Raw genomic sequence first — 55,851 nt, forward strand, 5'->3', positions numbered from 1 at the left:
GATCTTCTCTGGCACGCTCCGAATTATCAGGATAAGCCTATCAGCATGACACAGCCGCTCGACATTATCTTTGCAGCCCTCGCCGATCCGACGCGGCGTGCGATTCTGTCGATGTTGCTCGAAGATGATATGGCCGTGACCGACGTTGCAGAGCCGTTTGAGATGTCGCTCGCCGCAATTTCCAAACACTTGGGCGTGCTGACTGCAGCAGGTCTGATTAGCCAAGAAAAACGCGGTCGCGTGAAATGGTGCAAGCTGGAACCGGACAACCTGCGCGAAGCGTCCACATGGATGCAGGGCTTCGGGCAGATGGGCGGGCTTGATCTGGACGCGTTTGAGCGGTTCTTGGAAACCGAACTTCGCCCCGATTAGATCGCCCTATTCCCGCAACAACAACAGCAGCGCCACAATCGTCAGACCGATCCCTAAAAGAACCATCGCAGGTGGCAGCGGGTTGCCCAACGCCACATCCCAGACCATCACCCAACTTGGGGTCAGGTAGGTGTACGCCATAACCTTTGCGCTTGGCAGGCGGAGCGATGCGAATTGCAGCAACGTGAACGTCGTCGCAGATGCAAAGACTGAGACGTATAATATAGTCACCCAAACCAAGGGCCGCAGATCCGCCCAGTCGGTCCTGATGATCTCTGGCAATCCAAGCACCGTCAGGATCAAAGCCCCCGCGACCAAGGTCCCAAAGGTGAATGAAAGCGCTGTTTCTCCGCGATTCAGCTTACGAACCAGCGGCGTGTAAGCCGCGTGCGACACACAGCCCCAGAAATAAATCATCTCGCCGCGACCAACATCAAAACCAAGGATTGCGGATACATCGGCCCGGAAAATCACCCAGATCGCACCTAATGCGCCGATCCCAAGCGCAAGCGCCATACGGGACGTCGTGACTTGACGCAACATGACGTAGCCAAAGATCGCGGACAGGATCGGGGTTAAGGTGAAGACCGCAGCGGCGCTGACCGACGGCGCCGTTTTCAGGCCCTCAAACATCAAGACAAAGTAGAAGGTAAAGACCACGGCAAGGATCAGGTATCGCCATGGCGCACGAAAGTCGCCGCTTTTGATAGCACCAGTGCCGAATGCAATGCCGCCAACGATACCGGCCGCTATCCAAAAGCGAACAGCGTTTAGCGCCATCGGCGAAATTTCATTGGCGACCAAAACACCTAGTGCAAACGATCCCGCGACCAGCACCGAAAACAGCAACATCGCAAGGTGACCGGCCAACGCCGGCCCGCTTAAAGCTAGAGGTCGCAATTTTTCATGTACCCTTTGACGAAGGACAAAAAGGTTTGGACCTTTGTCGTGCGGTGCAAATCAACGTGGGTAACCAGCCACATTTTGATGTTCCATTCCGGAATTGGCGGAATGACTGGAATCAATGCCGGGTATCGGCTGACCGCAGAGTTTACGACAAATCCGATGCCCGCCCCCGCAAGAATACTGTCTTGCAGCGCGCGTTCATCGGTTGCGCGGTAGACAAAGTTTTCCTTCGGTACAATTTCAGCGAGCCAACGGGCGAATGGCGCACGATGATCCACATTATCATACCCCACAAACCTGTGGTTATGGAAATCGTCGACCCCATCCGGCATCCCGAAACGCGCGATATACGCTTCAGACGCGACAAGCTGGACGGTCGTTTCCATCAGTGGCTGCACAACGTTGTCGGGTTGATCAGGCGCCATGGCACCTGCCCTGATCGCGACATGGGCTTCGCCATATTCGAGCCGGAACAAACGTTCACCAGTCAAAAAGCGGATACGGATATCAGGATGTTCCGTCTGAAATTGGGCAAGCATAGGCGCCAGCATTTGCGAAAAGCTAAGCAGTGACGTCACCACAAGTTCGCCACTGACGCTTTCCCCCAGCCCCTTGATCCGACTAACAAGTTGGGAAAACTGATCATCCGTCGCTTTGGCGACTTGCAACAAATCCGTGCCTGCCTCTGTCGGCGCATAGCCACGCGCGTGGCGCTGAAACAACTTCACACCCAGCCGTTGTTCCAAGGCGTCGATATGCCGGATCACGGTCGCATGATGCACACCCAAAACGTCTGCCGCACCGCTGACAGTACCGTTACGGGCTACTTGATACGCAGTCCTGATTTCGTCCCAATTGTCCATGATACGACCTGTGCAAATACAAACAGTTCTGGCTATTATTGGCGCTTTACGTTCACATGCGCAAGAGACAGCCAATGGCCGATCAGCAGTTTCACGCCATGACTTGACTCAGACGCCTCTGCCGTCTAATTCGCGACCCAACTCCGGAAGCAACAGACTTCCGGTCCCTTTTGTAAAAGGGATCGCCCCCCACCAGCGTGTTACGCCCGTGGGGGCGCTACTGCATTCAGCGTCTCGTTCCTATATGGAAAGGTGACGCAACCAACGACGAAAGGCTTAGTGCCGATGTTTGAGAACCTATCAGAACGCCTTGGCGGCGTCTTCGACAAGCTCACCAAACAAGGGGCTTTGTCCGAAGACGACGTGAAAACAGCGCTGCGCGAAGTCCGCGTGGCCCTACTTGAGGCCGACGTTTCCCTGCCCGTCGCCCGTGATTTCGTCAAAGCGGTCGAAGCAAAAGCAACCGGTCAAGCCGTCACCAAATCCATCACGCCCGGCCAGCAAGTCGTCAAGATCGTCCATGACGAACTTGAACATGTGTTGACCGGCGACAGTGATCCGGGTGCGCTGAAAATCGACAACCCGCCTGCCCCGATCTTGATGGTTGGTCTGCAAGGGTCCGGTAAAACCACAACCACTGCGAAGCTGGCGAAGCGTTTGAAAGAACGCGAAGGCAAGCGCGTGTTGATGGCGTCGCTTGATACGAACCGCCCCGCGGCGATGGAACAGCTGGCAATCTTGGGCAACCAGATCGGTGTGGACACACTGCCAATCGTCAAAGGCGAAGATCCGGTTGCGATTGCGAAACGCGCGAAAACCCAAGCGTCCCTTGGTGGCTACGACGTCTATATGCTTGATACCGCTGGTCGTTTGCACATCGACGAAGAACTGATCGCGCAGGCCGCTGCCGTCCGTGACGTCGCCCAGCCGCGCGAAACCCTGCTCGTGGTTGATGGCCTGACGGGTCAAGACGCGGTCAACGTGGCCCAAGAATTCGACGACAAAATCGGCGTCAGCGGCGTTGTCCTGACACGGATGGACGGCGACGGACGCGGTGGTGCAGCACTTTCGATGCGTGCGATCACTGGTAAGCCGATCCGCTTCGTGGGTCTTGGTGAAAAGCTCGACGCGATTGAAACGTTTGAACCAAACCGTGTCGCTGGCCGCATTCTAGGCATGGGCGACATCGTCGCCCTTGTTGAAAAAGCCCAAGAAACCATCGAGGCCGAACAAGCTGAACGCATGATGAAGCGCTTCCAAAAAGGCGCGTTCAACATGAACGACCTGAAGATGCAGCTCGAACAGATGATGAAGATGGGCGGCATGGAAGGCATGATGGGGATGATGCCCGGCATGGGCAAAATGAAATCACAGATGGATAAGGCGGGCATGGATGACAGCATCCTGAAACGCCAAATCGCCCTGATCAATTCCATGACGAAGAAAGAACGCGCAAACCCTGCGTTGCTTGCCGCTTCTCGCAAGAAACGGATCGCTAAGGGTGCGGGTCTTGAAGTGTCCGAGCTCAACAAACTCATCAAGCAGCATCGTCAGATGGCTGATATGATGAAGAAAATGGGCAAGATGGGTAAAGGCGGCATGCTGAAACAAGCCATGAAAGGCATGTTCGGCAAAGGCGGCGGAATGCCGGGCGGTATGCCCGACATGAACGATCCTGCTGCAATGGAAGCGGCGGCGAAAGCCCTGCAAGGCCAGATGCCAAAAGGCATGCCTGGTCTTGGCGGCGGCATGGGCCTCCCCCCCGGTTTGTCTGGCTTCGGGAAAAAGAAATAAGCCATGAGCAATATGACCTTGCAAACAGAACGGCTGATCCTACGCCGCCCCGAACCGGGCGACTATGGTGCGTTTCGTGCGTTCATGACGTCTGATCGGTCCAAAGGTCTTGATGGCCCGAAAAGCATCGGTGACACGTGGCGTGCATTCGCCGCCGAGCTGGGACATTGGGAAATCTTTGGGTACGGCATGTGGGCCGTGACAATCCGTGGCGACAACGACGCCGTCGCCCTTGTCGGCCCTTGGACACCCGAAGACTGGCCTGAAACCGAAATCGGCTGGATCGTACTGGACCCTGCTGTCGAAGGTACCGGCGTCGCATACGAAGCGGCCAAAGCGGCCATCACGCATGCCTTTGACGCGCTGAACTGGCGCACAGCGGTCTCCTATATCGCCCCTGAAAATGTCCGCTCTATCGCCTTGGCGCAAAAGCTTGGTGCGACGCTCGATATTTCAGCCAAGACGCCTGCGTCCTATGGCGATTGCATCGTTTACCGTCACCCCGATCCCGAGGGGGCGCATCGATGACATATCCGACATCGCAGTGCACGGGTTGTGCACGCATTGTGCACGCAAGTCACATGTTACTTTTGGGGGCCGCATGACCGATACGACAACCAAAGCCGCCGACATCCTCAAGGGCCACCGCGAGAGCATCGACCGCCTCGACGCGATCCTCGTCTACACGCTTGGCGAACGCTTTAAACACACGCAGGCCGTAGGCGTTCTCAAAGCAGAACACGCCCTGCCCCCGTCCGATCCAGACCGCGAACAAAAACAGATCGCGCGGCTTACCGACCTTGCAGACCGGGCCGATCTCGACCCGGAATTCGCCAAGAAATTCCTGAATTTCATTATTCAGGAAGTCATCCAACACCACAAACAACACCAATCCTAATAGACTGAAATTAAAGGACTAACACCATGGCTATGAAAATTCGTCTCGCCCGCGGCGGTTCCAAAAAGCGCCCTCACTATTCTATCGTTGCAGCGGACAGCCGCATGCCACGCGACGGTCGTTTCATCGAAAAACTCGGCACATATAACCCAATGCTGCCAAAAGACTCCGAAGAGCGCGTGAAAATGAACATGGAGCGCGTGAAGTACTGGTTGGGTGAAGGCGCACAGGTCACAGACCGTGTATCCCGTATGCTGGAAGCTGCAGGCGAACTGCCGAAGAAAGACCGGTCTAACCCTAAAAAGGGTACACCAGGTAAAGCAGCACAAGCACGCGCAGAAGAAAAAGCGCAAAAAGCAGCAGACGCTGCTGAAGCCGCAGCTGCACCAGCTGAAGAAGCTGCAGCAGAAGAGTAAATCTCTGACGCTGGTCGGGCGGCGCATGTATTGCCGCCCGACCGCTCTTTTTCCAAAGATCGCGTTGCCGGTCTTTCGCAAAGGAGTTTGATCTGATGACCACAGACACACGTGTAATCGTAGGCTCGCTTGGTGGCTCCTTTGGCGTCAAAGGTGAAGTCCGGCTGAAATCTTTTTGCGCAGACCCAGCCGCCATCGCCGACTACACACCGCTTTATGCCGAAGACGGCCGTGCCTTTACGCAGGTGGTTCTGACGGGCCAACTGAAAAACGGATTTTCCGCTCAAGTCTCTGGTATCACGACAAAAGAAGAAGCAGACGCGCTGCGCAACACGCCGCTTTATGCGGAACGCGATGCAATGCCGCCAGTGGATGACGACGAATATTACTACGCAGACCTGATCGGCTTGACGGTGGTCGATACGGGCGGCGCGACGCTCGGCAAGGTCAAAAATGTGGTTGATCATGGCGCGGGCGATCTGCTGGAAATCACACCACCGACAACTCCCGAAACCGTATTTCTGCCCTTCACACAGGCCGCCGTGCCCACGGTCGACCTGAAATCAGGCAAAATCGTCGCGGATCCGCCAGCTGGTCTGTTCGCTGACGATTAGGCCGCCTTTCTTTTGGTCATAAATATCTCGGGGGTATGGGGGCTGGCCCCCATGTCGTGACGCAACAGGCAGCGCAAAACATCTGCAATGGCTTTACCCAGCCCCCTGATGACCGCCATACTTACGCCAAACCTCATGTCAGGCAAACCCGATGGCAGATCAGCAGCAAATCCTTCTTCACCCCGGTTTTCATCGCACTGGCACCAGTTCGATGCAGCATTTCCTGTGGCTTAATCGGGATGCGTTGGCTCCCTATCTGACAATCCGGCTCACGCGTCATTTCAAGTCTGTCGCGCGCCTGTGCACCCGATATGCCACCACACAAAACCCGCTCGATCTGACAGATATGATCAGCGAACTTGACGCGGGCTTCGCCGCCACCCCGGTTCCAACGGGCCGTAACCTATTGATCAGTAGCGAAATGTTCTGTGGTGAAATTCCCGGACATGGGACCGTTATGGATTACAGCGCAGCCCCCACATTAATCACTTATCTTGTCGGTTACCTCGAAGATCGTTTCCCTGAGGCAAAAATAACGGTCCTTTTGTCGACACGCGACGCGGAAGAATGGTTGTTCAGTGTTTATCGCCATGTCTTGCGCCGCAGTCGGCTAACCATGACGCGAGAAGAATTTGCGACCACCTTCCGTGACGCCGCTGATTTTGAAGCCGTCGCACAGGACATCGCAGAGGCAATCGCCCCACTCGACGTTCTATACCTGCCGCTGGATCACGCTTTACAGAACCCGCTGGGTCCAGGGGCTGCGCTTGTTGATCAAATGCCGCTGCCGGATACGGTACGCGATGCGTTGCTGCCAGTCGGTATTGGTGCCAAGGGCGCGGAACCGCATCTGTGGGGGCAGTTCTTGGCAATGAACCGCGCGGATTACCCAGACGATCAGGTCACGGCGCAAAAAGAACAAATGGCAGAGGCTGCAAAACTTGGCCATTGGCGGAAAGCCTAGCGTTCTGTCGCGCTTGCGCCTAAAAGCCCGCCCATGACAGATGCACCCAAACCGCCCGTCTCGAAATCTTTGGCTACGAAATCGCACGGCGGCAATCAGGCCCGTGCGATTGGGCGGAAATCCATTCGCCCAACGCTGAAGCCGCGCGAGTTGATGACCGACACGCCTGAATTGGCAGGTGCGTGGCGCGCGCAAATTCTGACGCTGTTTCCACAGGCTTTTCCGGGGGTACTCGGCGAAAGCCTGACGGGGCGTGCTTTGCAAGACGGAAAATGGCAGCTCGAAACTTACGATCTCCGCGAATACGGTATCGGCAAGCATCGGAACGTCGATGATACGCCCGCCGGTGGTGGCGCAGGTATGGTGTTACGTGCCGATGTGCTGGAGGCCGCGATTAACGATGCGCGTGCTTCTGCTAAGGGTGTGATGCCGTTGATTTACCTCAGCCCACGTGGCCGCCGTATGGATCAAGCGCTGATGCGCGAGTTGTCACAAGCCGACGGTGTCACCCTGCTGTGTGGCCGTTTTGAAGGTGTCGATGAACGGGTGCTTGAGCATTTTAATATCATTGAGGTCAGCCTTGGCGACTTTGTCATGACCGGCGGCGAATTGGCCGCGCAGGCCATGATCGACGCGACCGTGCGACTTTTGCCCGGTGTGTTGGGCAATATGGCCTCGACCGAAGAAGAAAGCCATTCGAACGGGCTACTGGAACATCCGCAATACACGAAGCCAGCGGAATGGCAGGGCCACACGATCCCTGATGTGCTGCTATCTGGCAATCACGCGAAAATCGCGGCATGGCGCAAAGCACAGTCGGAAAAGATCACACAGGACCGGCGTCCGGATCTTTGGGATGCGCATATAAAGAAGGGCTAAAGCAGCCCTTCCGCTTCTAGCACTTTGCGTGCAGCGCGGAAGCATTCTAGCCCCTGTGGTACGCCGCAATAGATTGCGATCACGTGTATGATGGCGCGAATTTCTTCTTTCGTCACACCGTTGTTGATCGCGCCGCGGCAGTGGAGTTCCCATTCCTGCATCTTTCCCAAAGCGCCGATCATCGACAGGTTCATCATTGAACGGGTCTTCGCATCAATGGCATCGTCGCCCCATCCAAAGCCCCAGCACCAAGCTGTCATCGCTTCTTGAAACGGCATGGTAAAATCATCAGCAGCCGCAAGGTTCTTTTCGACATAGGCGCCGCCTAGGGTCGCTTTGCGCTGCTCTAAGCCCTTCAAAAACAAGTCTTCATCAAACGTGCTCATGATCTGATCGCCCCTTCTTGCTAATCGGTTCCGCCATTGAACGATTGTTGCGACCTCATGGCAACAACATTGAGTGAACCCAGCGCAACGCGTTGAAAATTATCGATAAATGTGATATGTAAGGTTCATAAACCTCAAACTATAGGAATGCCCTTGAAGTTCATTGAAACGCGCACAAATTCTCCATCCGAATTCACCTTCGCCCTTTGGGCCGCGCGCCGACGATCTGGCATTTCATCCTTCTTATTTCACATTTTCGCCTGCTTCGCTTTGGCCGCTTCCACGTTCTTTTTCGGGAACAACGGAGGGCTCGTTTTCGTCGGCGGGGCGTGCATCACGTTAGGTGTGATCGGGTTGCTTGTGCGGCGGATGATCGGAGCCATGACAGAGCTGTTTCAGGTGGTCGCGTTGCGATTGAACCTTTGACTGGAATTTGTTGCTTTTGCAGGCCATTTGGCACGATCTTTTCTTGATCCCTTACCGCGTGACGCCTATACGACCCCATCACCGGGCGCCCTAGGCGATTCTGGTGTGTGGTTTATGGAACCATTCGGGTATTGAGCGTTACTGCGTTGTAACGGACCTCACCGGATAGGCCGGACGACCGACCAAGAATGACGACGTGATCTTTTGCGGGCGCAGTAGCGGACCCGATAACGACAAAAAGCTCTCGCGACTGACGAAAACGCAACCGGACAACCGGTGCCAATCATAGGAGCGTATCATGGACGTGATCGCACAAATCGAAGCGGAGCAAATCGCTGCGCTGGGGAAAGAAATCCCTGACTTTAAAGCGGGTGACACCATCCGCGTTGGTTACAAAGTGACCGAAGGGTCCCGTACCCGTGTTCAGAACTACGAAGGCGTTTGCATCGCCCGTAAGAACGGCAAAGGCATTGCCGGTTCGTTCACAGTTCGCAAGATTTCGTTTGGTGAAGGCGTGGAACGTGTGTTCCCACTGTTCTCAACAAACATCGACAGCATCACCGTTGTACGTCGTGGCCGCGTTCGTCGCGCCAAGCTGTACTATCTCCGCACACGTCGTGGTAAGTCCGCGCGTATCGCAGAAGTCACCAACTACAAAGCGCCAAAGGCGTAAGGGGTCCTGTCATGAAAAAAGATATCCATCCCGATTACCACTTCATCACTGTCAAAATGACAGATGGTACAGAAGTGCAGATGAAATCCACTTGGGGCAAAGAAGGCGACGTTATGGCGCTGGACGTTGACCCATCTGTGCACCCTGCATGGACTGGTGGCGGCACGCGTCTTATGGATGCCGGCGGTCGCGTTTCCAAGTTTAAGAACAAATACGCTGGTCTTGGCTTCTAAGAAGCGAACGATCATCGCGATTTTCGAAACGCCGTCCCTTTTGGGGCGGCGTTTTGCGTTTCGCTTTGATGTCGAACCATGGTCAGCGATTGATTCAGTTGTTAGAATTGGCAATGACGCAAGTAAGGCCACACAGATATGACATCGCACCGCCCTACCCTGCACCTCGTTTGTGGTAAGATCGCCGCCGGGAAATCGACGTTAACTGCGGCCTTGGCGGAAGCAGATCAAACGGTTCTTATGTCTGAAGATGTATGGCTGAAGACGTTATTTGCGGACGAAATGAATACACTCAAGGACTACGTTCGCTTTTCCGCACGGTTGCGTCAGGTTTTGCAGGACCATGTCATAAACATCCTGAATGCTGGAACCTCTGTGGTTCTCGACTTTCCGGCCAACACTGTCGAGACGCGTGTTTGGATGAAAGCAATCACACGAAATGCGAATGCGGATCACGTGCTGCATTGGCTAGATGTCCCTGACGCCGTGTGTATCGCGCGGATGCACGCCCGAAACGCCATAGGCAATCACCCGTTCTCGGTGACCGAAGCGCAATTTGCGCAGGTGACAGCGCATTTTGAGGCACCGCGCGAGGACGAAGGCTTCAACGTTCAAATTCATAGGGATCACAACTAATGGCACACCCGCTCGATTCCCTGATTGATCAAATCGTTCAGCAAGCCACACGCGACGGTAAGATGGATGATTTGCCCGGTGCAGGAAAACCGCTGCCGCACGTAGATAATCCGCAAGATGCTGTGCTTGCCCGCCTGATGAAGGAAGCGGATGCGACGGCGCCTGTCGTTGTACTGCGGCGACAAATTCTGGCCGCGCAGGACAAGCTTAAGACTGTAACGGATGAAGCCGAGAAACGGCAGCAGATGCTTTATATCTCGGAACTACAGACGAAACTCGCCCTCGAAATGGAAGCGTTCCGCAAATACGGGTGATGTCCCGCGTTTTCTAGAAAAATCGGCACCTCCAGTCGAACTGGAGGTGCCTTCAAACTTATGCAGCGGATGAATTCCGACCGCCACCGCCGCCCGGCTTACGCCGACGCCGCTGACCACCACCAGGCTTGCCGCCACCGGGTTTGCCTGCGCCACCAGCCGCTTTCGGCGCGCCGCCACGTCCACGGCCACCGCCGCCTCCGCCACCACCGCGACGGCCACCGCCGCCGCCGTTTGGCCGTTTTTTCTGACCGGGCTGGATTTCCCAAGGCGTGCCGGACGCGACAGGGATCGCTTCCTTCATCGCCTTTTCGATGTCCTTCAAATCGACAATCTCGTCAGGCGCACAGAACGCAACAGCGCTGCCTTCGGCACCCGCACGTGCCGTCCGGCCGATCCGGTGCACATAGTTTTCAGCAACGTTCGGCAGGTCGTAGTTATACACGTGCCGCACACCCGGAATATCGATCCCGCGGGCCGCAACATCTGTCGCCACAAGCACGCGCACACGACCGGCTTTGAAATCTTCAATCGCGCGTTGGCGTTGACCTTGAGATTTGTTCCCGTGGATCGACGCGGCTGCAAAGCCCTTATTCTCAAGGAACTTATACAGCTTTTCGCAACCATGTTTTGTTCGCCCAAAAACAAGCGCAAGCTCATCACGGTGTTCATCCAACAGCTCTACCAGCAAATCAGATTTCGCCGCTTGTGCCACATAGTGCAGCGACTGGTTGATCCGTTTCACCGCCTGCCCCGGAGGGTTCACTTGCACGCGCACAGGATCGGTCAGGTAGCTATCAGCCAGTTCTGACATCAGTTTCGGCATTGTCGCCGAGAACATCATCGTTTGGCGATCTTTGGCCAACAGTGGCGCGATCCGGCGCAACGCGTGGATAAAGCCCATGTCGAGCATTTGGTCCGCCTCATCAAGCACCAGATAAATTGTTTCATCCAGACGCACCGCACGACGATCTAACAGGTCAATCAGGCGACCGGGTGTTGCAACCAGCAGATCAACACCACCAGCCAGACGTTTTGTCTGCGCCACGATCCCTGCACCACCAACGACCAATGCGACCTTCAGATGGCTGCCTTTGGTGTAGTTTGTCAGGTTATCGGAAATCTGTTTGGCCAGCTCGCGTGTCGGGGCCAAGATCAGGCCACGCACGGTTTTCGCATTCGGCTTTACGCCTGCTTTCATCAGCGCGTCGATCATCGGCAGACCAAAGGCAGCCGTTTTACCGGTTCCTGTTTGAGCAAGCCCCATCACGTCGCGGCCGTTCATCGCATGTGGAATAGCCTGTGTCTGAATAGGCGTCGGGTCGGTGATGCCTTGTTCAGCAAGCTTCGCCACAAGACGGGGCGCGAGGCCCAGCATATCAAAATCCATAAATCTCTTTCTGTGCGAACACAGGTCCGCATCAATCGTTTTGGGCCTGACGCCAGATGCATCAAACCCCTTGCAGGTTGCGCCCATATGCTGACGGGTCTGGCCACGTGCCAAAACTGCCGATCAGGCGCTGGACCCCCTGCGTGATGTGGGAACCGGGAATGTAGACGACGCCTTGCTTAGACCGCTTGGTCGGGCTCTGCTCACGCGGGCAGGATGCATCGGTTAAGCTGCACATGGTGGCAATTCCGCCCAAAGTCAACCCGCTACGCCGCCCGACAGTGTTGCACCACGTCACACATTGGCGAAAACACATCAGCCATTTCACGCCGATACTTTCACAAGGCGCAAACACACCATAAGGTTGCTACAAAATAAGGGCACGAGGGTAAATCAGTGGCGCATATTATCGTTGTCGGAAACGAAAAAGGTGGGGCAGGCAAATCCACCGTATCAATGCACGTTGCAACGGCGCTTTCGCGGATGGGGCATAAGGTTGGCTGTCTGGATCTGGACCTGCGCCAAAAGACGATGGGACGCTATATTTCCAATCGTTCGGCATTCATGGCGAAAAGCGATTTGGACCTGCCGACCCCTGATTATCAGGATTTGCCAGAAATCGATCAGGCGTCCGTGCCTGACGGTGAAAACATCCACGATCATCGTCTGTCGATGGCCGTTGCTGGACTTGAACCAGAAAACGATTTCATTCTGATCGACTGCCCAGGATCGCACACACGGCTTAGCCAAGTGGCCCATTCGTTGGCCGATACTTTGATCACCCCACTCAATGACAGCTTCATTGACTTTGATCTGCTGGCCCACGTGGACAGCGATGGTGAAGAAATCACTGGTCCTTCTGTCTATTCCGAAATGGTCTGGAATGCGCGCCAACTGCGTGCACGTGCGGGGCTTTCTCCGATCGACTGGATCGTCGTGCGCAACCGGATGGGTGCGCAGCAGATGGTCAACAAGGAAAAAATGGAACGGGTGATTGCCAAGCTGTCAAAGCGGATCGGATTTCGGACAGCACCCGGTTTCAATGAACGTGTGATCTTCCGCGAACTATTTCCACGGGGTCTGACCCTACTTGATCTGCGTGATCTTGGCGTGAAGGGGTTGAACATTTCAAACGTCGCTGCACGCAACGAATTGCGCGGTTTGATTTCAGCGTTGAATTTGCCGGGTGTAACCGTCGATTTTTGATCAAAGTGTAAGGGCTGATTAGCACTTTTTCGTCAAGATGACGTTGAGAGCGAATTAATGGTTCTCTTTCGGTGAAGACACTGCCTAATAATGGGGCAATTGAACCGGCGAAGGACACGTCATGCTGCGTATTATCTATGAACACCAACGGTATCTTGCGCTTTGTGTCGCAGCTATTCTTACGGTGATTGCTTGGTTGTGCTGGATCATTGACGATTGGCCCTTCACCCTTGTCGTGATCACGGGGGGACTGACCGCGCTTGGCATCTACGATATGTTTCAAACCAAGCACGCGATTACCAAAAACTATCCGCTGATCGGCCATATGCGGTTTTTGTTCGAAAAGATTCGTCCTGAAATCCAGCAATATCTAATCGAAGGCGATCTTGAAGAAGTACCCTTTTCCCGCGAACAACGTGCGCTTGTCTATCAACGTGCAAAGGGGGCCGAGGATAAGCGTCCATTCGGGACCATGCGAGGCGTCTATGATGCCGGTTACGGCTGGTTGACCCATTCCATCGTGCCGACGCATTTCGAAAACACGGACTTCCGTGTCGACATCGGCGGTAAAGATTGCAAACAGCCCTATGCCGCGTCGCTTTTCAACATCTCTGCGATGAGCTTTGGATCACTGTCCGCCAACGCCATCAGCGCCCTAAACAAAGGTGCGAAGATGGGTGGATTCGCCCATGACACGGGCGAAGGTGGCATCAGCCGTTACCATAAAGAAGGCGGCGGTGACCTTATCTATGAAATCGGGTCCGGTTACTTTGGCTGCCGCGATGATGATGGCAACTTTAATCCCGAAAAGTTCAAGGAACGCGCCGGACAAGATCAAGTCAAAATGATTGAAATCAAGCTGTCGCAGGGCGCAAAGCCCGGCCATGGCGGGATGCTTCCAGCCGCAAAGATCACGCCCGAAATTGCAGAAGCTCGCGACATCCCGATGGGACAGGATTGCGTGTCCCCTGCATCGCATTCATCGTTCTCGACACCGATGGAACTTGTTCAGTTCATTAAACAACTTCGCGATCTGTCAGATGGAAAACCCGTCGGGTTTAAGCTTTGCATCGGGCACCGTCGTGAATTTATGTGCATTGTCAAAGCAATGCTTGAAACCGGGATCACGCCAGACTTCATCGTTGTTGATGGTACTGAAGGCGGGACGGGTGCCGCCCCTATCGAATTCACGAACCATGTTGGCATGCCGATGGTCGAAGGTTTGACCTTCGTGCACAATACTTTGCGTGGTGCCGGTTTGCGCGACGAAATCAAGATCGGCGTGGCCGGTAAGATTACATCGGCCTTCCATATCGCAAAGGCTTTGGCGCTTGGTGCGGATTGGTGCAATTCGGCACGCGGCTATATGTTTGCGATTGGCTGTATTCAGGCCCAAGCCTGCCACACAAATCACTGCCCCGTCGGCGTCACGACGCAGGACCCTATCCGCCAAAAAGCGCTTGATGTTGAAAACAAAAGCCAGCGTGTCGCACGATACCATCGTGAAACGCTGAAGGCATTGGGTGAAATGGCTGGTGCTGCTGGGCTTGAAGAACCACGCGGTTTCTTGCCCTATCACTTCATGCAACGCGAAGCGGATAGCAAAATGAAGGAAGGCTCCGATGCTTTCCCGTATTTGCCGCGTAAATTCTTGCTCGAAGAAGGCGAAGACCACATCGAATATCGCCAACGGTGGCGCCGGGCCGATGCAAACAGCTTTGCACCGCCGGAAAAGCCTGCGAACTAACAAAAGATTAGTTTCAGGTTTCCCTTTTCCCGCATGGCGAGGGTGGTCTTCCTTTGGTCTTCTATGCAATTTGCGCGTGACAAATTCGGAGAACCGCAATGTCCAATAACCTGACACTAGACCCTTCTGACTGGGACGCATTTCGGGCGTCCGCGCATGAAATGTTGGACGCATCCATCAACCAGATGATGGCTGCGCGCGAAGGTCGGGTTTGGACGCCATTACCAGAAGATCAAAAGCAAGGTTTCACTGGCCCGTTGCCCCGCGAAGGTCGCGATGTCACCAATCAAATGGAGGCGCTTATGCCCCATGGCGTTGGGAACACGCACCCAAGGTTCTTTGGTTGGGTCCATGGGGCTGGCACACCGTCGAACATACTGGCTGATATCACCGCCGCCGCGATGAACGCCAACCTTGGTGGGCGTGATCACGGGGCAATCTACGTTGAAAAACAGGTTGTTGATTGGTGCCGCGAAATCTTTGATTTTCCGGCGGATAGCAGCGGATTGATTGTTTCTGGCACATCAATTGCGACGTTGATCGCGTTGAAAGCCGCACGTGATCGGATCACTGGTTTTGAAAGCCGTAAAACGGGTCGTCCCGAAAAATTGGTCGGCTACACGTCGACACAAACCCATACCTGCGTCGCGCGCACCTTTGACATCCTTGGGATTGGCAGCGATGCGCTCCGCAAAATTCCGGTCAACGCGCAATTCGAAATTGACTGCGACGCTCTGCGACTTGCTATCGATGAAGACCGAAAAGCCGGTTTCACACCGTTTGTGATCGTCGGTACCGCGGGCGCTGTTAACGTCGGTGCCATTGATGATTTGGACCAATTGGCCAGCATCAGTAAGGATCAAGATTTGTGGTTCCACGTCGATGGTGCTTTCGGCGCGCCCGGTATGCTGAGCGATCTGCTGCGCCCCAAACTGAAGGGGCTGTCAAAAGCTGACTCTATTGCGTTTGATTTCCACAAATGGCTGCACGTCAATTATGACGCCGGTATGATCTTGATGCGTTCTGAAGACACACACAGACGCACGTTTTCAGAACGTCCGGACTATCTGAAGGGCGCGGATCGTGGGCTTGCTGCAGGAAACCCATGGCCGACCGAATATGGACCTGAATTGTCGCGCGGCTTCCGTGCCTTGAAAGTTTGGTCGCAGCTGGCAACACATGGCACGGAAAAATTGGGGGCATTGATCACCCGAAACTGCGAGCAAGCACAATATCTAGCCAAGTTGGTTGATGAAACTGACGGCTTTGAACGTTTGGCACCAGTGCCAATGCAAATCTGCTGCTTCCGGTTTTGTCCGGATGATGCACCGCATGACAAAATCGACCTGCTCAACGATGAAATTGTTATGCGCCTGCAGGAAGACGGCATCGCAGCGCCATCCACGACGTTGATCGATGGCAAAAACGCGATCCGTGTGAACATCACAAATCACCGCACAACCTTCGAAGATCTCGATCTTCTGGTTCGCGAAATCAATCGTATCGGGCGCTTGATCGTTTCTGAATGGGCAGAAACCTAATTAAAATCGGCGCGGCGCGCGAGCATCCGCCTGTAAGATAGCGGCATCACTCGCGGACAACTTGCGGCGTGCGTAGCCGCCGTATGCCATTGGATTACCTCGAATTTCAGGAACGCGGGTCAAAAGTCTTGATTGTTCTTCCTTCCGTAGCGAACCAAGAGCCGCACTTGCTGGATGGAAACTTTCAGTGGGCACACCGTTCGCAAATACGATCTCGTGCTGCCCTAACATCATGTGAATATAGGTGACGTGGGTTAGGCCGTGCGCCCGCACGATGGTGCTGTCGTTAACTAGATTTTTCGCAGAGACTAAAACTTCATCCGCGTTGAACAATGTGCGCGCGCGCGCCCCCCGCAATACCATACGATGATCCGGTGACACCAAAAGCCCGGCGTCTGGGACATCCTTGTCCAATGCACCTTCACGCAGTCGGATTGGCCGGAGATGGGGTTGTGCCTTCATTCGCGCGCCAGAGATCAAGCGACGCCCGATCCACAAAATTTCGGCTTTGCCGTTATCTTGCGTTTGGACGTAGTCGCCTTCCATCAAAGCGGAAACGTCACGGGCGCCGTCTGGCGTCATAATTGCGGTTCCGGGCGTGAAACATATCACGCCACCCGCATCTTGTGATGGCGCGTGCCTTACCGACGCTTTGATTTCCTCTTTGACGACCCACAAAACCGTATCTTGCGGGGGCACTGTGTCTTGGAACATGAGTAAGGGCTTCTTGCCCGCCCCCATACCAATAACAGTCACGATCCAAAGATCGCGCCCGTCGGTGACCGAAAAATAACTGCCAAAAATGGTGAGTTCTTCATCGTCGGTCTGCGTCGGAGACTGAAGCGCATCGCCAAACATCTGCTGGACTTTCAGACCGGCACGACGCCGCAAATCGGCTTGCCCCAGCGGGTTATCCAACAACAAAACGTCGCTCGGTCCATCGACCCGCGTTGTATTGCCTGTCCACACCCAACCGACACCTGGTTTGACTGCGCAAACGTTCGGGGACATTTCCCCATCAATCGCAGTCTGTGCCCACGGGATAACGAACGTGCCACGAAAGCCCGTTTTCATGCCAATTACCTCTGCCTCACAAGTCGCTACATCTTTTTCGTGCAGCGTTCTTGCAGTGAGCCTAGGCCAATTGCCGTAAACCAATCAAGTCACGTCAAGTATATCGCGTAAGTTCTTGGTCAGAAGTTGAAATTAAGCTTCAGTGACCCAGTCAGCTGGCCCTCTGGTTGCCCTTCAAATTCGGGTGTTAGGTAACTGAGACCGTAAAACACTGAAGTGTCGCTTTCACTTTGCCAATGCATGCCAGCACGCAATCGGCCCCGTCGGTCCGTCGCGACAACGCCCCGTTCCGCTGGAAAATACGCACTATCGGCAACGGCAGCTAGATCCGCACCAAGAACAAATGCGAACCCAGAATCTGCAGTCTCCGTTCCATGATAAAGATGTCCAGTCGTCACATCCCTAATCAAAATATCGGACGTTATGTTCCGTCCCAGCACGACATCGGCCCCGAAACGTGCGACGTCCTCTGGACCGATTTGTAATTCGGCAAATGGTCTTGCCGTGATAAAGTCGGTCAATTGAACGTTTTCCGCTGCTTCAGCCGTTAAACCAAGGTGAAATGCGTTTCCCAATTGACTATCGGTGAACCGCACCTGTGCAAGTCCGAGTTGGTCATGTGCCCGTTCTTGGAAACGGGATAGGCCCGTTTGTGGCCCGATCGCTGTGACATCGACACCAACCGTACCACGAAATGTATCCTGTCCAAAATGGCTGTGCACACCCAGCGATAACGCCCCAGCATATGGGCGATCGCCCGGGGCATCCCCAATTCCGTCAGACGCCATAATCGCCGAACGCAGCCGATATTCCCTGATGCTACCGAATTCTAACGGTGTCCTGTCCCAATTGCTGGGGCCGCGCACAAAACTGTGGACGTAGCTGCCAGTTTGATAACGGTCACGGCCATCACCGAAAAAATCGTTTGTAAACAAACGTCCTTCACCCAGCGCATCACGCGATTGCGCGTGTGAAGCTGTCCCAAAAGGTACAAGCAAAACCAGTAATAAAAAAAGGCAGCGCATAAATATGGCCTTCAAAGCAAGAGCGCCCCCACTCCCGTTCAACAGGAGTAGCGACCGATTTCGATTCCCGCCAGATGGCAAAATCAACAACCTTAGAGTCGCATCAAGAATACAACACTAGGTTAACTCGCTTTTGAAAACGCAAAACGCCGGGCACATTTTCATGGCCCGGCGTTTCACAATGCATTTTGGCTTAAGCCGCCGATGACACCCGCGGCACCAGCGCTTTTACAAGCACCCGCATATCGAGCTGACCAATCGCATCACCATCTTTCATCACGCGGTAAACCAGACGGGTATCGCCTTCCGACTGTGCGATCAGGCTTTCAAGGTTGTCGTTGGCTTCAACGTCTCCTGCGTATTCAGTCCCGTCGACCAAAGGTGACATGACAGACCGCACACGCAAAACGCGCGCGCGATTGATGTCGCTGACAAAGTCTTCAATGTACGGGTCCGCTGGGTTCAGCAGAATACCCTGCGGTTCGCCCTGCTGAATAACCGCACCGTCCTTCAGAATGACCAGGTGATCCGCGAGCTTCAGCGCTTCATCAAGATCGTGGGTAATAAAGACAATCGTCTTTTTCAGCTCGACCTGAAGCTCAAGCAGCAGGTTTTGCATGTCGGTCCGGATCAGCGGATCAAGCGCGGAAAACGCTTCGTCCATCAGCATAATGTCAGAGTTAGACGTCAAAGCACGTGCAATACCAACACGTTGCTGCATCCCGCCGGACAATTCAGACGGGTAGCGGTTTTCGTAACCATCAAGGCCAACGCGGGCCAACCATTTGGTTGCTTCGGCTTCACGTTCTGCCTTCGGGACGTCTTGGACTTCCAACGCCATCGCCGCGTTCTGCAGAACAGTCCGGTGTGGCAAAAGCGCGAATTTCTGAAACACCATCGACATTTTTTCTTGGCGCATGCGCCGCAGATCGACTTGGTTCAGCTGCATCACGTCTTCGCCGTCGACCAAGATTTCGCCGCTTGTCGGTTCGATCAAGCGGTTCAAATGGCGGATCAGTGTCGATTTACCTGAGCCCGACAAGCCCATCACAACCGTGATCTCGCCTGCTTGCATATCGACGTTAATATCCTGCAAACCAAGAACGTGTTTGTGGGCATCGAGCAGTTCAGGTTTCCCCATCCCTGCCCGGACATGTTCCATCATTGCTTTGTCCCGCGGGCCAAAAATCTTGTAGAGGCCGCGCAGGCTGACTTTGGGTGTATTACTCATATCATCAGCCCTTAATGCGACGTTGCTTTGCTGGCCTTATCCACACGGGACAAAGCAGCTTTAGATGTACGGTCAAGGATCACAGCCAAAAGCACGATGCCAATACCACCAACGATACCCACGCCGAGTTCGAGCTGGCGAATACCGATCAACACGTTACGTCCTAGACCCGGTGCGGACACCAGCGATGCGATCACAACCATTGCGAGGCTCATCATGATGGTCTGGTTCACCCCTGCCATAATGTTCGGCAATGCCAACGGCAGTTCAACTTTGACCAAGCGTTGCTTGGAATCCATGCCAAACGCGTTCGCCGCTTCAATCACGTCCTTGTCGACCAAGCGGATGCCGAGATCGGTCAGTCGGATGACCGGCACGATGGCGTAAAGAATGATGGCGATACCGTATAGCTTTGATTCCGTTACTGAAAACAGGAAGATTAGCGGGATCAGGTACACAAAGGTCGGCAAGGTCTGTAGCAAATCCAGAACCGGCACTGTTGCCTTTTGCAACCTGTCAGATTTCGACATCGCGATCCCGATAGGAACCCCCAAAAGAACCGATATCGACGTACAGACAAAGATAATCGACAGGGTCTGCATTGCGACGTCGTAGTGATCGACAAGCCCCAATGCGAACAGTGAAATGGCCACAAATATGGTCACGCCAATCGAACGCGACGCGTAATATGCAAGGATCAACAATGCAGTAATCAACAACCACCAAGGTGTTGCTTCAAACAACCACAACGCACCATCAAGCATCCATGAAAGCGGCTGTGTGATCGGATCCAGAACCGCTTTCAAAGCAGGCTTCGCCGCGAGAAACCCAGTCTCGATCGCAGCAGTAACGTCCCTGCTTTGTCCAATCGAGGAACAGGCCTCGTTCAGGTTATCCAAAGATGGAAACGGAAAAATCTCGGCATTCGGATCAACTGCATCAGCATTATTTTGCTTAAGTAGATCTGCCATCGACATAGGTGCGTCGGACGCATTTCTGTCGCACCAATCGCGTAGGCCAAGCGCGTTAAAAAGCCCGTCGTAAAATGCCATGTGTCCCCGTCCGTCTCTTATTTTGACAAATGCCCCCACCTGTTTTCACAAATGGGGGCACTATCACGAAATGAAGGTCTTACTTGAGCAACGCGCCAAGCTTTTCCTTAGCTTCGTCGTTGATCCAGCTACCCCATACGTCAGGGTAAGAGGACAAGAAGTAGACGGCTGCTTCTTCGTAGGATGCGTTGTTGTCATCCTGCCAAGCCAACACTTCGCCCATTTGGGCGTTTGTGAATGTGACGTTCTTCAGCAATTCAGCAATCGCTGGTTCGCGGTCCATGAATGCGCCAGAAACAGCAGTCACAACTTTTGCAACTGGGTACGGGGACAGAACTGGGTCTGCGCATTCCACTGTACCGTTACATGTGTGTGCGTCTTGGCTGAATTCAGCGCCAACATCGACTTGTGCCATTGGGTATTTGCCCAGCACAGATGTAGGGGCCCAGTAGTAGCCAAACCAAGGTGCTTCGTCAGCAAACGCAGATGCGATTGATGTCGCAAGCGTTTCGCCGGAACCGTGCTGGAAACGCTCAACGCCAGATGCTTCCAGACCGGATGCATTGATGTTGTTGTTGTTGATGATGTCACATGCCCAGCCGGTTGGGCAGTCGTGGAACTGACCGCCAACCAATTCTGGGTTCGCCATGATACCTTCAAGCGTTGTCAGCTCTGGGTGTGCATCGGCAAGATACTGTGGAATCCACCAGCCTTCTACGCCGCCATCGGACAGAACATGTGTCAGCTCAACCAATTTGCCTTCAGCCAAAAGCGGCTCGTAGGCAGGTGTGGAGTTGGCCCAAACTTCTGTCAGGATGTCTGGCTCGCCAGTTTCAGCCAAAGATGTCAGTGCAGGAACTGTAGATGACGGAACAACAGTCACGTCACAGCCGTAGCCTTCAGTCATCAGGAATGTTGCGACAGATGTCACAACAGCAGATGAAGCCCAGTCCATTTCAGTGATGGATACGCCGCCACATTCTGCTGCTGCAGAAGACGCGCTAAATGCGCCGCCAGCGATAAGTGCTGCTGCACTAACCAGTTTCAATTTCATTTCTTTTTCTCCCGTTGTGATGGCTTCATGGGTAAGTGTACCCCGTGCAACATCGGCCATCGCGATTTCATCTTGGGCGGTCCGCGTTGCGGTCAGAGCGCCATTTTTAGCGCGACGCGGCCCGGGACAGGCTCATTTCTGGCATCCCGCGCAGTCGCGGCGTTAAGCTGCGATAGTTTCCGTTGCATTGCAATTGCTGATCCAAGGTTAGGCCCCAAGTATATCTGGTTGACTGTGATTCCTTTCAGTGCACCCCGGCATTCGACACCTGAATCCCGAAAAGCGACACTATTTGTCCAAAACACGGGAGCTAATGCATACATTAATAACAGCTCTGGCCGCATTTTTGCCCAATACCCCGCAATCTAAAGGTGAATTCATCCTGAATTTGCGCACCTATAAATCCAGACCGTCACTTTTTTCGCCCCACGGGTGCGTATTGATTGCCTTCATTTGTTAACCTTTTCCGTTACTCACGCTGAAAGGGCGCAACCCAGACGCACTTTTCGCGATCAGAATTCCAACAAACGACACATTCAAATGATCAGTTATCCGGCAAAACAAGACCACCAAGACGATACGAAGAGGGAGCCGATAATGCCGTCAGGTAAGATGTTCAAAGCGGGGCTAGCCGTCACCATATCGACAATACCTTTCTCAGTGCAGGCGGAGCCGGTGGAACTGCGCCACGAAAGCGGTCTTGTGACGATTAGCGGCGAAATCCTATCGTTTGACGGGACGACTTTGATGGTCGCGACATCAGCAGGTGATGTCAGCGTTCCCGCCGCCGAAGTTACTTGTGCGGGCAACGCTTGCCCCGAGGGCGTCAAACTTAGAGCAATTGAAGAGGCTGTCTCGATCGCCGTGATGTCGCCGGAAAATCTTTCGCTGGCGCAATCCTACCTGACGACGACAACCGCGACATCCAGCCGATCAGCACGTGCGGGCGACACCGTGGTAAGAAACGAAACGCAGGACCAAATTGCCAAAGTCAGCTTTGTACCATCTGCCCAGTCCGACCAAGGTGATATCATCATCACCAACGTCATCAGCGACGCCGCAGCCGCGAACCGAACCGGAACAATCGCAGAGTGGACTCTTGGTTCCACGCCCACGCAGCTGCTTGCGATCAAAGCGCTCAGCGTGGTGACATCGCCCGAGATTGGTGTCGATCATATCTCAATGCCCAAACTGGCGCAGGTGCTCGCTGGTGAAATCACCAACTGGTCGCAGTTGGGCGGCAGCGACCTGAATATCATTCCAATCCAAGCCGCAGCAGGCACGCGATTGCACGCGGACGTCCAAGCCGTGGTGTTGGATCCTGCCCGCAAGCCCGCATCGCCCATGGTTTTCTCGATGGCGGATGCAAGTGCGATCATGACAGGGCTGTCGACATTGCCCGGCGGGATGAGCATCGTTCCGACAGAAATGGTCGGGGCGACCAATACGTTGGACATCGTGGATAGCTGCGGTGTCACCCACGCGGCCACGGATTTTGAAATACGCGCAGGCGATTACCCCCTTACGGTACCCACGCTGGCCGTTCACAACACGCCTCTTGAGACCCAAGTCATGCACGCAGCATTCGACAAAGCGGCGTCAGTCGGAATTCCCGACATGTTCGAAGAGGCCGATTTTTCGCCCCACACGCTTATGCAACTCCCTACCGACGACAAAGACTGGCGGGTTGCCAACATAATGAGCCAGCAGCTCGACGCGGATCAAAAGCAATCAGCCATCAAGTTGATACAGCTTTTGGCAAACGCGCAGCAATTGTCGGCCGCATTTACAGACGGCGAGTTAACCCAGACAGAAGGCGCATGGACGCGTGCCCATTTCGTCAGATTGCGCGATGCGATCCAAAGTGGCGTATTGGACGATAAGGAAATCCACTTTGTCGGCTTTCATGCGCAGAACATTGGCGCTGACGCTGTCCTGTCCACGCAAACCGCAGCCGAGAATATTCTTGCAGCGTTTCAAGCTTTTGCTCCGGATGCCGCAAATCGCCCAAATGTCACGCTTGCCGCTTCAGGTTACGGACATTTGGGCGCAACAGGGTGCTTGCCGAATGGGGCCACCACTGCGCGTGATACCCGCATCGAAATCTGGACACGTCCCGCGGGATAAAGCCCCTTCCACGCATAACAGTGGCGGATACCCTATAACTGCGCCACACTAGGCGCAGTTCAACAATGGTGCGTATTATGAAGCCCAAGCTCAAACATCGTTGGAGCCTGCAACAGAATTTCTTGATGGGTCTGACCTTTGGGCATTGGATGCAGGTCTTGGCCGAAAACAGGTTCCGGATATCACCAGCCTATTTGCACCGCGCCGCCGCAATTACGCTTGTTAGTCCGCTGAATTCGTTGAACGCATTTATCGAACGCAAACGGTATGGCGCAGCGATCGATGCCGTTGAAATCACGCAGCCGCCGGTTTTCATCCTTGGGCACTGGCGCAGCGGGACGACACATCTGCACGATCTGATGGCGCAGGATGACGTCCTGTTTCACGCCCCCAACACGTTTCAGGTCACGAACCCGCTGACTTTTCTGACCACGGAAAGCACAGTGTCCAAACTGTTCGCGTGGATGATCCCCGCAAAGCGGCCGATGGATAACATGCCGATGTCGTTTCAATCCCCGCAAGAAGATGAATTTGCGCCGCTGATCATGTCGCAACGGTCAGCTTACCTTGCCGTTTCGTTTCCTCAAACGGGCCAGCACTACGAAGAGGAACTGACATTTCGTGATGTGGCGCCGGACAAGGTCGCTGCTTGGAAGTCTGCGTTTGTAAATTTCTGCAAGAAACTGACGCTGAATGATCCGCGTGCTTTGCTGCTGAAATCACCACCACACACGGCGCGGATCAAAACCATCCTGCAAATGTTTCCAGACGCGCGTTTCGTCCACATACACCGCGACCCTTATCGCGTTTTTCAATCGCAACGGCATTTCTTCGATACGGCCACGTGGTACATGTATATGCAACGTCCCAACCTTGATCAGATTGACGAGGGTATCCTGCAGCGCCACCAAATCATGTATGATGCCTATTTCGAGGACCTTGCGCTGCTCCCCAAAGATCGCATTTGCGAAGTCACCTTTGACGCGCTCGAAGCCGACCCGATTGCGCAGCTTTCGAAAGTCTACGATCACCTCAACCTTGCAGGTTTCGACGCCTACAAACACAAGGTGCAGGCCTATTTAGACAGTATCGCTGGCTATAAAAAGAACAGTTTCTCTCCGCTAGATGACGCGACCAAAGCCGTCGTGGCCGACAGATGGTCCCGAAGTTTTGATGTTTGGGATTATCCGAAGTGACCCGCGCACCGGGACCGCAGGGTAGCATAATCTGGGGGTCGCTTGCCGATCTGAAAACCGATGCGCTTGGTCTGCTCGGGGATGCGGCGCGCGATCACGGCGATGTTGTGCGGCTTCGTTTCGGGCCAGTCACCACGCATCTGATCAATCATCCTGATCATATTGCCCATGTTCTGTCCCGCCACCCTGACCGCTATGATAAAAACACGCGCAGCGCGGAACGGATTAGGGCGACCTGCGGCGATAGCCTGCTGTCGGCGAACAAGGACGCATGGGCGCGCCATAGGCGTCTTATCCAGCCCGTGTTCCAGCCAAAGATGTTCAACGACATAAGCCGCGTCGTTGCGTCTGAGCTCGCGCCTTTGTTAGATCGCTGGATTGTTGCGGATAAGATCGACATAGTCGCCGAGATGATGCATCTCGTCATCGCCATTTCTGCCCGTATTCTGTTTTCATCCAGTGTCGATGCTGCGCGGATCGAGGCGGCGCTAGAGGTCATTCTGCAAGACACGTGGCGCAGGTTAGAAGCACCGCTTGATCCGGCGATGCTATCACGCCACCTGCACCGCCCCGCGTTCAAACAGGCCGTACAAACCATCGACGATGTGATTCTTGATTTGATCCATGCCCGACGTGCGTCCGACAATCGCCCTGACGATTTGCTGTCCCAACTCATCACCGCGCACGAAGCAGAGGGCGACGCCGGACTAACTGATCAGGAACTTCGCGACGCGGCAGTGACGTTATTACTTGGCGGACATGAAACGACGGCAAACGCATTGGCTTGGGCATTCTATGCGGTTGCGCAAAACCCCGATGCCGCGCTGCACACCAACGACCCCGCGCATATATTCGCGGAAGCAGTCAGGCTTTATCCGTCAATTTGGATCGTCGAACGCCGAGCAATCCAGACCGATACCATCGGCGGCTTCACAATCCCGCGGGGATCCAGCGTGCTGATTTCGCCCTACCTGATCCACAGACATCCGGACTTTTGGACCGATGCCAATCACTTTGACCCAACCCGTCACGCAAGTGAAACGGACAGGCATCGCCACGCTTATATTCCGTTTGGGCTTGGACAGCATCGCTGTATCGGGCTGCATATGGCCCGTGCTATTGCCGCCGAAGTCATTGGACAAACCTATGCACGCCTAAAGTTCGAGGCCGTTGGCCCAGCGCCAAATCTCGAACCAAAGATCACCCTGCGTCCGAATGGCCCTTTATGGCTGCGCGTTCTTGCGGGCTAAGCGCATCTTCCACCAAAATCCGCCACGCGTCCCCGTCCAGGTCATCATATTGTTCGCTGCGCAACGTCCATAGAAACGTCAACAACCCAGCGATGGCCAAGACCAAAGACACCGGAACAAGTACAATCAAAACATTCATATCGATCACCTTAGACGAAGTGCATTCAACAGCACAGTAATAGAAGACGCGGACATTGCGACGGCTGCTGCCAGTGGTGTCGCCAACCCGATGACCGCGATCGGGATCGCAATCGCGTTGTAACCCGCCGCAATCCCAAAGTTTTCGATCACGCGAGCACGCGCGGACTTGGCTGTCGCGACGGCATCCGGAATTTCGGAAAGACTACGGCCCAACAAAACGATGTCTGAAGCGGCACGCGACGCGTCCAAAGCTGACGCAGGTGACATCGACGCATGTGCCGCAGCCAGCGCCGCCGTATCGTTCAGCCCGTCGCCCACCATCAGGACGCGGCGGCCTGCACCGGTCATATCGCGGATGGCCTCCAGTTTTTCTTCGGGACGCATGTCGGCACGTACATCAAGAATGTTCAAAGTCGCGGCCAGTTTTTTGGCAGCCTCAGGCGTATCACCGGTAAAGACGGCCACTTGATAACCAGCGGACTTCAAGGCGGCGACGGCATCTTCGGCGCCTGCGCGCAAAGTTTCACTAAACGCTAGTTCAACCGGAGAGTCGTGACCAATACACAGACCGGGCGACCGTTTTGCGCCGACCCATTCGGCCCGTCCAATACGAACGATCCGGCCTTGCCAGATGCCCTCGACACCCAGCCCTGCAGCTTCGCGGACATCTTGGACATCAGCCGCGACGACATCTTGTGGCATGGCTTGCATGATTGCGCGTGACACGGGGTGGCTCGACGATGCGCATAGCGCTGACAGCACGGCCAGTTCTTCCGGTGACAACTCGTCCGTATCAATGCGTGCAACGCCTTCGGTCAGCGTGCCGGTCTTGTCAAACACGACGGTGTCCACTTCTGCCAGACGTTCCAAAGCCGTGCCGTTCTTAACCAAGAGACCACGCCGGAACAGGCGACCCGACGCTGCAGTCATCACCGCAGGCACAGCAAGACCAAGTGCGCAGGGGCATGTGATGATAAGCACTGAAATCGCAATATTCAGCGAAAGAACCATGTCGCCGGACGCAAAGATCCAACCGCCAAAGGTCACGAAGGCCAGCAAATGCACGGCGGGCGCGTAAATTTGCGCGGCCCGATCTGCCAAAGCGGTGTAGCGGTTACGCGCCCCTTCTGCCGTTTCGACAAGTGCCGCCATCCGGCGCAGCGTGGTGTCTTCGCCGACTGCTGTGACTTCGATTGTCAGTGGGCCGCTTAGGTTCACGTCACCCGCTGCAACCACGTCACCCGGCCCGACGATCAATGGCATGCTTTCACCGGTCAGGAATGACCGGTCCGCCTCGGACCGCCCTTTTTGTACGACACCATCAACGGGCACCCGCATACCAGTGTGAACCACGATCACATCGCCAAGGTTCAGGTCAGCGACATTCACTGTCACTGGTTTGCCGTCTTCCATCCTACTAGTCCGAGGAACTTCCAGCGCGCTGAGTTCCTGCGCCGCAGACCGTGCTGCCATCCGTGTCCGGTGGTCCAGATACCGCCCCACAAGCAAAAAGAACGTCAAAGACAACGCCGCATCAAAATAGACATGATGTCCGCCTTGCGCCGTTTCGTAAACGGACATGCCAGCGGCCAAGATGATCGCCAATGAAATCGGAACATCCATGTTCAATCGACCCACACGCAGCGCAGTCCATGCATGGCTGAAAAACACTTGTGCAGAAAACGCGAGCGCAGGCACGGCAATCGCCGCAGAAATCCAGTGAAACATGATTTGGGTGGCTTGCGCTGCCCCTGACCACACCGCGACCGAAAACAACATCACATTCATCATCGCAAAACCCGCGACGCCCAAACGCAACAGCAACGCACGCCCCTTGGCATCGCGATCGGCACCTTCAAGCAGTCCGCTATCCAGTTCCATCGCTGCATATCCAGCCGCATCAAGGGCTGCGATTGCGTCATCAACCTCTAGCGCAGGCGCATCAATCACGACGCGTTTGCGGCTCAGGTTCACGCGGGCTGCGTTGACCTCTGGCAGAGCCAAAAGCGTCCGTTCCACGCCGCCGATACAGGCCGCGCAATGAATATCGGGTAAGGACAATATCATATCGGATCTGACAACCGCACGGCCTGCGACGGCTTCCGCCAAAGGCGCTGCGTCACATGCTGGACATGCTGACATCGTCATCTGGCTGTCTCCACAATGATACGTTGCTGGAACATCGTGCCATCTTCGGCCTGTGCGACCAGACGCAGGTTCCAGTTCCCACGTTCCAGCGACACGGGTGCGACGTAGTCCCGTCCATCAAAGGCCAGAACAGGTGTCTGATCTTGGGACACATTGGTCGCGCGGCCCAATACTGCAGACTGAATGTCGACCTTCACTGGTTCGCCATCATGCATGATGCTGAGACGCAATTGACCCGCCTCCACACGTGCGCTGACGTCCCAGCCCAGCGCCTCTTGCGCGGCGCGATTGGCGTCAAAAGCTTGGCTCGCGACATAGGAATTCTTGGTTTCGAGCCCCGGGAATGTCGCGACCGCCTTATAGGCCAACGTCAGGTTCACGCCGATAATCACAGCAAATGCAGAACACACGATCAACAACACCTTGCGGCCTGTCAGTTCTTTTTGAACAGCTTCAGTCATCACTGATCCTTTCCGTTAAAGACGCTATCCCTATGGGCGCGTTCACCGTTTTCAACATCTTCGACCCAGAACCGCAGATCCGTGGTCTGTTCGGTCGCTGCCGGGTCTTGTGGCCGTGCAATGACATAGACGCGGACTTGGGTCGTGCTGTCGGGCGCGACCGTCAGAATATTCGTATCAGACCCTTCTTGTGCAATCCGCAGGATTGTATCGGCGGACAGTGAAATCCGGAAGTCGCGGGGTTCACCGTGTTTATTGCGCAGACGGATCGTATAGGTGTTCCGGACAGATCCATCCGACATCACAATGTACTGTGGATTGCGGACAGGTTCGACCGTCAGGTCAATATCCGCACGAATGAACAGCGCGAACACAAGGCCGAAACCGATCAAAGACCAAAGTGCTGTATACAGGATCGTGCGGGTCCGCAGGATATGTTTCCACACGGGTTTTGGCGGCTTGCCTGCCCGTTCCTCAGGTTCATCAGAAAGCGCCAGATAGTCGATCAAACCGCGTGGCTTGCCGATCTTGTCCATGACGTCGTCGCAGGCATCAATGCAAAGCGCACAGGTGATACATTCCATCTGCTGCCCTTCACGAATGTCGATGCCCATGGGGCAGACGTTCACGCAGGCCATGCAATCAATACAATCGCCAGTGTCTTCGAGACGTTTCTTCGCACGCGGTTCGCCCCGCCAGTCGCGGTAGGCAACAGTCAACGTATCGTCATCCATCATCGCACCTTGGATGCGCGGCCATGGGCACATGTAGATACAGACCTGTTCGCGCATGAAACCGCCAAACAGGAATGTGGTCCCAGTCAGGATGGCGATAGTCGTATAGGCAACCGGATGGGCCGTGCCCGCGATCAAATCTTGGGCCAGCGTCGGCGCATCCGTGAAGTAAAACACCCACGCCCCGCCAGTGGCGACGGCAATCAACAGCCATACGAACCACTTCGTCAGGCGCAGACGCCACTTCTTGATATCCCAGCTTGCTTTCCACAACCGAACACGAGCGTTGCGATCACCTTCAATCCAGCGTTCGACAAGGATAAACAGGTCGGTCCAAACAGTTTGCGGACAGGTATAACCGCACCACACACGGCCCAGCGCCGAGGTGAACAAGAACAGGCCAAGACCAGCCATGATCAAAAGGCCTGCTACGAAGTAGAATTCGTGGGGCCAAATCTCGATCCAGAAGAAATAGAAACGGCGATGCGCCATATCAACCAGCACCGCCTGATCAGGCAGCGCGGGCCCGCGATCCCAACGGATCCACGGCGTGAGGTAATAAATGCCCAGCGTCACGGCCATGATCCACCACTTCATCGTGCGGAAAAAACCGGTGACACGCCGCGGGAAAATCGGTTCCTGCGGCGCAAATAATTTAGGGGGTTCGGGAGTGTTCATCTGTTCGTCCTGACCTGTTCGCACAGCCTATAGAACAGATCAGGGATCAGGCGACTTTGACCTGAGTCAAACTATTCACGATCAGCGATAAATCCGCCTGCATAAATCAGGTTGGCATTGTTACCGTGGAACGCACCCACAGTCTTATCGCCACCGACCAAGCCACGTAACGGACCGCTCAATCCGCGATAGACCACGGTGCCACCCAAAGTGCGTCCGTCCATCGTGCCATTCACGGTCAAATTGCCAGCGCTTCCCGTCAGTGTGTCGTTCTCGAAATCAGCGTTTAGCGAAATGGCGCCCGAAACGTTAGAAGCAAAGCCGTAGATTTCATCGCCATTGATATCGATGCCGCTGATCTGCGACAGCTCGTAACGTCCAGTAAACGTGCCGCTTCCCGTATTTGGCCGGAAATTGACTTCGGTGCCAGGGATCAACCCTGAGATTGCTTTCAGACCTTCGCCGTCTTTGCCGCCTGCGGCATAGGCAAAACCATCACCCGACGCGTCGATCTCACGACCCGAACGAGTAATGTCGATACCGCTTGAATAAAATCCAGATGCAGACGGAGTTCGGAAGCCGGAGTCAGTCGATAGGTTTTGAATAAAGTTGCAGGCAGATAGGCTGGCGATAGCGGCGCCTGCGATAACGATGTTGAGAATGCGCATAGTCTTATAACCTCTTGGAAACACTGTTGCTTCCTAGGGGTGCATTGGGACGTGAAAAAGGCAAAATTTTGGAGTTTGTCCATCTACCTTAAATAGAAATCGCCCCCGGCTGTGCGAACAGGACCGGAGGCGATCAGCCCCGCGCGCGTGAACTACTCCACGCGCGGGACTATCCCTGTTGGAAGCGGGATTATTCGCCGCCGCCCAATTGATGGACGTAGGCAGCAACTGCATTGACATCGGCAGGTGTCAGACGCGGACCCCAAGCGGGCATCACGCCGAAGCGGGAATAGGTGATGGTTTCAACCAACGTGTCCTCATCCCCGCCATAGAGCCAGATCGCATCCGCAAGGTTCGGGGCACCAATACCGTAGTCACCTTCGGCATTGACGCCATGACACGCGCTGCATTGTTCGTCGAACAACACGGCCCCTGCTACGGCTTTATCGGCGTCATGTTCTGCCGACGACAGCGACATCACGTAGTGAACCACCTGTGAAATCTCTTCTTTCTCAAGTATTTCGCCAAAGGCCGGCATTTGCGACCAATGGGCATCCAGATCGGTTTCATTTCTGATCCCGTGGTTCACGGTGTAAGCGATGTCTTCAATCGTGCCGCCCCACAGCCAGTCATCATCCAGCAAGTTCGGATAGCCTTTGGCACCCGCCGCACCGGACCCGTGACACTGGGAACAATTGGTGCGGAATACAGCACCACCCGCAGACACCGCAAAGCGGTTCAGTTCTGCGTTGTCGCCCAATGACGCAAGTTCGACCTCGGCCAAGGCAGAGGTCAGTTCAGCGTTCTGGTCCTTATAGCGGTCGATCTCAGCGGCAACTTCACCACGTGTCGAATACCCGAGCAGACCCGTTGTAGCACCATTGATCAGCGGCCAAGCCGGATAGGCAATGACGTAGCCAATGCCCCAGATGATGCACAGATAGAACGACCACAGCCACCACCGCGGCAAAGGGTTGTTCAGTTCTTTGATGCCGTCCCATTCGTGACCTGTGGTATCGACACCGGTTGCTTCGTCGATATCTTTGTCTTTGTTTGGATCACTCATGATTTTGCCTCCGGATCGGTAGGTTGGGCGGTTTCATTGCGAAACGGGATGTCAGCGACTTCTTTGTGGACGTCACGACTGCCGGGGCGGAACGCCCAAAAAATCGTACCGATGAAGAACAGCGTCAACGCCAGCAAAACCCAGCTATCCGCCAATTCGCGCAGGAAAGAATATGTATCCATGATCTTGCTCCTTTAGCGGCTTGCATCTGGGGTGAAGGTTGAGAAGTCGACCAAAGTGCCCAGCATCTGCAGATAGGCAACAAGCGCGTCCATCTCTGTCAGCTCAGGCTGTCCATCGAAATTGGACACAACCGCATTCGGGTAGCGTTCCAACATCGCGTCCCAATCGCCGTCATAATCGACCTGCACCTTAAAGTCGGCGTTCGCGTTTTCGATCATCTCATCGGTGTAGGGAACACCCACAAAGCGGTGCGTTTCCATCAGATCTTGGACGTATTCGCCGTCGATCACTGTATCCATCAAGAACGCATATTTCGGCATGATGGATTCTGGGACAACGGATTGCGGATCAATCAGGTGATCCACATGCCACGCATCGGAATACCGACCGCCAACACGAGCGACATCAGGGCCAGTTCGCTTTGACCCCCATTGAAACGGGTGGTCATACATCGATTCTGCAGCCAATGAATAATGCCCGTACCGTTCGACCTCGTCACGCATTGGACGGATCATCTGGCTGTGGCAGTTGTAGCAACCTTCACGGATGTAGATATCGCGACCGGTGAGTTCGAGAGGGGAATACGGACGTACCCCCTCCACTTCCTCAATCGTGTTTTCGAGGTAGAAAAGCGGAGCAATTTCCACAATCCCGCCGATGGTGACCACAAGGAAGGAACCAACCAACAGCAATGTCGGGCTACGTTCCAGCATCTGGTGTTTATCAAGAAATGCCATGTCTAAGGCTCCTTATTCTGCTGGGACGCCGACCGGGGCGGTGACGTTTTCGCCACCCCGGATCGTCATGAACATGTTCCAAGCCATGATCAGGGCACCGGTCAGGTACAGAACCCCACCCAAGCCACGGACCACATACATCGGGAACTTCGCAGTCACAGTGTCAGCGAAAGAGTTCACGAGGAAACCTTGCGCATCGACTTCACGCCACATCAGGCCTTCCATAATGCCGCTGACCCACATGGATGACGCGTACAAAACGATACCGATCGTGGCCAACCAGAAGTGCCAGTTGATCGCAGCCATCGAATGCATCGATGCCTTGCCCCACAGTTTTGGTGTCAGGAAGTACAGCGCACCAAAGGTGATCATCCCGTTCCAACCAAGCGCACCGGAATGCACGTGACCAATGGTCCAGTCAGTGTAGTGGGACAGCGAGTTCACAGCGCGGATCGACATCATCGGTCCTTCGAAAGTGGACATGCCGTAGAACGCGAGCGACACAACCATCATGCGGATAATCGGATCGGTACGCAGTTTGTCCCAAGCCCCTTGCAGGGTCATCAGACCGTTGATCATACCACCCCAGCTTGGCATCCAAAGAATGATCGAGAAAACCATACCCAATGTAGACGCCCAGTCAGGCAACGCGGTGTAGTGCAAATGGTGTGGACCAGCCCAGATATAAAGGAAGATCAGCGCCCAGAAGTGGATGATCGACAGCTTATAAGAGAAAACCGGACGACCCGCCTGCTTTGGCACGAAGTAGTACATCATGCCGAGGAAGCCCGCCGTCAGGAAGAACCCAACCGCATTGTGGCCATACCACCATTGGGTCATCGCATCTTGGACGCCTGCAAAAACCTGCACCGATTTACTGCCCCAAATGGACACAGGCACGGACAGGTTGTTGACGATATGCAGCATCGCGACAGTGACGATAAAGCTCAGGAAGAACCAGTTCGCCACGTAGATGTGCTTTTCTTTGCGGGTGAAGATCGTCCCGAGATACACGACAAGATAGGCGACCCAAACAATGGTCAGCCAGATATCAACGTACCATTCAGGTTCGGCATATTCTTTGGATTGGGTAGCGCCGAGGAGATAACCAGTGGCCGCCAAAACAATAAACAAATTATAACCCCAGAACACGAACCACGCGAGGTTTCCGCCCCACAACCGCGACCCAGAGGTCCGCTGCACAACGTAGAACGAAGACATAATCAACGCATTGCCGCCAAACGCAAAAATCACCGCACTTGTGTGCAGTGGGCGCAGACGGCCAAAGTTGGCATAGGGTTGGGCCCATTCAAGGTTCAGCGCGGGAAAGGCAAGCTGGAACGCAATAACCACGCCCACCAGAAACCCGACACAGCCCCAGAACCCTGTGGCAATAACACCATAACGGATGACGCCATCCATATAACCGTTGGTATCAACCAACGTGACCGGCTCGTCCGTTTGGCGCAAAACCCAAATGAACATGCCGGACGCAACAAGCATGATTAATACAGCGTGGACCTGATAGGCCACATCGCGTGCGAAACTCGACGCGACCGCTGCGAACAAAATAACGATGCCTAACGCAATAAGCTTTAGGTAGTTCAACATCGCAAATACCCCTTTCTTGAGACCCCGACTCAATTGGACGCGGTCCTATTCATTGGCCCGTTTTGGCTCACGGCGGCGTGAGCGACATTGATCTGGGTCAAGAAATGGAAGGAAAAGATATTGCGCTAGATCAAAGACCCCTTCGAAAAGTTACGGCACCTTGCCCGCACAACATCGGAGGATGATCATGACCTACACATCGATAGCGACGATTCTTCACAATAAAGATGCGGACAAATCCGCGCTGGAATTCGCCATTAGTTTTGCCCGCCATCACGACGCCCATTTACACGTGCTTTGCACAGGTGTCGATGAAACAGAGCCTGGTTTCTATTATGCAGGTGCCCACGCCATCGCGGTTCAACAAAACTTTGATCTGGCGCGCGAAGAAGCCGACCAACTTGAAACCGCCGCACAGGCGCGTTTGGCATCAGAAGATATCAAATGGGACGTGCAGTCCGTGACCGTGATGCCGGGTGGGCTTGATCCGTTTTTGGCAGATCATATGCGCTTTTTCGACCTGACAATCCTGCCAGCCCCGCATCAAGGCAACAACGACCGCATTGATGCTATGACGTTTGAGGCATGTTTATTTGGCGCAGACGTGCCTGTTCTGGTAGTGCCCCAAGGCGTTGAAATGTCAGGCAACTTTAACAACATCAAGGTCGCATGGGACGACGGGGTCGAAGCCATGGCAGCCGCCCGTGCAGCGCTTCCCCTGATGAAGGACGCAAAGATTACGACCATTGCGATTGTTGACCCACCGATGCACGCCCCAGACCGGTCGGATCCCGGTGGCAAACTTGCCGCATACCTTGTGCGCAACGGTGCAAAAGTCGACGTCGCTATTCATGCCCGCACACAGCCGTCTATTGCGGCGCAGCTATTGGCAAGGGCGGCTGAGACAGACGTCGACCTCATGGTCATGGGCGCATATGGTCATTCCAGAATGCGCGAAGCGATCTTGGGGGGCGTCACGCGGGACATGCTACGGTTGACCACCCTCCCCTTACTTATGGCGCATTAACCTAGGTCGGTTCCCGTTTCTGCCTGAAGGGCACCAACATCCGGGATCGTGATGTCACGCTTACCGTCCATCACGATCAACCCGTCTTTGCGGAGCTTGGAAAACTGGCGGCTGACTGTTTCTAATGTCAGCCCCATGTAATCTGCCATCGCTTCACGGGTCAGTGGCAAGCTGATCTTCTTATTTGCCACTGCAGCAGGCGTTTTTTCTTCACTCGTCCGGCGCACGATCATCATCAGGAACGTCGCAATTTTCTCGCGGGCTGTTTTACGGCCAAGCAGCAACATCCAGTCCCGCGCGGCGTCCAATTCATCCAGAGCCATTTCCATCAGACGTTGGGCCACGTGTGGCGTCGCCTCGACCATCTTTTCAAAGCTATCTCTGCGGAAACAGCACAGTGTGACATCGGTGACAGCCGTTACATCGTAAGTCGCCGTTTCCCGCCCGGGACGCCCGATAAAATCAGATGGCAGCAGCAAGCCCATCGTCTGCTTGCGCCCGTCTTCCATCAGCCGCTCGATCGTTGCGGTGCCGCTGACAACGGATCCTACGAACGCCATAGGGTCACCGGCCCACATAATTGGCTGGCCCGCATCGAATGAACGATAATACTTCATCTCATCGAGCACGAGGATTTCGTCTTCATCACAGGTTGCACATACGGCGCGATGGCGAATTGGGCAGCCACTACAGTTGCGATCTTTTTCAAACGACGCCTGAAGGTCCATGATGTGCCTGCTAATTATCGAGATTGATATGACTATGCCACGATCAGCTAAGGATTGTCAGCCCTTGCGATGTCGCAGGTGACGTTGTGTTAGCCTATCATTTTGCGAGCAGCCAAATGCCGTGACCCAAAACGAAAAAAGCCGCGCTAGGGGCGCGGCTTAACTCTTCCAAAGATGGGATCAATTTACTTGATCTTACCTTCTTTGTACTCAACGTGCTTACGCACAACAGGGTCGTACTTCTTGATGACCATCTTTTCAGTCATTGTACGTGCGTTCTTTTTTGTGACGTAGAAGTGCCCGGTCCCTGCAGAGGAGTTCAGGCGGATTTTGATGGTGGTAGGCTTCGCCATGGCTCATCTCTCCGGTATGCGGCCCAAACGGCCTGCGGGTGAATATCTATAGAAGCTGCCTTTTACCCGTGCAGCAGTCCGAGTCAACCGCAATAACCCGCTTTTGGGCCAGCATTAGTGCTTTGTTACGGGGCGGGACACCGCGAGCACAGAAGCGACGTCACCAGCTTCATCAAAAATCGGCGAAATCCGGATGTCCCAGTCAACGGGCAACCCTTCAGCATTCGGAAACCGCGCCCAATAGGTTGAGACGATTCCGCGCCATGCGCGATTCAATGCAACGGTTAAAGGGGCATGCGCATCGGCGGGCCATGTCTTGCACCAGCTCCGACCAATAATCTGGGTTGCGTCATCAAGACCAATCGTTTCGACAAATACGTCGCTTACCAGTGCGACACGACCCGTGTCAGATAAAACTGCGACGCATGTCGCGGCACTGCGGACATCGTCACGTCTTAGTCTTGGGGCGGTGGCCCCGATCATTTCCAATGTGGTTGGGTCATTTTGAACTATCATACGATCCCCTCACCAAGCAGAACGACTCACTTCGCGATTGGTTCCAGCTTGGGATGAAATGGTTAACAAACGCCAGAGAAATCAACATTTTGCGAAACAAGATATTTTGCGCGGACGGCCTATAAGCCGGATTTTGTCCTTCGGGTTGCCCCGAATGGATGACCATTCATCTGACGACGTTGTTGCCAACGCCGCTCTAGCTGCCAACCCGGACCTGCTGGGGGTCAAGCATCCCCGTCCCCCTTGCGGGCGACACGCGGTCCCTATTTGGCATTGCTCCCGGTGGGGCTTGCCGTGCCGTCCGTGTTGCCACGTCCGCGGTGGGCTCTTACCCCACCGTTTCACCTTTTCCCGCGCGGACGCGGGTAGTTTACATCTCTGTGGCGCTGTCCCTAGGGTTACCCCCGCCGGGGATTACCCGGCACCGTGCTTTGTGGAGTCCGGACTTTCCTCGACATCGAAATGCCGCGGCCATCCAGCCATCCGCGCAGATGCCGCTTAGGCCGTGGCCGGGCCTGCGTCAACGGGGAAACGGGTGGCGAGATCAGTGATCAACGCAATGTCGGTGGCATCAAGCGGACCAGCCGCCCATGGCCGGAAACGCATCCGAAACACGGACAACAGTAAGTCCGGATCATCACAGCGATAGCCAAATCGCGCGGCCATCTCTGCAAAGTTGGCATCAGAAGCGCCTGTTTCTGTAGGCCAAACACCTAATCCTTCGCACCACAAGCGTCCCCAGTCGAACCGCACGCCCGGATCAATCTTGCGTCCTGGCGCCATATCAGAATGCCCAATGATCCGTTCAGGTTTGATCGACCAGCGCTGTGTGATTCCATGAAGCAGCAGGATCAGCGCATCCATCTGTCGTATCGCAAACGGGGAAAACCCGTCATTCGCGATTTCAATCCCGATCGACCGGCTGTTCACATCAACAACATCACCCCACGCGCCCGCACCAGCGTGCCAAGCACGCTGATCTTCGGCAACCATCGACCGAACGGTGCCATCCTCATCAATCAAATAATGGGCGGACACTTCGTTGTCGGGATTACACAACGTCCGGCACGCCGCATCTGCAGACGCCATAGCTGTGTAATGCAAAACAACCATATCCGGCACACACGCCTCTCTGCGCGGGCCAAAATTCGGCGATGGGTGTGTAAGGGTCAGTTGCCGGCCGCTGCGCGGAATGGCGCAGGATCCCAGCCACAAGCAAAACCGTCACCATCCGGATCAATCCCACGCGGATCGCGTTCAGGGCCGCCACGAATCAAGAAATCGCGCTGTGCGGCATCTGGACTGCCGTAAGTCGCGCAGTTGCTTGAAAAACGCGATTCGCCAGACAGGATCGAACGGGAATACCATTCCTGCCCCTTCTGGTTCGGCGCGTTGATTGCATAAGACACAATATTCGGACCAGAATCAGCACGTGTTTCAGGCAACGGAACAGGTTCAACCACGATCAACGCTTCGGCCTGCTGGGCACGACGCTGCGCATCACTTTCGATCGTTTCTCGGCTCGACACAGCGTCAAAGCTGTTTTCGTCCGAAATCTCTGGGTTATTTGCCAGACGACGTTCGCGTTCTTCTGCTGTTTCACCGATTGGTGCCGCAGAGGTCGCGTTGAGCGGCGCAGTCGTCACAGCCGCGCTTGTTCCGATTCCCGCAGCAGCCAAATCCGATGTCGGGATCGCTTGGTCTGACGTGGTAGCGCCTGCCGCGCTTGGTGTTTCATTCGAAATCACAGGCTGACGCGTTGCGGAAAGCGGGGCACCGATGGTTTGGCCCTGCAATTGCGCTTCGCGTCGTGCGCGATCCAGTTCGAAATCAGCGTAATCGCCAAAACCGACACCACGCCCGCTGTCAGGAACAGCGGGTGGCGTTACTTCACATGCGGCCAAGGCCAAAACAGCCACAAGGCTGAAACTACCAATTTTCACGAGGTCACACCCCAATCGTTTGAAATCAGCGGTGGGTTTACCACCACTTCGCCGGTTTGGCCACAAATCCTGCGGCCTGTTCAAGCGCATAGGCAACGTTCAGCAGATCGCCCTCTTCCCAAGGACGACCAATCAACTGAAGACCGAGCGGAAGACCGTTTTTATCAAGGCCCGCAGGCACTGCGATCCCTGGCAGACCAGCCAAGTTCACTGTGACCGTAAAGACATCGTTCAGGTACATCTGGATTGGATCGGCATCCTTCATAGCGCCCAGCGCAAAAGCAGACGACGGCGTCGCTGGCGTCAGGATCGCATCAACACCGCTTGCATAGACTTTATCAAAGTCCTGCTTGATCAGCGCACGCACCTTACGGGCACGGTTGTAATAAGCGTCGTAGAAACCGGCGGACAGCACGTATGTCCCGACCATCACGCGGCGCTGCACCTCTGCGCCGAAGCCTTCCGCGCGGGTTTTTTCGTACATTTCGGTGATGCCGTCGCCCGCTTCGAGCTTTGCACGATGACCGAACCGCACACCGTCATAACGGGCAAGGTTGGATGACGCTTCTGCTGGCGCAATCACATAATATGCAGGCAACGCATATTTCGTGTGCGGCAAGGAAATGTCACGGATTTCGGCACCTGCGTCTTTCAGCATTGCGGTGCCGTCTTTCCACAGCTTTTCGATTTCTTCGGGCATGCCGTCCATGTGATATTCTTTTGGAATACCAATGACTTTACCTTTGATATCGCCTGTTAGGGCGGCTTCAAAGTTGGGCACTGCGATGTCGGCGGACGTCGAATCCTTCGGGTCATGACCACACATCGCTTCCAGCATAATCGCGCTGTCGCGGACGTCTTTGGTCATCGGACCAGCCTGATCAAGCGACGACGCAAAAGCGACAACGCCCCAACGTGATACGCGGCCATAGGTTGGCTTAATGCCGGTTGTGCCGGTAAACGCGGCTGGCTGGCGGATAGAGCCGCCTGTATCGGTGCCTGTCGCACCAAGGCACAAATCAGCGGCAACGGCAGACGCGGAGCCACCAGAAGACCCACCCGGTGTCAGTTCAGCGTCAACTTTCCATGGGTTCACGGCATTGCCGTAAACAGAGGTCTCGTTTGACGACCCCATCGCAAATTCGTCCATGTTCAGCTTACCAAGCATAACGGAACCTGCATCAAACAACTGCGTAGTCACAGTCGATTCATATTCCGGCTTGAAGCCTTCCAAGATGCCAGACGCCGCTTGGGACGCGACACCTTTGGTGCAGAACAAATCTTTGATGCCCAACGGGATACCGCACATGTCAGGGGCATCGCCCGCTTTGATGCGCACGTCCGCAGCTTTGGCCTGATCCATCGCGATATCAGGGGTGTGATGCACAAATGCGTTCAGCGCACCGGCCCCTTCGATGGATTTCAGATAGCTTTCGGTCAATTCCGCAGAAGACACGTCGCCCTTGCGCATTGCATCGCGGGCACCAGCAATTGTCAGTTTGGACAGATCAGTCATTATTCAACCACCTTCGGCACAGCAAAGAACCCTTCACGGGCATCAGGGGCGTTGGCCAGCACTTTTTCCTGCTGGTCGCCGTCAGTCACAACATCTTCGCGGCGCTTCAAACGCTGCGGTGTGACAGAGGTCATCGGTTCAACACCGTCCACATCAACTTCATTGAGCTGCTCAATGAACCCGAGAATCGCGCTAAATTCTGACGCCAGCGCAGGCAATGCGTCGTCCTCTACCTGAATGCGGGCAAGTTTTGCCACGCGGCGGGCGGTTTCTGTGTCAATGGACATGGGGCCGTGTCTCCGTCTGATATCGAAGTCGCGTTTACCGTCCCGTGGGGTGGCCTGCAAGGACATGCGGCGGTTGGCGTGCGAAAACCTAGCGCCTGCGAGATGCAAAAAAGGATTTGAGCAATCCCTCGGACGCGAGCGCATCAATTCCGTCATAGACTTCGGGGGCATGATGGCACTGGGCATGGGCAAAGACACGCGGACCTTGAGCGACACCACCGGATTTGGGGTCGGCCGCCCCATAGTAAAGCCGCGCGATCCGCGCATTGCTGATGGCGGCGGCACACATCGGACAAGGCTCCAAGGTGACATACAGGTCGCATCCTGTCAGGCGTTCCTGCCCTAGTTCGGTACAGGCCGCACGAATAGCTAAGACTTCGGCGTGCGCCGTCGGATCGTTCAGTTCACGGGTCCGGTTGCCGGCTTTTGCAAGCACGGCGCCTTGCCGCACGATCACGGCCCCGACCGGTACTTCGCCACGGGCAGCCGCATCTCTGGCTTCGGTCAGCGCAATATCCATGTAACTTCGAAACTTCATGCAGTGTTGTCACGCAAATGTAGTGTCTGGCGCAAGTGTCGGATGCCTCCGGCGGGGATATTTAAGGCCAAAAGAAAGGCGGGCCATTGCCTCGACCGCCTGTGGTGCGTAAGGCTGCACACATGTCAGATGATATCCCAAAGGGCGACCGGATCGCCAAAGTTTTGTCCCGTGCCGGGATTGCGTCCCGCCGCGAAGCCGAACGTATGATCGCTGAAGGGCGCGTCACCGTGAACGGTAAGGTCATTGATAGCCCTGCCCTGAATATCATCGGTGGTGCGCGGATCACTGTTGATGGCAAACCTGTGGGCGAACCCGATCCGCCGCGTATTTGGCTGTATCACAAGCCCGCAGGCCTCGTGACGACCGAACGCGATGAACGCGACAGGCCCACCGTTTTTGCAAACTTGCCTGAAGATATGCCCCGCGTGATGTCCGTTGGACGGTTAGATATCAATTCCGAAGGCCTGCTTTTGTTGACCAATGATGGTGAATTGAAGCGCAAACTGGAATTGCCCAGCACAGGATGGCTACGCCGGTATCGCGTTCGGATCAAAGGGTCCGCATCAGAGGCCAGCCTTGATCGCCTGCGTGAAGGTATCAGTGTCGAAGGCGTCAATTACCAGCCAATGACCGTCACCTTTGACCGTCAACAAGGTGCCAACGCATGGCTGACCATCAGCATCCGCGAAGGCAAGAACCGCGAAATCCGCCGCGCAATGGAAGCCATCGGCGCGACCGTGAACCGTTTGATCCGCGTCAGCTATGGCCCGTTCCAATTAGGCGCACTGGCGCAAGGCGAAGTGGAAGAAGTGAAGCAGCGCGTTGTCCGCGATCAATTGGGCCTGTCCGGCAAACCAACCCCGACACGCACGCGCAAACCAGTCAATCGTCCCGTAAAAGGCCGCCCTACGGGGAAAAACACAAGACGTTGAACCCTTGTGGCGGTTTACGGGTTATGCACAATATGCGTGACGCGCGCACTGCCAGAATAGGGAACGACACACGTGGCTGATCTTTTAACACTCGAGAACGCAACCAACCTCATCATGCTTTGCTTTTTGCAGGCGGTTTTGGGGTTTGATAACCTTCTCTATATTTCGATTGAAAGCCAACGCGCGCCCGTCGCCCAGCAAAAGTCGGTGCGCTTTTGGGGAATTATCATCGCGGTGGCCCTGCGGGTTGTTCTGCTGTTTGTGATGATCAGCTTGATCGATGCGCTAGCCGCACCGTTTTACACATTCGCATGGGAAGGCGTTCTGGAAGGTGCCGTGAACTTTGCCACATGCGTGTTCGTCTTTGGCGGCGTGTTCATTATGTACACGGCGATTAAGGAAATCCGGCACATGCTGTCGGTCGAACACCTTGGCCACGATGTTGAAGGCAAATCCGGAAAATCCGCCGTTCAGGTCGTACTGCTGATTGTTATGATGAACCTGATCTTCTCGTTCGACTCGGTTCTGTCTGCCCTTGCGATTACGGACGTGTTCCCAATCTTGGCAACGGCAATCCTGCTGTCCGGCCTCGCAATGCTGCTGCTCGCTGACGGCGTGACAAAGTTTCTTGAAAAAAACCGCATGTACGAGGTGCTTGGCCTCTTTATCCTGCTGATCGTTGGTGTTGTGCTTCTTGGTGAAGCAGGTGTTGCCGCGTCCCACGCGATGCATGACGATTCGATGGGGATCAAGGTCTTTGGCCAAGACATTATTCCAATGTCGAAATCCACATTCTACTTCTCTGTTGTCGTATTGTTTGCTGTTGAAATCCTGCAATCCGGCTACGCGCGCAAGCTGAACGCAGAACGGGCAGCAAACCAGAAACATTCGTAATTTCCGAAACGGTGCTTATCTGTTGACCAACCCGAGGTAACCAACGCTGTGAACCATGATCAAACTATTGCTGCTCTTTTTATTGCTACTCCCCGCAATCATGGGTGGCTTGGTCATATGGGCGTTACTCAGGTGGTTCAACGGGGCACCACCGCAAAAAAGCATTGGGGAAACCTTGCCTGAGACGATCCGGACAATCGCATTCATCGTGCTTGTGATCCTGCTGTTTGGCGTGACCAGCGGCTTTTTGGGGGCAGCGTAATGGCGAAGAAATTTGGCGGAAAATATAGCCCGAACGGGACGTCTTCTGGTGCGGATATCCGTGAAACACCGCCCGACCGGCCAATCGAAGACAACACGAAAGGCACGACTTTGTTATTCGTGCCCGCAATTATTCTTGTCTTCACTTCAATCAATGATGGCCCTGCGATGCTCGCAATCGCACTGCTGGGCGCAGCATTGTTGACCTTTGCGGCATGGTTCACGCGCGAGGGACTGCAGGCACAAGCCGAATACGATGCCCGCCGTGTTGCACGCAAACCCGCGATCCCGCGCAAGATGATCGCGTCATTGGCAACCGGTTTGGGTATTACTTTGGCCGCATACACTGGCGATACTGGGCTGATCGGGTCCGTGATCTACGGCATTGTCGGGGCAGTCCTGCATACCGTGGCCTTTGGCGTTGACCCGTTGAAAGACAAGCGGATGGAAGGCGTGGATACCTTCCAACAAGACCGCGTTGCCCGCGTCGTGGATCAAGCCGATGCAAGCCTGGCCGCGATGAAAGATCACATCGCCCGTCTCGAAGACCGTGATTTGACGGCACGCGTTGCGTCTTTCGATGCAACGGCCCGTAAGATGGCCCGCACGGTTGAAGAAGACCCGCGCGACCTGACACGCGCCCGTAAGTATCTGGGCGTCTACCTTGAAGGCGCGCGCGACGCGACGGTCAAGTTTGTGGACCTGTATACGCGTAAACCTGATCCGTCTGTGCGGACCGACTACATCGCTCTGCTCGACGACCTACAAGACAACTTTGCCGCACGGACTGACAAGATGATGGAAGACGACCGGACGGATATGGATATCGAAATCAAAGTGCTGCGCGACCGATTGCAGCGTGACGGCCTGTGAAACAGGTCGCTAACCTAGGGGGACAATATGTCTGAAACGATCCGCGAAAAAGCTGCCGCAACGCTGGCTGATGTTGAAAAAGTGACAGCTGTTGTGCTGGCTGAGCCGATGGGCGACCTTGTTCCGCTAGCGGCAGCTGATGCGCCAACGTCAGCTGAAATCACCAAACGCATGAACGAAATCGACATCACCGAAACGCAGTCGATCATTTCTTTCGGGTCCGGCGCACAGGCCGAATTGCAAGAAATTTCACAATCCATGCTGCAAGGCGTGCGCAACAAAGACGTCGGGCCAGCGGGCGACAGCCTGCGCAACATCGTGTCCACAATCCGCGGTTTCTCGGTTTCTGAACTCGACGTGCGTCGTAAACGCAGCTGGTGGGAAAAACTGTTGGGTCGTGCTGCACCAATGGCGAAGTTTGTTGCGCGTTTTGAAGATGTTCAAGGCCAGATCGACGGTATTACCGAAGACCTGTTGCGCCACGAGGGCGTATTGTTGCGCGACATCGAAAGCCTTGATGTGCTGTATGACAAGACCCTCGCATTCTACGACGAACTCGCCCTTTACATCGCGGCTGGCGAAGCGAAGCTCGAAGAACTGGATGCAACCGTGATCCCTGCCAAGGTTGCAGAAGTAGAAGCAGCCCCGGAAAACGACGCGGTAATGATGGCGCAAGAATTGCGCGATATGCGTGCGGCCCGTGACGATCTGGAACGCCGTGTGCACGATCTGAAACTGACACGTCAGGTGACAATGCAATCCTTGCCGTCGATCCGCCTTGTGCAAGAAAATGACAAGTCGCTGGTCACGAAGATCAACTCGACTTTGGTCAACACAGTGCCACTTTGGGAAACCCAACTGGCTCAGGCCGTCACTATTCAACGTTCCGCCGAAGCGGCTGAAGCTGTGCGTAGCGCAAACGACCTGACGAACGAACTGCTGACGGCCAACGCTAAAAACCTGCGCGATGCGAACAAAGTTATCCGTACCGAAATGGAACGCGGCGTGTTCGACATCAACGCAGTGAAGCAAGCGAACGCCGATCTGATTGCGACGATCAATGAAAGCTTGGAAATCGCGGACGAAGGCAAGCGCAAGCGCGCCGAAGCAGAAGCCGACATGATCAAGATGGAGAAAGAGCTGAAAGACACGCTCGCCTCTGCAAAAGCACGCGGTGACAAAACCGGTGACACCATCGGCACAGCGACAGGTGCATAAGTGACAAACGCAAGCGGCATTATTCGCGCAGTGGGCCTTACGGGCCTGCTGACGCTTGCCGCTTGCGAAACCACACCACCCGTCACGCCTGTCCCCGACACGCCACCGGTCAGTCGTCCGGAACCAGTCGAAGAACTGGCCCCTCCCGTGATCACGGAACCAAGCGAGACCAGCAAAGCGCTGGCGACGTATTACCGGCGCCTTCAAAATGATCTGCTGACGCAAGGCTTATTGCGCGGCGATGGCGGCGGTCCCGATACCCCGTTCACCGACACCGTGCTAGCCCGCAATTTCGTGCGGATCGCTTTGTTTGACGAATACATCACCGACGGCGATGTATTGCGTCCGCAGGCCACCCTTTCACGTTTACGCCGCTGGGATATGCCCGTGCGCATGACGATGGAATTTGGGGCCTCGGTTACGCCGGAACAACAATCCCGCGACCGCACCACTGTGGCCGCCTATGCGCAGCGGCTATCGCGTGTATCTGGACTTTCGATCCTGCAAACGGACGCAGACCCCAATTTCCACGTTCTTGTGCTTGGCGAAGATGACCGCGCGACCTACCGCGACCGCCTGCGTGAAATCGTGCCGGGCATCGCCGAAAGCTCTTTGCGAGCGATCACCCAACTGCCGCGCGACCAGCTTTGCATCGTTGTCGCCTTTTCCGAAGGCGGCGGTGCCAGTTATTCCAAAGCCGTGGCGATCATACGGTCCGAACACCCCGATCTCTTGCGCACGTCCTGTTTCCACGAAGAGCTGGCACAGGGGCTTGGCCTTGCCAACGACAGCCCGCAGGCGCGCCCGTCCATTTTCAACGACGACGAAGAATTTGGGTTGCTGACGACACACGACGAATTGCTGCTGAAAATGCTCTACGATCCGCGTTTCCGCACCGGTATGTCCGCCGCCGAAGCCGCCCCAATTGCGCGGATCATCGCGCGCGAATTACTCGATTCCGGTCCCACATAGGGTCCGTTTTTCATGACCTTGCTATGCGGCGCACCGCTGCCTAGCATATCGTTAACATCAAATACGAAAGGGCCAAGCACATGGGCATTCTCGACTTCCTCTCTGGCCAATTTATCGACGTCATCCACTGGACTGACGACACCCAAGACACGATGGTTTGGCGTTTTGAACGCGCAGGTCACGAAATCAAATACGGCGCGAAGCTGACGGTCCGCGAAGGCCAAGCCGCTGTTTTTGTGCACGAAGGTCAGATGGCTGATGTGTTCACGCCGGGTCTGTACATGTTGGAAACCAACAACATGCCGATCATGACGACGCTGCAGCACTGGGATCATGGTTTCAAATCGCCGTTCAAATCCGAGATCTATTTCGTCGACACGACCCGCTTCGCGAACCTGAAATGGGGCACTAAAAACCCGATTATGTTGCGTGATCCCGAATTTGGACCAACCCGGATTCGCGCTTACGGCACCTACACAATGAAGGTCAGCGATCCCGCACGGTTCATGACCGAAATCGTGGGCACGGACGGTGAATTTACGGCTGACGAAATCAGCTACCAAATCCGCAATATCATCGTACAGGAATTCAGCCGCGCGATCGCGAAATCCGGTATTCCAGTGCTTGATATGGCCGCGAATACTGGCGAAGTCGGCAAGCTGATTGCAGATGCGATCAACCCGACGATTGCCCAATACGGCATCATGCTACCGGAATTATACATCGAGAACATCAGCCTCCCCCCTGCCGTGGAAAAGGCGCTGGATACCCGCACATCGCGCGGCATAACAGGCAATCTTGATGACCATCTGAAATATCAAGCGGCCCAAGCGATGGGGGCTGAAGGGTCTGCCGCTGGTCAAGCAATGGGTATGGGCATGGGCGCAGGTCTTGGCATGAACATGGGCCAAATGTTCAATCAAGCCCCGCAAGCCGGACCATGGGGTGCGGCACCACAACAACCGGCTGCGATGGCACCTCCGCCTCCACCGCCGCCACCTGCGGAACATGTTTGGCATATTGCCGTCGCGGGCGACGTCACTGGCCCGTTTTCCAAAGCTGCGATGGGCCGCAAAGTCACCGAAGGTGCGCTTACACGTGACACAATGGTTTGGACGCAAGGACAGGACGGATGGATGCGCGCCGAAGATGTTGCTGATCTGAACAGCATCTTCACCGTCGCACCACCGCCCCCACCCGGAGCCTAATCAATGACGCCACGCATCCCCACCTTTTGTGCGATGACCGCCCTTTTGGCCGGCTGCGTGGCGTCTGATGCAACGACAGATCGCCCCGAAGGACTGTCACCCGTCGACGTGATTGCAACGCAAGCCGACCTGACAGCACGGTTTCCGACAGCCAACGCGTTCAGCGCGCTTGCCCCAAGCGGCGAAGGCGTGATTTTCGCACTGGACGGCACCGCCACTTACATCAATCCAGCCTTTAACACGCGGATCGAAAGCACAATTTCCGGCTTCGATGGCAACACCATGTGCGTCGCAGAAGCAGGCGGTTGGAGCGGTATTTGCATTTCACTGTTCCAAACCCAAGCTGGCAATAACTATTGCGAAGGCACCTTCGGCGATGGTGGTGCATTGAATTTCCCATGCACCTTACAGCCAGCACTACCAATTTGACGAAACTTTTTCGGGCACGTCGCGTGTCTGAAGCATGAACAACAGCCGCGCCATATTCAGCCCGAACAAGCGGTCGCTCGTCAAAGTACTGCATGGCGTCACGATTCCACTTTTCGTCTGGTTTATGTTGGTGACGCCGGAAGACGTAAACCGGATCGGGCGTTGGGCCTTCCACGTGCATTCGTTTCTTGGGCTAATCTTCGTGAGCTTCGCCCTCTTTTGGACAGCAACATATCTGAAGCGCGGCCTTGTCGGACGCCCTGGTCCAAAGCTCGGTCCGCGGGCCAAACGCGCCCATCAAGTTTTGCACAAGACACTTATCTTGGGGCTATTTGGCGTCGCACTGACTGGGTTTGGCTTGGGCGTTACATCTGCAACGCAGTTGTGGGCAGGCAATATCGTTCCCATTGGTGTGCCACTGAACCTGCCAAAGTGGAACGATTTCATCGGTCAGGTTCACATCTACGAATTCTACATCCTTGCAGTCATTGCGATTGCTCACGCAGGATTTCACACGTGGCGGCACGTTCGATTACGCGACAACGCGTTGCGGATCATGGCCCCGAAAGCCTTGCATCGGTTCCTATGACACCCTTCCTTTTGGGTGGTCGCTGGGTCGCGTTTCCGGCTATGATCAAATCAACCGCTTTAGCCGCCCCAGAAGAAGCACGCTTCACATGACCGACACTGATTTCGACACCCCAAACAGCCCGCTCCAAGAACACCGGTTCCCTTGTGATAATTGCGGGTCCGATCTGCGGTTTGACCCCGGCGATCACCGTCTCATCTGTGATCATTGCGGCAATACCGAACCATTGGAATCAGCGGCAGGCGTCGCCAGTGGGATCAAGGAACTTGATTTTAAAGACGCTGTGGCCAACGCACTGGCCGAAGAAGACATCGAAGAAACAAAGGTCATCACCTGCCCGAATTGCGGCGCGCAGACCGAATTCGATAGCGATACGCACGCTGCAGAATGTCCGTTCTGCGCAACGCCTGTCGTCACGGACACCGGCACGCACCGCCACATCAAGCCGCGTGGCCTTTTACCGTTTGAGCTAGACGAACCGGCGTCCCGTAAAGAACTAACGGATTGGCTGGGATCGCTATGGTTCGCGCCAAACGGGCTGACAGAATACGCTCGTAAAGGCCGAAAAATGAACGGTATTTACGTGCCTTACTGGACGTTCGATGCCGATACAAAATCCAACTACACTGGCCAGCGCGGCACCCATTACTACGAAACCAAAACAGTCGTGCGGGATGGGAAACGAAAACAGGTTCGGGTTCGCAAAACGCGCTGGCGGGCTGCATCGGGCCGTGTTGCGCGTTTCTTTGACGACGTGCTTGTTCTCGCCTCAAACAGCCTGCCGAAGAAATACACCGACGGTCTGGAACCGTGGGACCTATCCGCGCTAGAGCCATATAAGCCTGAATATCTGGCTGGTTTTAGGGCTGAAGGATATCAAGTCGAATTAACCGACGGTTTCACCGAAGCCCGCGCCTACATGGACCGCATGATCAGGCGCGACGTCAAATACGACATTGGTGGCGATGAACAACGAATCAGCAATGTTCAAACGCAAATCAGCGATGTGACCTTCAAACACATCCTGCTGCCGGTCTGGCTTGCGGCCTACAAATACAACGGTAAGACCTATCGCTTTGTCGTCAACGGCCGGACGGGCCGTGTGCAGGGCGAAAGGCCATACTCTGCTTGGAAAATCACATTTGCAGTCATTATCGGCTTGATTATCGCGGCAGGTGTGGGATTTGTTATCGCTAACAGTCAATAGGAGATAGGCGATGATCCTGTGTGCGGGCGAAGCCCTGATCGATATGCTACCGCGTGAAACATCCGCAGGGGAAGCCGCGTTCGCGCCACATGCGGGCGGCGCCGTGTTCAACACAAGCATCGCTTTGGGTCGTCTTGGCGTTCCGACGCAATTCTATTCAGGCATTTCCAACGATCTGTTCGGTGAAGTTCTGACCGGTGCGCTGGCCGCATCCAACGTCGATGCTAGCCTCGCCCATCGTTCGGACCAACCGACGACCTTGGCCTTCGTGAAACTGGTGGATGGACACGCAAGCTACGCCTTCTACGACGAAAACACCGCCGGACGCATGCTGCCGTTGGATAGCCTGCCCGATACGTCAGCGGACGCATTGTTCCTTGGCGGTATTTCTTTGGCTGTTGAACCATGTGCGGGAACTTACGCGGCCCTGCTGAAACGCGAAGCATCCAGCAAGGTCACGATGATCGATCCGAACATCCGTCCGACGTTCATCAAAGACGAAGCCGTATATCGCGCCCGCATCGCAGAGATGATCGGCCTCGCAGACATCATCAAACTATCCGACGAAGACCTTGATTGGATCGATCCGGAAGGCGGCACAGCCGATAAAGCCCGCAAAATGGTTGCCGATAACGATCTGAAATTGTTGTGCATTACCGAAGGGTCCAAAGGGGTGACCGGATACACGCCGACCCAAGAAATCTTTGTCGCTGCGAACAAGGCAACCGTTGTCGACACTGTTGGTGCGGGCGATACATTCAACGCAGGTCTGCTGGCCAGCTTGCATAACGCAGGGCTTTTGACGAAATCCGGCGTCGCCAGTCTATCAGATGATGCCGTGCGTGATGCGCTGTCCCTTGGCGCCAGAACTGCCGCGATCACAGTGTCGCGCGCTGGTGCGAATCCACCGTGGGCCTCTGAATTGTGAGAGCCCTAATCCAGCGCGTCACTGACGCACGTGTTGTTGTTGATGGCGAAACCATCGGTGAAATCGGTCGCGGCCTGTTGATCCTCGTTTGTGCGATGCAGGGTGATACCGCAGCGCAGTCAGCCAAACTTGCCGCAAAGATCAGCAAGCTGCGGATCTTCACCGACGATGCTGGCAAAATGAACCTGTCACTTGCCGACACAGGCGGATCAGCTTTGATTGTCAGCCAGTTCACACTGGCAGGCGACACATCTCGCGGCAATCGTCCTGGTTTTTCGATTGCGGCACGCCCCGAAGAAGGGCGCGCGCTTTACGAGCAATTCATCGACGATGTCGCGGCTTTAGGGATCACAACGCAAACCGGCTCATTCGGGGCTGATATGAAGGTCAGCCTCACCAACGATGGTCCTGTTACGTTGTGGCTGGACGTCTAGGCGCGGGCCATTACGCCCGTAACCGCCCCAATACTGTCGTCGCGGCAAAAACGCAGGCCGCCGCCACCACGATTGATGGCCCGGTCGGCGTGTCGAACATCAAGGACGCTTGCGTACCTGCAAATGCAGCCAACGTCCCAACGATGATTGAAGCGACCGCCATGCCCTCAGGCGTGCGGGCCAATTGGCGTGACGCGGACGCGGGAATAATCAGTAAGGCCGTTATCAACAGCGCGCCGACGACCTTAATGGCCACGGCCACGACCAACGCCAGCAGAATCGTCAGCAACAGTTCCTGCTTGCGCGGGTCGATACCCGCCGCATAGGCCAAATCGGGACTCAGCGTGGCCGTCAAAAGATGTGACCACTGCCACCACAGTACGCCAACGACGATAAACGCACCGCCCCAGATGATCGCAAGGTCTGTCGTTCCGACGCTCAATACGTTCCCGAAAAGGTAAGCCGACAGGCTAAGCTTCGCACCTGACAACAATGACACGATCACAAGGCCCAGCGCCAAGGCGCTATGGGCCAGCACCCCAAGCGCCGCGTCGGCCGTCTGCCCTGCGCCTGTTAATTGCAAAAATATCAAAGCGATACAGACCGCCGTGATGATCACCCCCACATAGATCGACATTGAAAACGCCAACGACAGTGCCACGCCCAAAACCGCCGCATGTGCCATCGCATCCCCGAAATAGGCCATGCGCCGCCACACGACGAAACAGCCCAGAACGCCTGTCGCTACAACAGTTCCAAGGGCAGCAAGGACCCCGCGCACCACAAAATCGTCAAGCATTATTCGGCTGCCTCATGGGTATGGTCGTGGTCGTGATCATGGTGGTGGTGATGATCGTGGTCATGCCGGTACAGCGCCAAAGCGCCACCCGTCCCAGTGCCGAACAATTCGCGATATGCCGGGGCTGCGCTGACAACTTCAGGCGTTCCTTCGCAACACACATGACCGTTCAGACAAATCACGCGGTCAGAGGCGCTCATCACGACGTGTAATTCGTGGCTCACCATTAAGACTGCGCAACCCAATTCTTGGCGGACCGCTTCGATCTGACGGTAGAAGCTCGCAGAGCCCGGTTGATCCAACCCCTGCGTCGCCTCATCAAGCATCAGAATATCGGGGCGTCCAAGGATCGCTCGCGCAAGCAGAACCCGCTGGAACTGACCGCCAGACAAATCCGACATTTGGCGTTTGCCGAGATCAGACAGCCCAGCGGTTTCAAGCGCTTCACAGGCCTGCGCATCGCTGACTTTTTTCGGCAAATCCAAGAAACGGCGCACCGTCAGCGGCATTGTCTGATCGATGTGCAGTTTCTGCGGCACATAGCCGATCTTGATGCCCTTGGATCGCGTGACAGTTCCCGTGCTTGGTTTCAACGCGCCAATCAAAACGCGCAATAGCGTTGATTTTCCGGACCCGTTTGGCCCCACAATCGTCACGATTTCACCCGGCACCAATGCCATGGTGACACGATCCAGAACTGTTTGGCCACCGTAGCGGACAGCAACCTTGTCAGCAGTCAAAAGTGTCATGACGGGTCCTGACAAGTTGGGCACAGACCTTCGGCTTCGATCACGGTTTGCTCGATCTGGAAACCGGCAGAGGCCGCACTTTGCCCCAAGGCGCTATTGCCTGCCTGCGCTTCAGCGACGGTTCCGCAACCACGACAAATCATGAATGCCGGATCGTGGGTCGTATCAGGATGGGCGCAAGCCACGAAGGCATTCAAACGTTCGATCCGGTGCACAAATCCTTGATCCACAAGGAAAGACAAAGCGCGGTAAGCCACAGGTGGCTTCGCCCCGAAACCGTCTGCATCAAGCCGCGCCAAGACATCATATGCGCCAAGGGCTGCATGTGCTTCGAGCAAGATTTCAAGCGTCCGACGCCGCACCGGCGTGAACTGCACCTTCCGCGCCAAACACGCAGCATCCGCCGCTGATAACGCGGTTGCCACACAGGCACGATGGTCGTGCTTTGCGAATCCTTTGGCGGGTGTGGTTTCCATCTTGCCATCCGTGTTACGTTATAACATACCACAATTTATGTTGATTCACTCAAAGAGGCAAGTCATGTCCCTACGTTCTCTCCCACTTTTGTCACTACTGGCGGCTGTCCCTGCCGCTGCTTGGGCCGATGCGCCACAAGTTATGACCGATTTTGGCCCGACCCATAGCATCGCGACGACATTGATGCAGGGCATTGGGACGCCAGACGTCCTGCTAGCTCCCGGTGACGATCCCCACGATTTTACATTGCGTCCATCACAGGCCCGCACACTTTCCCAAGCTGATCTCGTGATTTGGGTGGGTGCATCCCTGACACCTTGGTTGGTTGATCCGCTTGAAAACCTGGCAGGTGACGCCGCGCACTTGTCACTGCTTGAGACAGAGGGCTGGAACCTGCTGCCATTCCGCGATCTTGATGAGGCCATGGGCCATGATGATCATGCAGAGCACGGCGATCATGATGACCACGAAGACCATGGCGAACACGCGGAACATGGCGATCATGATGATCACGAAGACCATGACGACCACGCGGAACATGGCGATCATGATGATCATGCGAGCCACGACCATGGTGAATTTGACCCGCATGCGTGGCTCGACCCCACTGCCGTATCCGTATGGGCCGATGCGGTGGCACAAGCCTTGATCGCTCAAGACGCGGAGAACGCGGAACAATACGCCGCGAACCTTGCGGCATTCCAAACGGACCTCACAACGCTCTCGGCAGAGCTGGCCGCCACTGCGATACAGATCGACGGCACACAGATCATTCTGCCGCACGACAGTTTCCAGTATTTTGAGGTCGGTGTCGGTCTGACCCCTGCGGGCTTTATTTCGAACTCTGAAGACGCCGATCCTGGCCCCGGTCACCTGCGCGAGCTGCGTGAAATGGTCGAAGCGGGCGACGTGACCTGCGTGCTGCACGAATCCCCAACGGACGCGGAATGGGCTGCTGTTCTGATTGAGAACACAGCAGCACAAACGGCGATGGTCGATGCGACAGACCGCGCTGGCGTGGGTTACATCGCGATGATGACAAGCCTCGCAACGACCCTACGCGATTGCGCCAACTAAGGGTCAGCTGACGCTTCCAGTGCGGAGTACTTCATGCCCAGTGTGATGCCCCGCACCACAAAACTTAACAATAGCCCAAGCCATAAGCCGTGGTTTCCAAACGCGGCCATCAATGGAAACACACAGGCGAAATAGACCAAAGCCGAAATGATCATCATATTGCGCATGTCTTTGGTTCGTGTGGCCCCGATAAAAATCCCGTCCAACATCCACGACGCGACCCCCACCAAAGGGGCTGCAATCATATATGGCAGGAAAGTACGGCCCGCCGATTGGACCTCTGGCGCTTTGGCCATGGTATCTATGATCGCAGGTCCGAAGATCGCAAAACAGGTAGCAAGAAGCAGGCCCGTCGCAGCCCCCCAGCCAAAAGTCAAAATGGCGGCGCGGCGCAATGCGACACGTTTTTTGGCACCCAAAGCTTGACCCACCAGCGATTCAGCCGCGAACGCAAATCCGTCTTGCGCATAAGACGTGATATACAGGAACTGCAGAAGCACTTGGTTCGCGGCGAGATTCACATCACCAAAATCAGCCCCCCAAAACAGGAAGCTGACAAAGATCGCCTGTAATAGAACGGAACGGATCATGATGTCCGTATTCACAACCGCCATATTTTTCAGGCGAATGCGGTCGAAAATACGTTCTACGTTGCGCCATGCCGTGCCTTTGAAAGCGTCGCGGCAAAGCCATAGACCCAAAGCAAGTCCTGCCCATTCGGCGATAAACGTGGCCCAGCCAACACCAGCTACGCCCCAATCAAAGCCCAGCACGAATACCAGATCGAGGACGATGTTTGCCCCGTTCATCAAGACTTGGATCGCGAGGATTGCCTTGGTGCGTTCTAAGGCCACCAGCCAGCCTGTAATCCCGTAAAGCGCGATAGTCGCAGGGGCGGACCACACCCGAATCGCCATATATTCACGGGCAAGGCTTTCGACTTCGGGACTGGCAGGCGACAGGTTGAACGCGCCATAAAATAGCGGGATTTGCAGCAGAACCATCGCAAACCCTGCCATCGCGCCAATCAACAACGCACGCGATAGCAAAGCGGCGACTTCGGGTTGGTCCCCTGCCCCATGCGCTTGGGCGGCAAGCCCTGCGGTGCCCATCCGTAGAAACCCGAAAATCCAATAGAACGCGGTTAAAATAATCGCGCCGATGCCAACTGCCCCAATTGGCGCGGCTTCGCCCATCTG

63 protein-coding genes and 1 other RNA gene (1 of these 64 only partly in view) are annotated in these 55,851 nt (G+C 55.2%); 33 read left to right on the forward strand and 31 right to left on the reverse strand.

What is annotated here, in order from left to right:
• Window positions 1-45 precede the first annotated feature (45 nt).
• Window positions 46-372 (forward strand): metalloregulator ArsR/SmtB family transcription factor, encoded by a 327-nt coding sequence (locus tag K3729_15470; protein UWQ98800.1) that lies wholly within the window; start codon window positions 46-48, stop codon window positions 370-372.
• A 6-nt stretch (window positions 373-378) separates the two neighbouring features.
• Here K3729_15470 and K3729_15475 read toward each other — a convergent pair whose 3' ends face one another.
• Entirely contained in the window at window positions 379-1,224 is an 846-nt protein-coding gene (locus K3729_15475) for a DMT family transporter (GenBank protein UWR01088.1), read from the reverse strand.
• Between the two features lie 35 nt (window positions 1,225-1,259).
• The gene (locus tag K3729_15480) at window positions 1,260-2,141 is read right to left on the reverse strand and encodes a LysR family transcriptional regulator (protein ID UWQ98801.1); all 882 of its coding nucleotides are present in this window, start codon (window positions 2,139-2,141) and stop codon (window positions 1,260-1,262) included.
• A gap of 285 nt (window positions 2,142-2,426) precedes the next feature.
• Between K3729_15480 and ffh the strand changes: the two genes are divergently transcribed.
• The 7 genes from ffh to trmD all read left to right on the forward strand — a co-directional run bounded on the left by ffh (window position 2,427) and on the right by trmD (window position 7,706).
• Window positions 2,427-3,935: a signal recognition particle protein gene (gene ffh, locus K3729_15485; GenBank protein ID UWQ98802.1), complete on the forward strand. Its 1,509-nt coding sequence runs from the start codon at window positions 2,427-2,429 to the stop codon at window positions 3,933-3,935.
• Between the two features lie 3 nt (window positions 3,936-3,938).
• A complete protein-coding gene (locus K3729_15490) occupies window positions 3,939-4,463 on the forward strand; it encodes a GNAT family N-acetyltransferase (protein UWQ98803.1) in 525 nt (174 codons plus the stop codon).
• 73 nt (window positions 4,464-4,536) lie between these two features.
• Window positions 4,537-4,833 (forward strand): chorismate mutase, encoded by a 297-nt coding sequence (locus tag K3729_15495; GenBank protein UWQ98804.1) that lies wholly within the window; start codon window positions 4,537-4,539, stop codon window positions 4,831-4,833.
• A 26-nt stretch (window positions 4,834-4,859) separates the two neighbouring features.
• Complete coding sequence (rpsP, locus tag K3729_15500; protein UWQ98805.1) at window positions 4,860-5,249, forward strand: 30S ribosomal protein S16; 390 nt, start codon at window positions 4,860-4,862, stop codon at window positions 5,247-5,249.
• A 95-nt stretch (window positions 5,250-5,344) separates the two neighbouring features.
• The gene (gene rimM, locus K3729_15505) at window positions 5,345-5,863 is read left to right on the forward strand and encodes a ribosome maturation factor RimM (GenBank protein ID UWQ98806.1); all 519 of its coding nucleotides are present in this window, start codon (window positions 5,345-5,347) and stop codon (window positions 5,861-5,863) included.
• A gap of 151 nt (window positions 5,864-6,014) precedes the next feature.
• Complete coding sequence (locus K3729_15510) at window positions 6,015-6,827, forward strand: hypothetical protein (protein UWQ98807.1); 813 nt, start codon at window positions 6,015-6,017, stop codon at window positions 6,825-6,827.
• A gap of 33 nt (window positions 6,828-6,860) precedes the next feature.
• Window positions 6,861-7,706, forward strand: a complete 846-nt coding sequence (gene trmD, locus K3729_15515) for a tRNA (guanosine(37)-N1)-methyltransferase TrmD (GenBank protein UWQ98808.1) — start codon at window positions 6,861-6,863, stop codon at window positions 7,704-7,706.
• Here the strand turns inward: trmD and K3729_15520 are convergent.
• Entirely contained in the window at window positions 7,703-8,092 is a 390-nt protein-coding gene (locus tag K3729_15520; GenBank protein ID UWQ98809.1) for a carboxymuconolactone decarboxylase family protein, read from the reverse strand. The genes trmD and K3729_15520 overlap by 4 nt on opposite strands.
• 153 nt (window positions 8,093-8,245) lie before the next feature.
• Between K3729_15520 and K3729_15525 the strand changes: the two genes are divergently transcribed.
• The 5 genes from K3729_15525 to K3729_15545 all read left to right on the forward strand — a co-directional run bounded on the left by K3729_15525 (window position 8,246) and on the right by K3729_15545 (window position 10,374).
• Window positions 8,246-8,518: a hypothetical protein gene (locus K3729_15525; protein ID UWQ98810.1), complete on the forward strand. Its 273-nt coding sequence runs from the start codon at window positions 8,246-8,248 to the stop codon at window positions 8,516-8,518.
• 298 nt (window positions 8,519-8,816) lie between these two features.
• Entirely contained in the window at window positions 8,817-9,191 is a 375-nt protein-coding gene (gene rplS, locus K3729_15530; protein ID UWQ98811.1) for a 50S ribosomal protein L19, read from the forward strand.
• 11 nt (window positions 9,192-9,202) lie between these two features.
• On the forward strand, window positions 9,203-9,424 hold the full coding sequence (rpmE, locus tag K3729_15535) for a 50S ribosomal protein L31 (protein ID UWQ98812.1): 222 nt from the start codon (window positions 9,203-9,205) through the stop codon (window positions 9,422-9,424).
• A gap of 138 nt (window positions 9,425-9,562) precedes the next feature.
• Window positions 9,563-10,060, forward strand: coding sequence for an ATP-binding protein (locus K3729_15540; GenBank protein UWQ98813.1), 498 nt, complete (start codon window positions 9,563-9,565; stop codon window positions 10,058-10,060).
• Window positions 10,060-10,374, forward strand: a complete 315-nt coding sequence (locus K3729_15545; GenBank protein UWQ98814.1) for a DUF1992 domain-containing protein — start codon at window positions 10,060-10,062, stop codon at window positions 10,372-10,374. The genes K3729_15540 and K3729_15545 overlap by 1 nt, the downstream gene beginning before the upstream one ends.
• Window positions 10,375-10,432: 58 nt before the next feature.
• Here the strand turns inward: K3729_15545 and K3729_15550 are convergent, their stop codons facing one another.
• Complete coding sequence (locus K3729_15550) at window positions 10,433-11,764, reverse strand: DEAD/DEAH box helicase (GenBank protein ID UWQ98815.1); 1,332 nt, start codon at window positions 11,762-11,764, stop codon at window positions 10,433-10,435.
• 396 nt (window positions 11,765-12,160) lie between these two features.
• On the opposite strand from K3729_15550, the gene K3729_15555 reads away from it, so the two are divergent.
• The 3 genes from K3729_15555 to K3729_15565 all read left to right on the forward strand — a co-directional run bounded on the left by K3729_15555 (window position 12,161) and on the right by K3729_15565 (window position 16,258).
• Window positions 12,161-12,970 carry a division plane positioning ATPase MipZ gene (locus tag K3729_15555; protein ID UWQ98816.1) on the forward strand — a complete coding sequence of 270 codons (810 nt, stop codon included), beginning with the start codon at window positions 12,161-12,163 and terminating at the stop codon, window positions 12,968-12,970.
• A 121-nt stretch (window positions 12,971-13,091) separates the two neighbouring features.
• Window positions 13,092-14,717: an FMN-binding glutamate synthase family protein gene (locus K3729_15560; protein ID UWQ98817.1), complete on the forward strand. Its 1,626-nt coding sequence runs from the start codon at window positions 13,092-13,094 to the stop codon at window positions 14,715-14,717.
• A gap of 98 nt (window positions 14,718-14,815) precedes the next feature.
• On the forward strand, window positions 14,816-16,258 hold the full coding sequence (locus K3729_15565; protein ID UWQ98818.1) for a cytochrome D ubiquinol oxidase subunit I: 1,443 nt from the start codon (window positions 14,816-14,818) through the stop codon (window positions 16,256-16,258).
• Here K3729_15565 and K3729_15570 read toward each other — a convergent pair whose 3' ends face one another.
• The 5 genes from K3729_15570 to K3729_15590 form a co-directional block, all read right to left on the reverse strand.
• Window positions 16,259-17,332 carry a Hint domain-containing protein gene (locus tag K3729_15570; GenBank protein ID UWQ98819.1) on the reverse strand — a complete coding sequence of 358 codons (1,074 nt, stop codon included), beginning with the start codon at window positions 17,330-17,332 and terminating at the stop codon, window positions 16,259-16,261.
• 119 nt (window positions 17,333-17,451) lie between these two features.
• A complete protein-coding gene (locus K3729_15575; GenBank protein UWQ98820.1) occupies window positions 17,452-18,357 on the reverse strand; it encodes a lipid A deacylase LpxR family protein in 906 nt (301 codons plus the stop codon).
• 193 nt (window positions 18,358-18,550) lie between these two features.
• Complete coding sequence (locus K3729_15580; GenBank protein ID UWQ98821.1) at window positions 18,551-19,588, reverse strand: betaine/proline/choline family ABC transporter ATP-binding protein; 1,038 nt, start codon at window positions 19,586-19,588, stop codon at window positions 18,551-18,553.
• A gap of 11 nt (window positions 19,589-19,599) precedes the next feature.
• Window positions 19,600-20,640 carry an ABC transporter permease subunit gene (locus tag K3729_15585; GenBank protein ID UWQ98822.1) on the reverse strand — a complete coding sequence of 347 codons (1,041 nt, stop codon included), beginning with the start codon at window positions 20,638-20,640 and terminating at the stop codon, window positions 19,600-19,602.
• Between the two features lie 79 nt (window positions 20,641-20,719).
• Window positions 20,720-21,694, reverse strand: a complete 975-nt coding sequence (locus K3729_15590; GenBank protein ID UWR01089.1) for a glycine/betaine ABC transporter substrate-binding protein — start codon at window positions 21,692-21,694, stop codon at window positions 20,720-20,722.
• 597 nt (window positions 21,695-22,291) lie between these two features.
• Here K3729_15590 and K3729_15595 point away from each other — a divergent pair.
• From K3729_15595 to K3729_15605, 3 genes are all read left to right on the forward strand, one after another.
• Window positions 22,292-23,821 (forward strand): hypothetical protein, encoded by a 1,530-nt coding sequence (locus K3729_15595; protein UWQ98823.1) that lies wholly within the window; start codon window positions 22,292-22,294, stop codon window positions 23,819-23,821.
• A gap of 77 nt (window positions 23,822-23,898) precedes the next feature.
• Window positions 23,899-25,017, forward strand: a complete 1,119-nt coding sequence (locus K3729_15600; protein UWQ98824.1) for a sulfotransferase — start codon at window positions 23,899-23,901, stop codon at window positions 25,015-25,017.
• Entirely contained in the window at window positions 25,014-26,267 is a 1,254-nt protein-coding gene (locus tag K3729_15605) for a cytochrome P450 (protein UWQ98825.1), read from the forward strand. The genes K3729_15600 and K3729_15605 overlap by 4 nt, the downstream gene beginning before the upstream one ends.
• On the opposite strand, the gene ccoS is transcribed toward K3729_15605, so the two are convergent.
• The 9 genes from ccoS to ccoN form a co-directional block, all read right to left on the reverse strand.
• On the reverse strand, window positions 26,218-26,406 hold the full coding sequence (ccoS, locus tag K3729_15610) for a cbb3-type cytochrome oxidase assembly protein CcoS (protein UWQ98826.1): 189 nt from the start codon (window positions 26,404-26,406) through the stop codon (window positions 26,218-26,220). The genes K3729_15605 and ccoS overlap by 50 nt on opposite strands.
• Window positions 26,407-26,411: 5 nt before the next feature.
• The gene (gene cadA / locus K3729_15615; protein ID UWQ98827.1) at window positions 26,412-28,556 is read right to left on the reverse strand and encodes a cadmium-translocating P-type ATPase; all 2,145 of its coding nucleotides are present in this window, start codon (window positions 28,554-28,556) and stop codon (window positions 26,412-26,414) included.
• Window positions 28,553-29,017, reverse strand: coding sequence for a FixH family protein (locus tag K3729_15620; protein ID UWQ98828.1), 465 nt, complete (start codon window positions 29,015-29,017; stop codon window positions 28,553-28,555). Before K3729_15620 ends, cadA begins: the two co-directional genes overlap by 4 nt.
• Window positions 29,017-30,429, reverse strand: coding sequence for a cytochrome c oxidase accessory protein CcoG (gene ccoG / locus K3729_15625; GenBank protein ID UWQ98829.1), 1,413 nt, complete (start codon window positions 30,427-30,429; stop codon window positions 29,017-29,019). Before ccoG ends, K3729_15620 begins: the two co-directional genes overlap by 1 nt.
• Before the next feature lie 71 nt (window positions 30,430-30,500).
• Window positions 30,501-31,097, reverse strand: a complete 597-nt coding sequence (locus K3729_15630; GenBank protein UWQ98830.1) for a hypothetical protein — start codon at window positions 31,095-31,097, stop codon at window positions 30,501-30,503.
• 190 nt (window positions 31,098-31,287) lie between these two features.
• A complete protein-coding gene (ccoP, locus tag K3729_15635; protein ID UWQ98831.1) occupies window positions 31,288-32,163 on the reverse strand; it encodes a cytochrome-c oxidase, cbb3-type subunit III in 876 nt (291 codons plus the stop codon).
• Entirely contained in the window at window positions 32,160-32,345 is a 186-nt protein-coding gene (locus K3729_15640) for a cbb3-type cytochrome c oxidase subunit 3 (protein UWQ98832.1), read from the reverse strand. Before K3729_15640 ends, ccoP begins: the two co-directional genes overlap by 4 nt.
• Before the next feature lie 12 nt (window positions 32,346-32,357).
• On the reverse strand, window positions 32,358-33,083 hold the full coding sequence (gene ccoO / locus K3729_15645; protein UWQ98833.1) for a cytochrome-c oxidase, cbb3-type subunit II: 726 nt from the start codon (window positions 33,081-33,083) through the stop codon (window positions 32,358-32,360).
• Between the two features lie 12 nt (window positions 33,084-33,095).
• The gene (ccoN, locus tag K3729_15650) at window positions 33,096-34,694 is read right to left on the reverse strand and encodes a cytochrome-c oxidase, cbb3-type subunit I (protein UWQ98834.1); all 1,599 of its coding nucleotides are present in this window, start codon (window positions 34,692-34,694) and stop codon (window positions 33,096-33,098) included.
• Between the two features lie 187 nt (window positions 34,695-34,881).
• Between ccoN and K3729_15655 the strand changes: the two genes are divergently transcribed.
• Entirely contained in the window at window positions 34,882-35,721 is an 840-nt protein-coding gene (locus K3729_15655) for a universal stress protein (GenBank protein UWQ98835.1), read from the forward strand.
• Here K3729_15655 and K3729_15660 read toward each other — a convergent pair.
• The 9 genes from K3729_15660 to K3729_15700 form a co-directional block, all read right to left on the reverse strand.
• Window positions 35,718-36,449 carry a Crp/Fnr family transcriptional regulator gene (locus K3729_15660; GenBank protein UWQ98836.1) on the reverse strand — a complete coding sequence of 244 codons (732 nt, stop codon included), beginning with the start codon at window positions 36,447-36,449 and terminating at the stop codon, window positions 35,718-35,720. The two genes, K3729_15655 and K3729_15660, sit on opposite strands and share 4 nt — an antisense overlap.
• A gap of 185 nt (window positions 36,450-36,634) precedes the next feature.
• Window positions 36,635-36,802, reverse strand: a complete 168-nt coding sequence (gene rpmG, locus K3729_15665; GenBank protein ID UWQ98837.1) for a 50S ribosomal protein L33 — start codon at window positions 36,800-36,802, stop codon at window positions 36,635-36,637.
• A 114-nt stretch (window positions 36,803-36,916) separates the two neighbouring features.
• On the reverse strand, window positions 36,917-37,318 hold the full coding sequence (locus K3729_15670) for a PAS domain-containing protein (GenBank protein ID UWQ98838.1): 402 nt from the start codon (window positions 37,316-37,318) through the stop codon (window positions 36,917-36,919).
• 106 nt (window positions 37,319-37,424) lie between these two features.
• Window positions 37,425-37,805: RNase P RNA component class A (rnpB, locus tag K3729_15675), an RNA gene on the reverse strand.
• Between the two features lie 11 nt (window positions 37,806-37,816).
• Window positions 37,817-38,431 carry an N-acetylmuramoyl-L-alanine amidase gene (locus K3729_15680; GenBank protein UWR01090.1) on the reverse strand — a complete coding sequence of 205 codons (615 nt, stop codon included), beginning with the start codon at window positions 38,429-38,431 and terminating at the stop codon, window positions 37,817-37,819.
• A gap of 56 nt (window positions 38,432-38,487) precedes the next feature.
• Complete coding sequence (locus tag K3729_15685) at window positions 38,488-39,276, reverse strand: hypothetical protein (protein UWR01091.1); 789 nt, start codon at window positions 39,274-39,276, stop codon at window positions 38,488-38,490.
• A gap of 22 nt (window positions 39,277-39,298) precedes the next feature.
• Window positions 39,299-40,777 carry an Asp-tRNA(Asn)/Glu-tRNA(Gln) amidotransferase subunit GatA gene (gene gatA / locus K3729_15690; GenBank protein UWQ98839.1) on the reverse strand — a complete coding sequence of 493 codons (1,479 nt, stop codon included), beginning with the start codon at window positions 40,775-40,777 and terminating at the stop codon, window positions 39,299-39,301.
• On the reverse strand, window positions 40,777-41,064 hold the full coding sequence (gatC, locus tag K3729_15695; GenBank protein ID UWQ98840.1) for an Asp-tRNA(Asn)/Glu-tRNA(Gln) amidotransferase subunit GatC: 288 nt from the start codon (window positions 41,062-41,064) through the stop codon (window positions 40,777-40,779). Before gatC ends, gatA begins: the two co-directional genes overlap by 1 nt.
• A gap of 88 nt (window positions 41,065-41,152) precedes the next feature.
• Window positions 41,153-41,602 (reverse strand): nucleoside deaminase, encoded by a 450-nt coding sequence (locus K3729_15700; protein UWQ98841.1) that lies wholly within the window; start codon window positions 41,600-41,602, stop codon window positions 41,153-41,155.
• A 122-nt stretch (window positions 41,603-41,724) separates the two neighbouring features.
• On the opposite strand from K3729_15700, the gene K3729_15705 reads away from it, so the two are divergent.
• From K3729_15705 to dtd, 12 genes are all read left to right on the forward strand, one after another.
• Window positions 41,725-42,537 carry an rRNA pseudouridine synthase gene (locus K3729_15705; GenBank protein UWQ98842.1) on the forward strand — a complete coding sequence of 271 codons (813 nt, stop codon included), beginning with the start codon at window positions 41,725-41,727 and terminating at the stop codon, window positions 42,535-42,537.
• Window positions 42,538-42,609: 72 nt separating this feature from the next.
• Window positions 42,610-43,431, forward strand: a complete 822-nt coding sequence (locus tag K3729_15710) for a tellurium resistance protein TerC (GenBank protein UWQ98843.1) — start codon at window positions 42,610-42,612, stop codon at window positions 43,429-43,431.
• 55 nt (window positions 43,432-43,486) lie between these two features.
• Window positions 43,487-43,693 (forward strand): hypothetical protein, encoded by a 207-nt coding sequence (locus K3729_15715; GenBank protein UWQ98844.1) that lies wholly within the window; start codon window positions 43,487-43,489, stop codon window positions 43,691-43,693.
• A complete protein-coding gene (locus tag K3729_15720; GenBank protein ID UWQ98845.1) occupies window positions 43,693-44,565 on the forward strand; it encodes a 5-bromo-4-chloroindolyl phosphate hydrolysis family protein in 873 nt (290 codons plus the stop codon). The genes K3729_15715 and K3729_15720 overlap by 1 nt, the downstream gene beginning before the upstream one ends.
• Before the next feature lie 27 nt (window positions 44,566-44,592).
• Window positions 44,593-45,783, forward strand: a complete 1,191-nt coding sequence (locus tag K3729_15725; protein ID UWQ98846.1) for a toxic anion resistance protein — start codon at window positions 44,593-44,595, stop codon at window positions 45,781-45,783.
• A gap of 21 nt (window positions 45,784-45,804) precedes the next feature.
• Window positions 45,805-46,755 (forward strand): DUF2927 domain-containing protein, encoded by a 951-nt coding sequence (locus K3729_15730; protein UWR01092.1) that lies wholly within the window; start codon window positions 45,805-45,807, stop codon window positions 46,753-46,755.
• A gap of 80 nt (window positions 46,756-46,835) precedes the next feature.
• Window positions 46,836-47,963 carry an SPFH domain-containing protein gene (locus K3729_15735; protein UWQ98847.1) on the forward strand — a complete coding sequence of 376 codons (1,128 nt, stop codon included), beginning with the start codon at window positions 46,836-46,838 and terminating at the stop codon, window positions 47,961-47,963.
• 3 nt (window positions 47,964-47,966) lie between these two features.
• On the forward strand, window positions 47,967-48,392 hold the full coding sequence (locus tag K3729_15740) for a hypothetical protein (GenBank protein ID UWQ98848.1): 426 nt from the start codon (window positions 47,967-47,969) through the stop codon (window positions 48,390-48,392).
• Window positions 48,393-48,426: 34 nt separating this feature from the next.
• A complete protein-coding gene (locus tag K3729_15745; protein UWQ98849.1) occupies window positions 48,427-48,981 on the forward strand; it encodes a cytochrome B in 555 nt (184 codons plus the stop codon).
• An 88-nt stretch (window positions 48,982-49,069) separates the two neighbouring features.
• Window positions 49,070-50,188, forward strand: coding sequence for a TFIIB-type zinc finger domain-containing protein (locus K3729_15750; protein ID UWQ98850.1), 1,119 nt, complete (start codon window positions 49,070-49,072; stop codon window positions 50,186-50,188).
• A 10-nt stretch (window positions 50,189-50,198) separates the two neighbouring features.
• On the forward strand, window positions 50,199-51,116 hold the full coding sequence (locus K3729_15755; GenBank protein ID UWQ98851.1) for a carbohydrate kinase: 918 nt from the start codon (window positions 50,199-50,201) through the stop codon (window positions 51,114-51,116).
• Window positions 51,113-51,550, forward strand: coding sequence for a D-tyrosyl-tRNA(Tyr) deacylase (gene dtd, locus K3729_15760; protein ID UWQ98852.1), 438 nt, complete (start codon window positions 51,113-51,115; stop codon window positions 51,548-51,550). Before K3729_15755 ends, dtd begins: the two co-directional genes overlap by 4 nt.
• 10 nt (window positions 51,551-51,560) lie before the next feature.
• On the opposite strand, the gene K3729_15765 is transcribed toward dtd, so the two are convergent.
• Genes K3729_15765 through K3729_15775 form a run of 3 tightly spaced genes read right to left on the reverse strand, consistent with a single transcriptional unit; the run spans window position 51,561 to window position 53,574 of the window.
• Window positions 51,561-52,349 (reverse strand): metal ABC transporter permease, encoded by a 789-nt coding sequence (locus K3729_15765; GenBank protein UWQ98853.1) that lies wholly within the window; start codon window positions 52,347-52,349, stop codon window positions 51,561-51,563.
• The gene (locus K3729_15770; GenBank protein UWQ98854.1) at window positions 52,349-53,098 is read right to left on the reverse strand and encodes a metal ABC transporter ATP-binding protein; all 750 of its coding nucleotides are present in this window, start codon (window positions 53,096-53,098) and stop codon (window positions 52,349-52,351) included. Before K3729_15770 ends, K3729_15765 begins: the two co-directional genes overlap by 1 nt.
• Entirely contained in the window at window positions 53,095-53,574 is a 480-nt protein-coding gene (locus K3729_15775) for a transcriptional repressor (GenBank protein UWQ98855.1), read from the reverse strand. The genes K3729_15770 and K3729_15775 overlap by 4 nt, the downstream gene beginning before the upstream one ends.
• A gap of 64 nt (window positions 53,575-53,638) precedes the next feature.
• Here K3729_15775 and K3729_15780 point away from each other — a divergent pair, with 64 nt between their 5' ends.
• Window positions 53,639-54,652, forward strand: a complete 1,014-nt coding sequence (locus tag K3729_15780) for a zinc ABC transporter substrate-binding protein (GenBank protein ID UWQ98856.1) — start codon at window positions 53,639-53,641, stop codon at window positions 54,650-54,652.
• On the opposite strand, the gene K3729_15785 is transcribed toward K3729_15780, so the two are convergent.
• Window positions 54,649-55,851: the 3' portion of an MATE family efflux transporter gene (locus K3729_15785; GenBank protein ID UWQ98857.1), read on the reverse strand. The gene runs 111 nt beyond the window's last position; the window shows 1,203 of its 1,314 coding nt (coding positions 112-1,314); its start codon lies beyond the right edge, outside the window; it ends in the stop codon at window positions 54,649-54,651. The genes K3729_15780 and K3729_15785 overlap by 4 nt on opposite strands.

This window comes from Rhodobacteraceae bacterium S2214 (genome assembly GCA_025141675.1).
Lineage (GTDB): Bacteria > Pseudomonadota > Alphaproteobacteria > Rhodobacterales > Rhodobacteraceae > Yoonia.

Bases quoted from the DNA above. Each gene is read 5' to 3' on its own strand.
- K3729_15540 (UWQ98813.1), top strand. From the start codon at position 9,563: ATGACATCGCACCGCCCTACCCTGCACCTCGTTTGTGGTAAGATCGCC.
- K3729_15580 (UWQ98821.1), bottom strand. From the start codon at position 19,588: ATGAGTAATACACCCAAAGTCAGCCTGCGCGGCCTCTACAAGATTTTT.
- K3729_15595 (UWQ98823.1), top strand. From the start codon at position 22,292: ATGCCGTCAGGTAAGATGTTCAAAGCGGGGCTAGCCGTCACCATATCG.
- gatA (UWQ98839.1), bottom strand. From the start codon at position 40,777: ATGACTGATCTGTCCAAACTGACAATTGCTGGTGCCCGCGATGCAATG.
- K3729_15590 (UWR01089.1), bottom strand. From the start codon at position 21,694: ATGAAATTGAAACTGGTTAGTGCAGCAGCACTTATCGCTGGCGGCGCA.
- gatC (UWQ98840.1), bottom strand. From the start codon at position 41,064: ATGTCCATTGACACAGAAACCGCCCGCCGCGTGGCAAAACTTGCCCGC.
- ffh (UWQ98802.1), top strand. From the start codon at position 2,427: ATGTTTGAGAACCTATCAGAACGCCTTGGCGGCGTCTTCGACAAGCTC.
- K3729_15565 (UWQ98818.1), top strand. From the start codon at position 14,816: ATGTCCAATAACCTGACACTAGACCCTTCTGACTGGGACGCATTTCGG.
- K3729_15620 (UWQ98828.1), bottom strand. From the start codon at position 29,017: ATGACTGAAGCTGTTCAAAAAGAACTGACAGGCCGCAAGGTGTTGTTG.
- ccoN (UWQ98834.1), bottom strand. From the start codon at position 34,694: ATGTTGAACTACCTAAAGCTTATTGCGTTAGGCATCGTTATTTTGTTC.
- K3729_15775 (UWQ98855.1), bottom strand. From the start codon at position 53,574: ATGGAAACCACACCCGCCAAAGGATTCGCAAAGCACGACCATCGTGCC.
- K3729_15475 (UWR01088.1), bottom strand. From the start codon at position 1,224: ATGTTGCTGTTTTCGGTGCTGGTCGCGGGATCGTTTGCACTAGGTGTT.
- K3729_15750 (UWQ98850.1), top strand. From the start codon at position 49,070: ATGACCGACACTGATTTCGACACCCCAAACAGCCCGCTCCAAGAACAC.
- K3729_15705 (UWQ98842.1), top strand. From the start codon at position 41,725: ATGTCAGATGATATCCCAAAGGGCGACCGGATCGCCAAAGTTTTGTCC.
- rimM (UWQ98806.1), top strand. From the start codon at position 5,345: ATGACCACAGACACACGTGTAATCGTAGGCTCGCTTGGTGGCTCCTTT.
- ccoP (UWQ98831.1), bottom strand. From the start codon at position 32,163: ATGAGTGATCCAAACAAAGACAAAGATATCGACGAAGCAACCGGTGTC.
- K3729_15585 (UWQ98822.1), bottom strand. From the start codon at position 20,640: ATGGCATTTTACGACGGGCTTTTTAACGCGCTTGGCCTACGCGATTGG.
- K3729_15640 (UWQ98832.1), bottom strand. From the start codon at position 32,345: ATGGATACATATTCTTTCCTGCGCGAATTGGCGGATAGCTGGGTTTTG.
- K3729_15550 (UWQ98815.1), bottom strand. From the start codon at position 11,764: ATGGATTTTGATATGCTGGGCCTCGCGCCCCGTCTTGTGGCGAAGCTT.
- K3729_15660 (UWQ98836.1), bottom strand. From the start codon at position 36,449: ATGGACCTTCAGGCGTCGTTTGAAAAAGATCGCAACTGTAGTGGCTGC.
- cadA (UWQ98827.1), bottom strand. From the start codon at position 28,556: ATGACGATGTCAGCATGTCCAGCATGTGACGCAGCGCCTTTGGCGGAA.
- K3729_15755 (UWQ98851.1), top strand. From the start codon at position 50,199: ATGATCCTGTGTGCGGGCGAAGCCCTGATCGATATGCTACCGCGTGAA.
- K3729_15670 (UWQ98838.1), bottom strand. From the start codon at position 37,318: ATGATAGTTCAAAATGACCCAACCACATTGGAAATGATCGGGGCCACC.
- K3729_15560 (UWQ98817.1), top strand. From the start codon at position 13,092: ATGCTGCGTATTATCTATGAACACCAACGGTATCTTGCGCTTTGTGTC.
- rpmG (UWQ98837.1), bottom strand. From the start codon at position 36,802: ATGGCGAAGCCTACCACCATCAAAATCCGCCTGAACTCCTCTGCAGGG.
- ccoS (UWQ98826.1), bottom strand. From the start codon at position 26,406: ATGAATGTTTTGATTGTACTTGTTCCGGTGTCTTTGGTCTTGGCCATC.
- K3729_15630 (UWQ98830.1), bottom strand. From the start codon at position 31,097: ATGCGCATTCTCAACATCGTTATCGCAGGCGCCGCTATCGCCAGCCTA.
- rpmE (UWQ98812.1), top strand. From the start codon at position 9,203: ATGAAAAAAGATATCCATCCCGATTACCACTTCATCACTGTCAAAATG.
- K3729_15725 (UWQ98846.1), top strand. From the start codon at position 44,593: ATGTCTGAAACGATCCGCGAAAAAGCTGCCGCAACGCTGGCTGATGTT.
- K3729_15745 (UWQ98849.1), top strand. From the start codon at position 48,427: ATGAACAACAGCCGCGCCATATTCAGCCCGAACAAGCGGTCGCTCGTC.
- rplS (UWQ98811.1), top strand. From the start codon at position 8,817: ATGGACGTGATCGCACAAATCGAAGCGGAGCAAATCGCTGCGCTGGGG.
- K3729_15470 (UWQ98800.1), top strand. From the start codon at position 46: ATGACACAGCCGCTCGACATTATCTTTGCAGCCCTCGCCGATCCGACG.
- K3729_15490 (UWQ98803.1), top strand. From the start codon at position 3,939: ATGAGCAATATGACCTTGCAAACAGAACGGCTGATCCTACGCCGCCCC.
- K3729_15735 (UWQ98847.1), top strand. From the start codon at position 46,836: ATGGGCATTCTCGACTTCCTCTCTGGCCAATTTATCGACGTCATCCAC.
- K3729_15495 (UWQ98804.1), top strand. From the start codon at position 4,537: ATGACCGATACGACAACCAAAGCCGCCGACATCCTCAAGGGCCACCGC.
- ccoO (UWQ98833.1), bottom strand. From the start codon at position 33,083: ATGGCATTTCTTGATAAACACCAGATGCTGGAACGTAGCCCGACATTG.
- K3729_15480 (UWQ98801.1), bottom strand. From the start codon at position 2,141: ATGGACAATTGGGACGAAATCAGGACTGCGTATCAAGTAGCCCGTAAC.
- K3729_15545 (UWQ98814.1), top strand. From the start codon at position 10,060: ATGGCACACCCGCTCGATTCCCTGATTGATCAAATCGTTCAGCAAGCC.
- K3729_15700 (UWQ98841.1), bottom strand. From the start codon at position 41,602: ATGAAGTTTCGAAGTTACATGGATATTGCGCTGACCGAAGCCAGAGAT.
- ccoG (UWQ98829.1), bottom strand. From the start codon at position 30,429: ATGAACACTCCCGAACCCCCTAAATTATTTGCGCCGCAGGAACCGATT.
- K3729_15715 (UWQ98844.1), top strand. From the start codon at position 43,487: ATGATCAAACTATTGCTGCTCTTTTTATTGCTACTCCCCGCAATCATG.
- K3729_15765 (UWQ98853.1), bottom strand. From the start codon at position 52,349: ATGCTTGACGATTTTGTGGTGCGCGGGGTCCTTGCTGCCCTTGGAACT.
- K3729_15780 (UWQ98856.1), top strand. From the start codon at position 53,639: ATGTCCCTACGTTCTCTCCCACTTTTGTCACTACTGGCGGCTGTCCCT.
- K3729_15740 (UWQ98848.1), top strand. From the start codon at position 47,967: ATGACGCCACGCATCCCCACCTTTTGTGCGATGACCGCCCTTTTGGCC.
- K3729_15680 (UWR01090.1), bottom strand. From the start codon at position 38,431: ATGGTTGTTTTGCATTACACAGCTATGGCGTCTGCAGATGCGGCGTGC.
- K3729_15570 (UWQ98819.1), bottom strand. From the start codon at position 17,332: ATGAAAACGGGCTTTCGTGGCACGTTCGTTATCCCGTGGGCACAGACT.
- K3729_15600 (UWQ98824.1), top strand. From the start codon at position 23,899: ATGAAGCCCAAGCTCAAACATCGTTGGAGCCTGCAACAGAATTTCTTG.
- K3729_15720 (UWQ98845.1), top strand. From the start codon at position 43,693: ATGGCGAAGAAATTTGGCGGAAAATATAGCCCGAACGGGACGTCTTCT.
- K3729_15770 (UWQ98854.1), bottom strand. From the start codon at position 53,098: ATGACACTTTTGACTGCTGACAAGGTTGCTGTCCGCTACGGTGGCCAA.
- trmD (UWQ98808.1), top strand. From the start codon at position 6,861: ATGACAGATGCACCCAAACCGCCCGTCTCGAAATCTTTGGCTACGAAA.
- rpsP (UWQ98805.1), top strand. From the start codon at position 4,860: ATGGCTATGAAAATTCGTCTCGCCCGCGGCGGTTCCAAAAAGCGCCCT.
- K3729_15510 (UWQ98807.1), top strand. From the start codon at position 6,015: ATGGCAGATCAGCAGCAAATCCTTCTTCACCCCGGTTTTCATCGCACT.
- K3729_15575 (UWQ98820.1), bottom strand. From the start codon at position 18,357: ATGCGCTGCCTTTTTTTATTACTGGTTTTGCTTGTACCTTTTGGGACA.
- K3729_15655 (UWQ98835.1), top strand. From the start codon at position 34,882: ATGACCTACACATCGATAGCGACGATTCTTCACAATAAAGATGCGGAC.
- K3729_15520 (UWQ98809.1), bottom strand. From the start codon at position 8,092: ATGAGCACGTTTGATGAAGACTTGTTTTTGAAGGGCTTAGAGCAGCGC.